The 56,710-nt window shown below is 61.9% G+C and carries 55 protein-coding genes and 1 riboswitch (2 of these 56 only partly in view); of the genes, 34 read left to right on the top strand and 21 right to left on the bottom strand.

All coding sequences use genetic code 11. From position 1 onward, the window contains the following. On the bottom strand, positions 1 to 587 hold the 5' portion of the coding sequence (locus K5554_RS13820) for a lysylphosphatidylglycerol synthase transmembrane domain-containing protein (protein WP_221039033.1). 412 nt of this gene lie to the left of the window's left edge; 587 of the gene's 999 nt are visible here — the first part of the coding sequence; its start codon is at positions 585 to 587; its stop codon lies beyond the left edge, outside the window. Positions 588 to 783: 196 nt separating this feature from the next. Between K5554_RS13820 and iadA the strand changes: the two genes are divergently transcribed. Further along, positions 784 to 1,983: a beta-aspartyl-peptidase gene (gene iadA / locus K5554_RS13815; protein ID WP_221039032.1), complete on the top strand. Its 1,200-nt coding sequence runs from the start codon at positions 784 to 786 to the stop codon at positions 1,981 to 1,983. An 18-nt stretch (positions 1,984 to 2,001) separates the two neighbouring features. On the opposite strand, the gene K5554_RS13810 is transcribed toward iadA, so the two are convergent. Both K5554_RS13810 and K5554_RS13805 read right to left on the bottom strand, forming a co-directional pair. Beyond that, on the bottom strand, positions 2,002 to 2,325 hold the full coding sequence (locus tag K5554_RS13810) for a nucleotidyltransferase family protein (protein WP_221039031.1): 324 nt from the start codon (positions 2,323 to 2,325) through the stop codon (positions 2,002 to 2,004). After that, positions 2,294 to 2,686 (bottom strand): HEPN domain-containing protein, encoded by a 393-nt coding sequence (locus K5554_RS13805; protein ID WP_221039030.1) that lies wholly within the window; start codon positions 2,684 to 2,686, stop codon positions 2,294 to 2,296. Before K5554_RS13805 ends, K5554_RS13810 begins: the two co-directional genes overlap by 32 nt. Before the next feature lie 285 nt (positions 2,687 to 2,971). Here K5554_RS13805 and dhaK point away from each other — a divergent pair, with 285 nt between their 5' ends. The 8 genes from dhaK to K5554_RS13765 all read left to right on the top strand — a co-directional run bounded on the left by dhaK (position 2,972) and on the right by K5554_RS13765 (position 11,324). Next, positions 2,972 to 3,970, top strand: coding sequence for a dihydroxyacetone kinase subunit DhaK (gene dhaK, locus K5554_RS13800; RefSeq protein ID WP_221039029.1), 999 nt, complete (start codon positions 2,972 to 2,974; stop codon positions 3,968 to 3,970). 270 nt (positions 3,971 to 4,240) lie between these two features. Continuing rightward, positions 4,241 to 5,278 carry a DctP family TRAP transporter solute-binding subunit gene (locus K5554_RS13795; RefSeq protein WP_221039028.1) on the top strand — a complete coding sequence of 346 codons (1,038 nt, stop codon included), beginning with the start codon at positions 4,241 to 4,243 and terminating at the stop codon, positions 5,276 to 5,278. Between the two features lie 68 nt (positions 5,279 to 5,346). Then, the gene (locus K5554_RS13790) at positions 5,347 to 5,889 is read left to right on the top strand and encodes a TRAP transporter small permease (protein WP_221039027.1); all 543 of its coding nucleotides are present in this window, start codon (positions 5,347 to 5,349) and stop codon (positions 5,887 to 5,889) included. Then, positions 5,886 to 7,163: a TRAP transporter large permease gene (locus tag K5554_RS13785; RefSeq protein WP_221039026.1), complete on the top strand. Its 1,278-nt coding sequence runs from the start codon at positions 5,886 to 5,888 to the stop codon at positions 7,161 to 7,163. The genes K5554_RS13790 and K5554_RS13785 overlap by 4 nt, the downstream gene beginning before the upstream one ends. A 21-nt stretch (positions 7,164 to 7,184) precedes the next feature. Beyond that, complete coding sequence (locus K5554_RS13780) at positions 7,185 to 7,949, top strand: DeoR/GlpR family DNA-binding transcription regulator (protein ID WP_221039025.1); 765 nt, start codon at positions 7,185 to 7,187, stop codon at positions 7,947 to 7,949. A 23-nt stretch (positions 7,950 to 7,972) separates the two neighbouring features. After that, entirely contained in the window at positions 7,973 to 8,782 is an 810-nt protein-coding gene (locus tag K5554_RS13775) for a class I fructose-bisphosphate aldolase (RefSeq protein WP_255565425.1), read from the top strand. A 14-nt stretch (positions 8,783 to 8,796) separates the two neighbouring features. Beyond that, positions 8,797 to 9,834: a zinc-dependent dehydrogenase gene (locus tag K5554_RS13770; RefSeq protein WP_221039024.1), complete on the top strand. Its 1,038-nt coding sequence runs from the start codon at positions 8,797 to 8,799 to the stop codon at positions 9,832 to 9,834. Further along, positions 9,831 to 11,324, top strand: a complete 1,494-nt coding sequence (locus K5554_RS13765; protein WP_221039023.1) for an FGGY-family carbohydrate kinase — start codon at positions 9,831 to 9,833, stop codon at positions 11,322 to 11,324. The genes K5554_RS13770 and K5554_RS13765 overlap by 4 nt, the downstream gene beginning before the upstream one ends. 27 nt (positions 11,325 to 11,351) lie before the next feature. On the opposite strand, the gene K5554_RS13760 is transcribed toward K5554_RS13765, so the two are convergent. The 16 genes from K5554_RS13760 to K5554_RS13685 form a co-directional block, all read right to left on the bottom strand. Next, entirely contained in the window at positions 11,352 to 11,870 is a 519-nt protein-coding gene (locus tag K5554_RS13760) for a hypothetical protein (RefSeq protein ID WP_221039022.1), read from the bottom strand. After that, complete coding sequence (locus K5554_RS13755; RefSeq protein ID WP_221039021.1) at positions 11,867 to 12,232, bottom strand: nucleotidyltransferase family protein; 366 nt, start codon at positions 12,230 to 12,232, stop codon at positions 11,867 to 11,869. Before K5554_RS13755 ends, K5554_RS13760 begins: the two co-directional genes overlap by 4 nt. 113 nt (positions 12,233 to 12,345) lie before the next feature. Beyond that, positions 12,346 to 13,155, bottom strand: coding sequence for a Cof-type HAD-IIB family hydrolase (locus tag K5554_RS13750; RefSeq protein ID WP_221039020.1), 810 nt, complete (start codon positions 13,153 to 13,155; stop codon positions 12,346 to 12,348). After that, the gene (locus K5554_RS13745) at positions 13,152 to 13,385 is read right to left on the bottom strand and encodes a hypothetical protein (protein WP_221039019.1); all 234 of its coding nucleotides are present in this window, start codon (positions 13,383 to 13,385) and stop codon (positions 13,152 to 13,154) included. The genes K5554_RS13750 and K5554_RS13745 overlap by 4 nt, the downstream gene beginning before the upstream one ends. A gap of 19 nt (positions 13,386 to 13,404) precedes the next feature. Then, the gene (gene thiE, locus K5554_RS13740; RefSeq protein ID WP_221039018.1) at positions 13,405 to 14,043 is read right to left on the bottom strand and encodes a thiamine phosphate synthase; all 639 of its coding nucleotides are present in this window, start codon (positions 14,041 to 14,043) and stop codon (positions 13,405 to 13,407) included. A gap of 86 nt (positions 14,044 to 14,129) precedes the next feature. After that, positions 14,130 to 14,229: riboswitch (TPP riboswitch) on the bottom strand. A gap of 222 nt (positions 14,230 to 14,451) precedes the next feature. Then, the gene (locus K5554_RS13735) at positions 14,452 to 14,982 is read right to left on the bottom strand and encodes a flavin reductase family protein (RefSeq protein ID WP_221039017.1); all 531 of its coding nucleotides are present in this window, start codon (positions 14,980 to 14,982) and stop codon (positions 14,452 to 14,454) included. A 44-nt stretch (positions 14,983 to 15,026) separates the two neighbouring features. Further along, positions 15,027 to 15,398 (bottom strand): nucleotidyltransferase domain-containing protein, encoded by a 372-nt coding sequence (locus K5554_RS13730; protein ID WP_221039016.1) that lies wholly within the window; start codon positions 15,396 to 15,398, stop codon positions 15,027 to 15,029. Beyond that, on the bottom strand, positions 15,365 to 15,643 hold the full coding sequence (locus K5554_RS14775; RefSeq protein ID WP_221039015.1) for a HEPN domain-containing protein: 279 nt from the start codon (positions 15,641 to 15,643) through the stop codon (positions 15,365 to 15,367). The genes K5554_RS13730 and K5554_RS14775 overlap by 34 nt, the downstream gene beginning before the upstream one ends. Positions 15,644 to 15,785: 142 nt before the next feature. Continuing rightward, positions 15,786 to 17,216, bottom strand: coding sequence for an IS1182 family transposase (locus K5554_RS13720; RefSeq protein WP_221038155.1), 1,431 nt, complete (start codon positions 17,214 to 17,216; stop codon positions 15,786 to 15,788). Between the two features lie 73 nt (positions 17,217 to 17,289). After that, the gene (locus tag K5554_RS13715; RefSeq protein WP_221039014.1) at positions 17,290 to 17,451 is read right to left on the bottom strand and encodes a HEPN domain-containing protein; all 162 of its coding nucleotides are present in this window, start codon (positions 17,449 to 17,451) and stop codon (positions 17,290 to 17,292) included. Positions 17,452 to 17,573: 122 nt separating this feature from the next. After that, a complete protein-coding gene (locus tag K5554_RS13710) occupies positions 17,574 to 18,083 on the bottom strand; it encodes a 3-isopropylmalate dehydratase small subunit (protein ID WP_221039013.1) in 510 nt (169 codons plus the stop codon). A 357-nt stretch (positions 18,084 to 18,440) separates the two neighbouring features. Continuing rightward, the gene (locus K5554_RS13705) at positions 18,441 to 19,703 is read right to left on the bottom strand and encodes a 3-isopropylmalate dehydratase large subunit (RefSeq protein WP_221040632.1); all 1,263 of its coding nucleotides are present in this window, start codon (positions 19,701 to 19,703) and stop codon (positions 18,441 to 18,443) included. A 51-nt stretch (positions 19,704 to 19,754) separates the two neighbouring features. Continuing rightward, positions 19,755 to 21,068 (bottom strand): GntP family permease, encoded by a 1,314-nt coding sequence (locus K5554_RS13700; protein WP_221039012.1) that lies wholly within the window; start codon positions 21,066 to 21,068, stop codon positions 19,755 to 19,757. Between the two features lie 947 nt (positions 21,069 to 22,015). Next, positions 22,016 to 23,914 (bottom strand): sigma-54-dependent Fis family transcriptional regulator, encoded by a 1,899-nt coding sequence (locus K5554_RS13695; protein WP_221039011.1) that lies wholly within the window; start codon positions 23,912 to 23,914, stop codon positions 22,016 to 22,018. A 162-nt stretch (positions 23,915 to 24,076) separates the two neighbouring features. Further along, a complete protein-coding gene (locus K5554_RS13690) occupies positions 24,077 to 26,809 on the bottom strand; it encodes a UPF0182 family protein (RefSeq protein ID WP_221039010.1) in 2,733 nt (910 codons plus the stop codon). A gap of 34 nt (positions 26,810 to 26,843) precedes the next feature. Continuing rightward, complete coding sequence (locus tag K5554_RS13685; protein ID WP_221039009.1) at positions 26,844 to 27,872, bottom strand: patatin-like phospholipase family protein; 1,029 nt, start codon at positions 27,870 to 27,872, stop codon at positions 26,844 to 26,846. 244 nt (positions 27,873 to 28,116) lie between these two features. On the opposite strand from K5554_RS13685, the gene K5554_RS13680 reads away from it, so the two are divergent. The 6 genes from K5554_RS13680 to K5554_RS13655 all read left to right on the top strand — a co-directional run bounded on the left by K5554_RS13680 (position 28,117) and on the right by K5554_RS13655 (position 34,708). Beyond that, a complete protein-coding gene (locus tag K5554_RS13680) occupies positions 28,117 to 29,439 on the top strand; it encodes an extracellular solute-binding protein (RefSeq protein ID WP_221039008.1) in 1,323 nt (440 codons plus the stop codon). A gap of 110 nt (positions 29,440 to 29,549) precedes the next feature. Continuing rightward, entirely contained in the window at positions 29,550 to 30,530 is a 981-nt protein-coding gene (locus K5554_RS13675) for a carbohydrate ABC transporter permease (protein WP_221039007.1), read from the top strand. Next, positions 30,531 to 31,400, top strand: a complete 870-nt coding sequence (locus K5554_RS13670) for a carbohydrate ABC transporter permease (RefSeq protein WP_221039006.1) — start codon at positions 30,531 to 30,533, stop codon at positions 31,398 to 31,400. 4 nt (positions 31,401 to 31,404) lie between these two features. Further along, positions 31,405 to 32,607: an ROK family transcriptional regulator gene (locus K5554_RS13665; RefSeq protein WP_221039005.1), complete on the top strand. Its 1,203-nt coding sequence runs from the start codon at positions 31,405 to 31,407 to the stop codon at positions 32,605 to 32,607. Positions 32,608 to 32,640: 33 nt separating this feature from the next. Further along, positions 32,641 to 33,645 carry an ROK family protein gene (locus tag K5554_RS13660; protein WP_221039004.1) on the top strand — a complete coding sequence of 335 codons (1,005 nt, stop codon included), beginning with the start codon at positions 32,641 to 32,643 and terminating at the stop codon, positions 33,643 to 33,645. Beyond that, a complete protein-coding gene (locus tag K5554_RS13655; protein ID WP_221039003.1) occupies positions 33,617 to 34,708 on the top strand; it encodes an ABC transporter ATP-binding protein in 1,092 nt (363 codons plus the stop codon). Before K5554_RS13660 ends, K5554_RS13655 begins: the two co-directional genes overlap by 29 nt. Before the next feature lie 100 nt (positions 34,709 to 34,808). Here the strand turns inward: K5554_RS13655 and thrC are convergent, their stop codons facing one another. Next, positions 34,809 to 35,978, bottom strand: a complete 1,170-nt coding sequence (gene thrC / locus K5554_RS13650) for a threonine synthase (protein WP_221039002.1) — start codon at positions 35,976 to 35,978, stop codon at positions 34,809 to 34,811. A gap of 146 nt (positions 35,979 to 36,124) precedes the next feature. Here thrC and K5554_RS13645 point away from each other — a divergent pair, with 146 nt between their 5' ends. After that, positions 36,125 to 36,895, top strand: a complete 771-nt coding sequence (locus K5554_RS13645) for a glucose-6-phosphate isomerase family protein (RefSeq protein ID WP_221039001.1) — start codon at positions 36,125 to 36,127, stop codon at positions 36,893 to 36,895. Between the two features lie 193 nt (positions 36,896 to 37,088). Next, the gene (pfkA, locus tag K5554_RS13640; RefSeq protein ID WP_221039000.1) at positions 37,089 to 38,048 is read left to right on the top strand and encodes a 6-phosphofructokinase; all 960 of its coding nucleotides are present in this window, start codon (positions 37,089 to 37,091) and stop codon (positions 38,046 to 38,048) included. Positions 38,049 to 38,208: 160 nt separating this feature from the next. Here the strand turns inward: pfkA and K5554_RS13635 are convergent, their stop codons facing one another. Further along, the gene (locus K5554_RS13635) at positions 38,209 to 39,048 is read right to left on the bottom strand and encodes a DUF2935 domain-containing protein (protein ID WP_221038999.1); all 840 of its coding nucleotides are present in this window, start codon (positions 39,046 to 39,048) and stop codon (positions 38,209 to 38,211) included. Positions 39,049 to 39,160: 112 nt separating this feature from the next. Here K5554_RS13635 and K5554_RS13630 point away from each other — a divergent pair, with 112 nt between their 5' ends. The 17 genes from K5554_RS13630 to K5554_RS13550 form a co-directional block, all read left to right on the top strand. After that, positions 39,161 to 40,831: a nucleoside kinase gene (locus tag K5554_RS13630; RefSeq protein ID WP_221038998.1), complete on the top strand. Its 1,671-nt coding sequence runs from the start codon at positions 39,161 to 39,163 to the stop codon at positions 40,829 to 40,831. A gap of 122 nt (positions 40,832 to 40,953) precedes the next feature. Further along, a complete protein-coding gene (groES, locus tag K5554_RS13625; RefSeq protein WP_221038997.1) occupies positions 40,954 to 41,241 on the top strand; it encodes a co-chaperone GroES in 288 nt (95 codons plus the stop codon). 18 nt (positions 41,242 to 41,259) lie between these two features. After that, positions 41,260 to 42,882 carry a chaperonin GroEL gene (groL, locus tag K5554_RS13620; RefSeq protein ID WP_221038996.1) on the top strand — a complete coding sequence of 541 codons (1,623 nt, stop codon included), beginning with the start codon at positions 41,260 to 41,262 and terminating at the stop codon, positions 42,880 to 42,882. A gap of 180 nt (positions 42,883 to 43,062) precedes the next feature. Then, complete coding sequence (locus K5554_RS13615; RefSeq protein ID WP_221038995.1) at positions 43,063 to 43,785, top strand: GntR family transcriptional regulator; 723 nt, start codon at positions 43,063 to 43,065, stop codon at positions 43,783 to 43,785. Positions 43,786 to 43,958: 173 nt separating this feature from the next. Beyond that, the gene (locus tag K5554_RS13610; RefSeq protein ID WP_221038994.1) at positions 43,959 to 44,957 is read left to right on the top strand and encodes a tripartite tricarboxylate transporter substrate binding protein; all 999 of its coding nucleotides are present in this window, start codon (positions 43,959 to 43,961) and stop codon (positions 44,955 to 44,957) included. Positions 44,958 to 45,023: 66 nt separating this feature from the next. Then, positions 45,024 to 45,464, top strand: coding sequence for a tripartite tricarboxylate transporter TctB family protein (locus tag K5554_RS13605; RefSeq protein WP_221038993.1), 441 nt, complete (start codon positions 45,024 to 45,026; stop codon positions 45,462 to 45,464). 13 nt (positions 45,465 to 45,477) lie between these two features. After that, entirely contained in the window at positions 45,478 to 46,983 is a 1,506-nt protein-coding gene (locus K5554_RS13600; protein WP_221038992.1) for a tripartite tricarboxylate transporter permease, read from the top strand. A 24-nt stretch (positions 46,984 to 47,007) separates the two neighbouring features. Continuing rightward, a complete protein-coding gene (locus K5554_RS13595; protein ID WP_221038991.1) occupies positions 47,008 to 47,733 on the top strand; it encodes a DUF362 domain-containing protein in 726 nt (241 codons plus the stop codon). Positions 47,734 to 47,735: 2 nt separating this feature from the next. Further along, positions 47,736 to 48,395: a hypothetical protein gene (locus K5554_RS13590; protein ID WP_221038990.1), complete on the top strand. Its 660-nt coding sequence runs from the start codon at positions 47,736 to 47,738 to the stop codon at positions 48,393 to 48,395. Positions 48,396 to 48,416: 21 nt separating this feature from the next. Continuing rightward, positions 48,417 to 49,376: an aminopeptidase gene (locus tag K5554_RS13585; RefSeq protein WP_221038989.1), complete on the top strand. Its 960-nt coding sequence runs from the start codon at positions 48,417 to 48,419 to the stop codon at positions 49,374 to 49,376. A gap of 273 nt (positions 49,377 to 49,649) precedes the next feature. Next, positions 49,650 to 50,951: a nickel-dependent lactate racemase gene (larA, locus tag K5554_RS13580; protein ID WP_221038988.1), complete on the top strand. Its 1,302-nt coding sequence runs from the start codon at positions 49,650 to 49,652 to the stop codon at positions 50,949 to 50,951. 132 nt (positions 50,952 to 51,083) lie between these two features. Next, entirely contained in the window at positions 51,084 to 52,094 is a 1,011-nt protein-coding gene (locus K5554_RS13575) for a tripartite tricarboxylate transporter substrate binding protein (protein WP_221038987.1), read from the top strand. 56 nt (positions 52,095 to 52,150) lie between these two features. Beyond that, positions 52,151 to 52,591, top strand: coding sequence for a tripartite tricarboxylate transporter TctB family protein (locus tag K5554_RS13570; RefSeq protein WP_221038986.1), 441 nt, complete (start codon positions 52,151 to 52,153; stop codon positions 52,589 to 52,591). A 16-nt stretch (positions 52,592 to 52,607) separates the two neighbouring features. Beyond that, positions 52,608 to 54,107 (top strand): tripartite tricarboxylate transporter permease, encoded by a 1,500-nt coding sequence (locus K5554_RS13565; RefSeq protein ID WP_221038985.1) that lies wholly within the window; start codon positions 52,608 to 52,610, stop codon positions 54,105 to 54,107. 221 nt (positions 54,108 to 54,328) lie between these two features. After that, positions 54,329 to 55,348, top strand: a complete 1,020-nt coding sequence (locus K5554_RS13560; protein WP_221038984.1) for a TAXI family TRAP transporter solute-binding subunit — start codon at positions 54,329 to 54,331, stop codon at positions 55,346 to 55,348. 127 nt (positions 55,349 to 55,475) lie between these two features. Next, positions 55,476 to 55,964 carry a DUF1850 domain-containing protein gene (locus K5554_RS13555; RefSeq protein WP_221038983.1) on the top strand — a complete coding sequence of 163 codons (489 nt, stop codon included), beginning with the start codon at positions 55,476 to 55,478 and terminating at the stop codon, positions 55,962 to 55,964. After that, on the top strand, positions 55,964 to 56,710 hold the 5' portion of the coding sequence (locus K5554_RS13550) for a TRAP transporter permease (protein ID WP_221038982.1). It continues 1,203 nt past the right edge of the window; only the first 747 of its 1,950 coding nucleotides appear in the window; it begins with the start codon at positions 55,964 to 55,966; the stop codon falls past the right edge of the window. Before K5554_RS13555 ends, K5554_RS13550 begins: the two co-directional genes overlap by 1 nt.

Below are 56,710 nucleotides of genomic sequence, written 5' to 3'. Positions count from 1 at the left end.
GCCTGCGGGCGCAGGCGCCCAGGCACGAAACGCAGCACAAGTTCGGCCAGCTCCGGTCGCAGGACAAGGAATCCGGCTGTCGCCAGGACGAGGATGTGGGTGGCAATGCCGGCAAGAAAGAGAGCGGACAACGGCAGGGAAAGCCGCAGCAGGCGCAGGGTGAGCAGGGCGAGCAGTGAAAGCGCCGCCAGCGCTCCCTGGGCGACCCAACCGCCGGCAGCCACAACAGCACTGGCCTCTGTCCAGGTGAGGTCAGCTTGGGTCAAGATGTACGCCACGGCTGGAGCACCGCCGAAAAGAAAAGGTGTCACCAGGGTGACGAAGTTCCCCGCCAGGATCGCCCTGAGCCCGGTGGCAAGCGGCAGCCCTTTATTGAGGGCGCGTGCCAGGAACTTAAGGCGCAGCGCGTCGCAGAGCCAGGCCAGGATGAGCAGGGAAAGAGCTGCCAGGATGCTGCTCCAGCGGATGAGTCTTGAGGTGAGGGGAAAGGTTTCGCCCGGCAGGCGAAAGAAGATGTAAGCGAGGGAACCGGCGCTGAGCGCTACAGAGATGATGCCGCCCAGCAGCATTTTAGTCCTGGCCGTCACGTAACTCACTCCGGTAAACGAATTCTGAGCTTAGTTCGCCATCCGGACCGGCATTCCCTTTTCGGCTGCTTCCTGAACGGCTTTTACTTTTCACCGACCAGCGGCGGCAAGCAGGAAAGCGGCGCATGCGCTGTGCCGTCCGGTGGAAGGCTAGGGGCGCTGAGGCGGTGCGCCGGAGAGAAAGGCGGGTAGTGCTGTGACGGGAAAGCCATTCTTCACGCTTCTCAGGGGAGCCAGGGTCTTTGCGCCGGAAGACCTGGGCCGGCAGGACGTCCTGGTGGCGGGCGAGCGCATCGCTGCCCTCGGCCCGGAACTGGAGGTTCCGGCGGGATGGCAGGCAGCTGAGGTTGACCTTTCCGGTTATTACCTGCTCCCGGGCTTCATCGACCAGCATGTTCACATCGCCGGCGGGGGTGGCGAGGGGGGCTTCGCCACGCGTACCCCCGAGGCGGAGCTTTCCGCCATCACGCGCTGTGGCGTGACGACGGTGGTGGGGCTTCTCGGCACCGACGGTGTCACCCGGCACATGGCGGGGCTCCTGGCCAAGGCGCGCGGCCTGGAAGCGGAAGGCATCAGCACCTACATTTACACCGGCGCCTACGAGGTGCCCACGCGCACCCTCACCGGCAGCGTGCGTTCGGACCTGGTGCTCGTCGATAAGGTGATCGGGACGGGGGAGATAGCCATCTCGGATCACCGCTCGTCCGAGCCACGGCCGGAGGAGATTGAGAAGCTGGCCGCCGAAGCGCGCGTCGGGGGGATGCTGAGCGGCAAGGCCGGGGTGGTGCACCTGCACCTGGGCGACGGGCGGGGCGGGCTGAAGCTGCTCTTTCACATCGTCGATGAATCGGAAATCCCCCTTACGCAATTTGTTCCCACCCACGTCAACCGTAACCCTTGGCTGTTCGAAGACGCGTTGCGGTGGGGCAAGCGGGGCGGCTTTCTGGACATCACCTCCAGCATCGTGCCCACCAGGGCGGTGCCGGCGGCCATCAAGCCCAGCCAGGCCGTTGCGCAGGCGCTGGCGAAAGGCGTGCCGCTGGAACACATCACCATGAGCTCTGACGGTTTCGGCAGCGCGCCCGATTTCGATTCTCACGGGCAGTTGCGAGGGCTCCTCGTCGGTAAAGAAGACTCCCTGCTTGGTGAGCTGTGCGACCTGGTGCAAAAAGAAGGGCTCCCGCTGGAGCAGGCCGCGCAGGTGCTCACCCGCAACGTGGCCCGCCTGCTCCGGCTCTGGCCGCAGAAGGGCGGCATACAGGTGGGTGCGGATGCGGATTTGGCCGTGCTAACGCCGGAACTTACCCTCCACCAGGTTTGGGCCCGCGGCCGGCTTATGGTGGACGAAGGCCGGCCGGTGGTGTGGGGGACCTTCGAGCAGAGCCTGAACGAGTAGAGCAAAACAAAACCCCTTTTACAAGGGGATGCCGGTAGCCAGGAGGTTTTGGGCGAACTCATTACGCGCCAGCTCTTCCTTGGTGTAAATGAACAGGTCGAGACTCACAGGAAAACGCGCGGGTAGGTAGTCTGGAACCCGGTCGAACGGCCGCCGCTGGTCCCCTGCGCTGAGGAGAACGAGCAGATCGACATCACTGTAAGGGGAATGACGCCCTCTGGCCCAGGAACCACAGAGGTAGACTGCCTTTACTTCCTGCCTTTTCTTTAAGCTCGCCACGTACTGACGCAGAGCCCGTCTTACTTCGGGCTCATTCGCCGCGATGATCTTTACAGAAGGCAATGATCTCACCTGCGATTCGGACGGCCTGTTCTGCTTCCGGCCGCGTGTAGAAATCGGTCGGGGCACCGCTCTCAAAGCCGTTCGGGTAACGCGCGGGGATGTAGTGCTTGTCAAGCACCTTGGCCTTGTCCAGGAGGTCCTGCGGTACCGCTTGTCCCTGGGGGAGATTGGCGAGCAGAAGGCTCACAGTGTGGCCCCATGCGTCCAGGTGAAGGCTTTGGAAAAGGGCCTTCACTGCTTTTTCCGCGGCCTGCTGAGCGGCGAAACAGGCCCACTCGTAGTCCCCGCTGGCCAGGGAATTATGGGCGTGCCGCAGGTCGGCCTCCGCCTGCCGGAACCAATCACCACTTCTTTCAGGCATGAGATCGTCCCCCTTTCTCGGTCGGTTAGTCGGCCGGTTCCCGTGCCTTGTTGGTAATATTGTACCACATCTGCATGGACTTAGTGGCAATGTTTCACCCGTTCCGACCCTATAAGCCGGCAACGACAAGCCTGTGCTGATCTGCGTGCCGCCCGGGCGGCCGCCCTCCGGCGCTGTTTCTTTTCCTGCCGACCGTACTGAATTTAGAGTGGCCAAAAGAGTCGTAATTACCAGTTTTATATAGTATAATAACTAGAGATAACCGGCGGGAGGGGAGGAATAGGTATGAAGAAGCTAATTAACCGGGTTGAGGACGTGGTAACGGAAACGCTGGAGGGAATTGAGCGCCTGCATCCCGAACGGGTCCGTAAGCTCCCGGACTTTTATGTTCTCGTGCGGCGCGACGCCCCCGTGGCGGGCAAAGTAGGCCTTATCGCCGGCGGGGGGAGCGGCCACGAACCGGCCTTCTGGGGCTGCGTCGGCCCGGGCATGATGGACGCGGGCGTGCAGGGCGACGTCTTCACCTCGCCCACCCCCGACCACATCCTGGCCGCCCTCAAGGCGGTGGACGGGGGCGCAGGTGTTATCCAGATTTACAACAACTACACCGGCGACATTTTAAACTTCGACATGGCCCAGGAGATGGCCCGGGCCGAAGGGATGAAGGTCGACACCATCGTGGTCAACGACGACGTGGCGGTGGAAAACAGCACCTACACGGTAGGGCGCCGGGGCATCGCCGGCAACTTCTTCGTCCAGAAGATCGCCGGCGCGGCTGCCGCGCGGCTGATGCCCTTCGAGCGGGTGCTGGCGCTCGGGAAAAAGGCCGCTGAGAACCTCAGGAGCATGGGCATGGCGCTCACCTCCTGCACCGTGCCGGCCAAGGGCGCGCCAACCTTCAGCATCGGCGAGGACGAGATGGAAATCGGCATGGGCCTCCACGGTGAACCCGGCATCGAGCGCACCAAGCTGCGCCCGGCGAACGAAGTGGCCGAGCTTCTCGTGAGCAAAGCGGCCGCGGACTTCCCCTTAAAGGGCGGTGAGACGGTGGCCGTCCTCATCAACGGCCTGGGTGCCACACCCCTCATGGAGCTTTACATTGTCGGGCGGGCCGTGGCCGATTACCTCAAGGCGCACGGCATCAAGATCCACCGCAGCTACGTCGGCGAGTTCGCCACCTCCATGGAGATGGCCGGTTGCTCCGTCTCCCTCCTGCGCCTCGACGACGAACTCGCCTCCCTCCTCGACTACCCGGCGGATACGCTGACGTTTAAGCAGGTTTGATGAAGCCTATTACGGGTTTGGCCTCGCATCACCTGCAGCCCGGCCCCGGCCTTGGGAGCCGGGATTTTCCCTTTGTTGGGCATATCAAGCCCTTATCCCTGTGCCGCCTGGAATTATAACCAAGATGAACGATATTGACGCATATAGATTGATAAGGAAATATCAATGACTACAAGTGAACAAATATGAAGGAATTAGAATGTTAACGGCGAATTAAGAAACATAGACCTGGACGAAAGGTCCGGAAAAGAAGAAGGGGGTTTCGGCGAAATGGTGAAGCGGATCCTGGTGGCCGTCCTCGCGCTCTTCCTGTTAGCTGGGTGCAGCCAGCCGGCGCCGACCGGCGGGGGCACACAGGGCGGGCAGGCGGCGAAGAAAGTGGTAATGAATCTGGCTACACCCGACCCGGATAGCTCCTCAATCACTGTGGCCGCGAAAGAGTTTGCCAAGGCTGTTGGTGAAAAAAGCAACGGCAGTATTGAAATTAAAGTCTCGCCCAACGGAAGCCTTTACGGCGGCGATCCGGCTGCGGCTGTGAAGCAATTGGGCGCGGGTTCGCTCGACATGCTGGTTCTATCCACTTCCCTTTACGCTAATTTCGAGCCCAGGTTTACAGCCATTAGTGTCCCTTACCTGTTTAACGACACAAAGCAGCTTGAGGATTACTTAAACAGCGATCTGGGCAAAACCCTGCTACAAAGCCTGGATCAACTTGGGATCAAAGGACTGGGGTTCTGGACACGTTCTTTCCGGCAGATGACCAACTCGAAGAAGCCGATCACGGGACCGCAGGATCTGAAAGGGCTCCGCTTCCGGGTGCCCAACAACCCGCTCTGGGTAGAGTTTTTTAAGGCGGCAGGGGCAGCGCCGACGCCCATGGCTTTCGGCGAAGTGTACAACGCCCTGCAGCTGAAGACGATTGACGGGCAGGAGAACCCGATCGACATACCGATGAGCGCTAAATTCTACGAGGTGCAGAAGTACCTGACGATGTCGAACCACATGGCGGACGGTTGGGTAGTGGGCATCAACGCGAAGAAGTTCGCAGGCCTCACCGCCGAGCAGCAGCAGGCCTTGACCGATGCCACGAAAGAAATACAGGCTTGGAAAGCAGAATATGATGCTGACCAGGATGCTAAAGCGGCCGAGTTCCTTAAGAGCAAAGGAATGGAGATCAACACGCTGACCCCGGAGCAGCAGAAAGCCTTTGTGGATGTGGCTAAGCCCCTCTATCCCAAATTCTCGGAGCTCGTAAAGGACAAGGACTTCTTTGCCAAGACCCTGCAGTTTGTCGGCAAAGCGAGCTAACACAGCTGAGGGGTAAGAGATGGTCCCTCTTACCCCTTTTCTTTCAGGGTATGGTGAGGAAGGAGGGCATGAACTGCATGGGCGGAGCTGCTGCTGAATTGCGGAAAGAAGCGTTACCGCGGGCGGCGACATTCTTCCGAACGCTTAACCGGATCCCCGATTACCTAGCCGGCATTGGCGTCGGCGCGGTCATTGTGACCGTTGCAATTCAAATCCTCGGCCGCTGGGTTGGGCGTCCAGCCCCTTGGACTGAGGAAGCAACGCGTTTTTTGTTCGTCTGGCTTGTGTTTTTGGGCATCGGTTCCGGATTTCGCCAGGCTGAATCCGCACGGGTGACGGTTTTCCTCAACTACCTTCCCGCCAGCCTACAAAGGCTGGTGCCCTGGATCTATATCCTCAGCACAGTCGGCTTCTTTGTTTTCATGTTCATTACCGGTGCACAGCTGGTTTCCCAGCAGGTGCGCATGCGCGAATTAGGTTCGGCCTTGATGATTCCGATGTGGTTGGTGGGGATTTGCGTGCCGGTTTCGGCGCTTATGGGCTTACTCGGTGTCGTTGAGTCCGTCGTCTTGCGGCCGGAGCTGATTGGCCTAAGGAGGGCGAGAAAATGAGCATTACCCTCCTCCTCCTTTTTCTCGCCCTGACTGTAATCGGGGTGCCGCTGGCCGTGGCGCTGGGGATAGCATCTGCTCTTACCTTGGTGGCTTTCACGGACATTCCTTTAAACCTGGTGGCGCAGTCCATGTTCAGTTCTATGAACAACTTTATCATGGTGGCGGTGCCCCTTTTTGTTCTGGCCGGCATGCTCATGGATGAAGGGGGAGTAGCGGAAAAAATCTTCGACTTTGCGAATGCCCTCGTGGGCTGGGCACCGGGCGGCTTGGGTCAGGTTACCATAGTCTCGAGTGTGATCTTTGCCGGCATGTCCGGCTCTTCTGTCGCAGACGTGGCCAGTGTGGGTGCGATCAGCATCGGTGCCATGAGAAGGAATGGCTACCCTATTACCTACGCTACTGGCCTGTCTTTGATCACCTCTACACTGGCTACTATTGTACCTCCAAGCATTCTAATGGTTGTGGCCGGATCGGTGGCCAATGAATCTATCGGTCGGGTGCTTATGGGCGGTGTTGTGCCCGGCCTCATTATTGCTCTAAGCTTTATGGTTTACAATCACGTGTATTGTAGCCGGCACGGCATCGGCAAGCGCATCGCTTTTGACTGGCACAACCTTGTGACGAGCAGCCTGCGCGCTATCCCCGCCCTCCTTGTACCTGTTATTCTGATGGGCGGTATAGTGCTCGGCTACTTCACACCAACCGAGGCGGCCGGGATCGCAGTCATCTACACGATAGCGATCGCCCTCCTGGTCTATCGTAGCATCACCTGGACCAAATTGCCTGGTCTCTTCTTCCGCACAGCTAAACTTACCGGTACTATTCTCTTCATAGCTGTGACAGCCAAGGTGGCCGGGTGGATTTTTGAGTATGATGGCCTACCTGTGCGGGTGGCGACTCTTTTGACTAATGTCACGACCAGTCCGCTCATGACCATGCTGCTCATTTTCGGGTTTCTGATCCTGGTGGGCATGTTCATGGACGCGACAGCAGCGATCTTCATCCTTGTGCCCATTCTGCTTCCCACCGTCAAGACGGCCGGCATCGATCCTGTGTACTTCCTGGTCATGATGGTGATCACCCTGGCTCTGGGGCTTATCACACCGCCGGTGGGCGTCTGCTTGTACGCGGCCAGCAATTTGACGGGCCTTTCCTTGGAAGATGTTACACGGCACACGCTGGTGTGGATCGCAATCATGGTTTTGGCCATTTTGCTTCTAATATTTTTTCCTTCTCTGGTGCTTACGCCTCTCAGTTGGCTAGGCATGTAGCGAGTGATAGGAGGAATGCAGTTGCTTGCGGCACAGCGGCGTGAGGAGATACGGAGTGCCTTACAGCAGAAAGGTTGGCTTTCTGTCACTGAACTAGCCCAAATCGTGGGGGCCTCGTTATCAACCATCCGGCGCGACCTTATCGAGCTCGAACAGGCAGGGGTGCTGGTGAGAACACGAGGCGGCACCTGTTTGGCCGGCCGGCTGCCGGAAGAGATGAGCGAACACGTGCGGGCGCAAAAACACGCCGTAGAGAAGAAAAAAATCGGCCAGGCGGCGGCCAGACTGGTGGAAAATGCCGGCAGCATTATCCTTGACGCAGGCACGACCACATTGGAGGTGGCGCGGGCGCTCAACCCTGTGCAGCCGCTGCGCGTCATCACTGATAGTGTGGAGATTGCCTATGAACTGCGGGACAAAGAAAACATCGTGGTTATTGTCACCGGCGGCATCATGCGCCCTCATGCCTACAACCTTTTCGGTGGAATGGGGGAACAGATGCTGGCGGGAATGCATGCCCAGATCTGCGTTATGGGTGGCAGCGCCCTTAGCCTGGAAGAAGGGCTTACCAAGCACGACATTGAGTCGATGCCCATCCGCCGTAAAATGGTGGAGATCAGCCGCCAGTTGATAGCCGTGGTGGACTCGAGCAAATTCAGTAAGACAGGGCTGGCGAGCGTCTGCCCGGTGACGCGGATTAATGTGCTGGTCACCGACAGCGGGATTGACTCTGCCTTCCGCTCCGCCATAGAGAAAGCCGGCGTGCAGGTGATTGTCGCTGAGTGACCATCTAAGAAAAGGAGCTGGTTATGTTGTTGTTGGGGAAAGAAGTACGTCTCAACCGCTTGCTGGATCCTGAATCCAAACGTTTTGTAGGTATTACCGTAGATCACGCCATGGCCCGCGGGGTATTGCCCGGTTTGGTCAATATCCGTGAAACAGTGGCCAAGGTGGTTGCCGGGCGGCCCAACGCCGTTACCATGCACAAGGGCATTGCCGAAACGGTTTTTCCCCCGTATGCGGGCCGGATCCCCCTCATTATGAAGGCGACCACCTTTGCGCCTTACCATGCTGACTATGATACGCCGGTAGCCGATGTAGAGGAGGCGATACGCCTGGGGGCTGATGCCATTTCCGTGGGCGTTATCGTGGGCGGGCCCGAGCAGGCACGGCAGCTGAGCCACCTGGCGCGCATCAGCAAAGAAGCTGCGGCGGCCGGCCTGCCGCTCGTGACCCATATCTATCCGCGCGGTTCGCAGGTGGCGGACCCTAAGGCCGCCGGTGCGGTTGCCTACGCCGTGCGCGCTGGGGCAGAGCTGGGCGCCGATATTGTAAAAACCAACTGGACAGGCTCTGCCGACTCGTTCGCCGACGTAGTTGCCGCCTGCCCTGCTCGGGTAGTCATTGCCGGCGGTTCGCCGGGTAACGACCTGGAATCGTACCTGCGCATGACTTGGGAAGGTATTCAGGCCGGCATGGCGGGCGTGACTTACGGCCGCTTCGTTTGGGAAGATGCCAACCCGGCGGCGGTGATCGCAGCTTTAAAAGCCATCGTACACCACGGGGCGTCGGTGGAAGAAGCGCTCCAGGTTTACCGTGAGGCGGCCGAGCAGAAATAGGGGGTACTTTCTTCATGCGTGCGTTAGTGTTCTACGGCCCCAACCAGCTGGAACTCGCGGAGGTCCCCGTTCCCGAGCTGGGCCCGGGAGACATTCTGGTTAAGGTGGCGGCCTGCCTCATCTGCGGGACAGACCTTAGGATTTTTCGCGGCAAGAAGACGAAGGGTGTACGCACGCCCTCGATTCTAGGCCATGAATTCGCCGGCACGGTTGTGGCCGCCGGGCCGGACGTGGGGGAATTCCGGCCAGGCGACCGCGTCGGAGTGGCTCCCGTTATTCCCTGTCACACCTGCGCCTACTGCAAAAAGGGACGCGAAAACGTCTGCGCCAACCGAACGGCGCTTGGCTACGAGTACGAGGGGGCGTTTGCGGAGTATGTGCGTATTCCTGCCGCCGCCGTCCACGGAGGGAATGTCTACCGGCTTCCCGCAGACCTGCCGTTCGAAGCGGCGGCCCTGGCCGAGCCCTTGGCCTGTTGCGTCAACGGGCAGAGGAACTCCCAGATCGGCCTCGGCGATGCAGTTGTCATCTTGGGGGCCGGGCCTATTGGTCTCATGCATCTCGCCCTGGCCAAGGCGGCTGGCGCCGGCCGGGTGATTGTGAGCGAGCCCAACGATCAGAGGCGAAGTATGGCGCTGGAGCTCGGGGCGGACCTTGTAGTAAACCCCGAGGTAGAGGACCTGAACGGTGTTGTTAAGAACGCCACGGACCGGCTCGGCGCAGACGCGGTAATCCTGGCCATCGGTATTCCGGCTCTGGCCGAACAGGCACTCACCTTGGTTCGCAAGGGGGGATCGGTCAACTTCTTCGCCGGTTTCTCGGTGGGTGACGCAGCGTCCATGGATGTGAACCTGATCCATTACAATGAGCTGAAGATTACAGGCACGAGCGCTGCACGCCGTGAAGACTACGGGCTTGCTTTGCGCCTCATCGGTAAAGGGTTAGTGGACGCCGGTCGCATCGTAACGCATCGCTATCCTCTCGACCGCGGCTGGGAAGCGTTCAAACTCGCGGAGTCCGGGCAGGGCATTAAGGTGGCGATCATCCCGTGAGCTCCCCGTTAATCGTGGGACTGGATGCGGGGACGAGTAGCGTCAAGGCCTGTGTATTCCAGGTTTCGGGCGAGCCGATTCGACAGGCGGAGGCGGAGGTGGCCCTAAGCGCTCCGCGTGCCGGTTGGGTGGACCTGGATTTGGATCTTTACTGGCAGGCTGTGACCAAGGTTTTTCGCCGAGTAACGGATGGTTTAGGGGGAATGGCCGGGCTGGGCTTGAGTGTAACCAGCCCCACTACGGTCCTTTTCACCAAGGATGGCCGGGCTGTTCGGCCCGGTATCCCATACCTGGACAATCGGGGGTTTAACGAAGTAGCCGACCTAAGCGCAGCCCTGGGCGGCGTACCGGCTTTTCAGGATTATGTGGGCAACCGCCCCATTCCTTCCACCTGTTCGGTCGGTACAGTACGCTGGATTAAGCGTGAGGAGCCGGAAAGCTGGGAGAGAACAGCCAAGATTGGGTTTCTGAATACTTTTTTGGCAGAGAAGCTGACCGGAGAATTGTCAGTCGACCCCACCACAGCTTCATATTCAGGCCTGGTGCGCGTTTCGATGCCTGACCGCTGGGACGAACGGTTGACCGATCTTGCGGGCATACTTGTTCACCGATTGCCGCCGATTAGATCACCCTACATGTGTGCCGGAGCGGTAACGAAACAGGCTGCCGGGGAGACCGGGCTTCCTTCCGGCCTGCCGGTGGCGGTGGGTTGTGCGGATACAGCGGCGGCAGGCTTTGCCCTAGGACTTAAGCAGCGCGGTGATGCTTTTGAAAGTGCCGGGACGTCTGATGTCCTTACCTTCTGCCTGGAAGAGCCAGAGTTCCATCCGGCATTCCTAAACCGGGCCCATGTTCTGCCTGGACGCTGGTTAGCCCACGGGGCCATGTCGACGGCGGGCGGAGCAATAAACTGGCTGCGCAGGCAGATTTTCCACGAGTTGGCGACTCCGGCCGATCTGGAACGGGAAGCCGAGAAATCTCCTCCCGGGGCAAACGGCGTCGTTTTCTTGCCTTACCTTGCAGGGGAAAGGAGCCCAATTTTTGACCCCGCTGCCCGCGGCCTCTGGCTGGGCCTACGTCTCGGCACTGAGCGGGCCGACTTGATCCGGGCGGTGTACGAAGGAGTGGCGTTCGGACTGCGGCAGATTTACGAAAGAGCGAAAGCCCGCTGGGGGTTTGAGCTGAGCTGCCTTCCTTGTGTGGGCGGTGCAACCCAAAGCCGGTTGGGTTTACAGGTGCGGGCCGACGTCTTAGGAGTAACGTATAAAGCCCTGGCATTCCAAAATGCCGCTGCTTACGGGGCCGCATTGCTCGGCGGTATAGCCGGTGGAGTTTTTCAGGGCCCGCTGGACCCTAACCTCCCTCCTCTAAGAAGTACTGTACGGATATTTACTCCCCGGCAGCGCAACCGAGTAGTCTACGACACGCTGTTTTCTGTTTTTGAGGGTTTATACCCACGAGTTAAAGAGGCGATGCATGCTCTACCGTAGCGAAAAGCCCGGCCTGGCCGGGCTTTTTTAATCGCTGAGGAGGGTGCGTATTTGCTCTTGGAAGGCCGTGAGGTCGGTGCGCAGGGCCGTGAGGGTGAGGGGGAAGTCCGTCAGGAGGCCGCGGAGGCGTTCGCTGTCGAGATTAAAGCCGTAGACGTTGCGAAAGACGTGACGAAAGGCGCGGTACTGGTCGAGTTTAGCGGCGGTGGCTTTGCGGATGACGGCGGGGCGAAGCTCCGGCACGGCGAGCGTCATCTGCTTCAGCAAGGCAACGTGCCAGGCTGGGCCGGAAGGCAGAGACTCATCGATTTCGCGCGCAATCACCTCGAAGATGTTCTCCACGGCTACGTAAAAGTCGTGGAGAACAGAACCGAGGGCGCGCAACTGAAAACTATCGCCGGAAGCGCCGGAAGGAAAAGCCGGGAGCTTTCCTGACGGTGTTGCAGCGAGAAACCCGTGGGCCGCCAGTTCCTCTTCCAAGGCGGCGATGTTGTTCAGCTCGGCGGTGATCTTGGCTTGAACGAGCAGGAACTCTTTTTTAGTCATAACGGTACCCCCTCCCTCTCGACGCGCTGGCGCAGGCTGGGATGGGCGGTCTCGGCGAGGATGATCTGCAGGGGAAAGGGCACGGCGAGGTGCTCCATGGCGGCCAAGGCGGCCCAGTAGTTGGCCGACCGCGGGAAGCCGACGGCGAAAAGGTCGATGTCGGAATGCTCGTCGAAGCGACCCCAGGCCAGGGAACCGTACAGATAAACGCGCTTTACGCCATAGTCTTTTTTCAGCCGGGCTGCGATGATGCGCGCCCGCGCCAGGGCCGCTTCGCGCAGTCCCTGCTCTTCTTCCGCTTTCCGAGCGGCGCGCCGGCGCCAGGTTTCCCGAGCGCGTACCGGATCAAACTGTACCTCCATGCCCACCACCCTCTCCTCGGCTCCATCTTGGCACCATTCTAACACAGCTTGGCGGCCATTACCAGTACCTGCCATTAACTGGGGGCGTAGCGGAAGAGTGACCACAGGTGCTTTCAAAGCTCCCCGGCCAGGAGCTTGCTTATGAGCTGGGCGACGCCGTTTTCGTTGTTGCCGGCGGTGACGTACTGCGCCTGGGAGCGGACGGCGGCGGGCGCGTTGGCCATGGCCACGCCCAGGCCGGCGCCCCGAAGCATCTCGAGGTCGTTCAGGCCGTCGCCTACGGCCACGGTGGCGGCGAGAGGGATGCCCAGGAGCTCCGCCAGGCGTTCCAGCGCGCGGCCCTTGGAGACTCCGGGGGCCAGCACCTCGAGGAGGTTCGGGTGCGAGGAGGTGGTGCGCACGGCCGCCGCCAGGCGCTCATGTACCCGCTCCGCCGCCGGCGCGAGCTCTTCCGGCTCGCCCAGGAAGTCGAACTGGCTTATGCCGCCGGCCACGTAGGCGGCCAGGTCAGGCACCACCACGGGCTCAACCGCTGAGTAGCCCAGGTAGATGCGCGTCCAGGTGGTGATCCTTTCCACCACCAGTTCACCGGCGGCATAGGCCTGACAGGAGAGCTCAAGCTCCCGGGCGGTCTGCACCAGTTTTTGCGCTGCCCCGCCGGCGATCATCTGGTGAGCGAGAACAACCCCAGCGGGGGTCATAAGGAGCGCGCCGTGGTGAAGGATGAGGGGCGCCGTAAGGCCCAGGCGGCGGGCGTAGGGGAGGGCATCGGCCAGGAGGCGCCCCGTGGCCAGGGTGACGGTGAGCCCGGCCGCCTGGGCCGCCTTTACGGCCGCCTCGGTTTCCAGGGTCAGCCGGCTGTCGTCGGTGAGCAGGGTTCCATCCAGGTCCAGGGCGAGCAGACGGTAGCGCAGGGGGCTCATCGGTTATTCTCCCCGGGAGCGAAAAAGACTCCCCACAACCTGTCCTCCGGCGGTATCGAGAAGGGTTTTTCACCGCCCGGTGTGCTCAGGAGACAGCCTTCTTCACCCGGCGCCGCCCGGCCAATGGCAGCCGCCGGGATGCGTGCCCCCACTGCCACCCGGCGGCCGGGAGCGCCTGCCGCCGGGAGAACAACCCGCTGGAAGAAAGCGTCGTTTACCCTGCCGATCATTCTGTGCACCTCCGCTCTTTCAGCACTTCCCCGGCCGGGCTCGGAAAGCGGCGACGAGCCTGCGGGCTGCGTCCTGCGGGTCCGGCGCGGCGACGACGGCGGAAACCACCGCCAGGCCGTCAACGCCGGTGGCGGCCACCGCCGCGGCATTGGCCGCGTTGATCCCGCCGATGGCCACCACAGGGATCTTCACCGCCGCCTTGATGGCCTTGAGCGGCTCGAGCCCGATGGCTTCCCCGGCATCGGCCTTGGTCCCGGTGGGAAACACAGCGCCCACGCCCAGGTAATCGGCCCCGTCCGCTTCGGCCTGCAGCGCTTCCTCCACGCTGGAGGCGGAGACGCCGATGATCTTTTCCGGCCCCAGTATCTGCCGCGCCAGGCGGCAGGGAATGTCCTCCTGGCCCAGGTGTACGCCCTCGGCGTCCACGGCCAGCGCCACATCCAGCCGGTCGTTGACGATGAGCGGGACGCCGTAGCGGCGCGTCACGGCAAGGAGCGTCTGTGCCTCCGCCACCATCTCCCGCCCGCCGGCCTCTTTTTCCCGGAGCTGTACCAGAGTGACGCCGCCGCGGATGGCTTTTTCCATCACCTCCGCCGAGCTGCGCCCGCCCGCCAGGCGCCGGTCGGTAATGGCATAGAGTTCATAGTTAACCTGCATACCTTCCCCTCCCTTGAGTGTCCGCCGGGACGGCTTCTGCCGGCCGGGTGGCCGCACGCGACAAAGGCCGCAGGGGAATGCCTGCGGCCCAACTTTCCCCGCCTTCCCTACGCTGGCATTACCCAGATCAGGTGTAAGGGTTGGCCTTCCGGCCTCTCAGCTCTTGGAGCTCCCCCAGCGGAACAACACGGTATTCGGTTGGCTCACCTAAGTGTTCGTCACGCGCAGCCGGATTCCTGCCCGCTGTACCCGAAGAGAGGCTCTTCGAAGCTGGGCACAGACAATCTGAGTACTTGCATTCTAAACCCTGCCGTTAGCCGACGGCACAGTTTCCGGAGCTCGCATGTAGGAGGGTACTTCCTTACTCCAACGGTGGTTCGCCGGTCCTAAGACCGTGCCGACGGACGGCTACTTCAACGGAGCACACTGCCAGTACTGGCCGTTGCAGTAGGCCAGCGGCCGCGCCTTGGCCGGGTCGATGCGGCCGCGGGCGTCGAGGACGGTCTCATCGGCGTGCACGGCCACAATTTCCGCGAGAAAGAGGTCGTGGCTTGGGAGTTTCACCACCTGCTGCACGCGGCACTCCAGATTCACCGGGCACTCGGCGATAAGCGGCGCCTTGACCTTTTGCGCCGGCACGGCGGTGAGACCGGTGGCGGCGAACTTGTCGCTGGTGCGCCCTGAGGTGCTCCCGCACACCTCCACCGCCTTCAGCTGGTCGGCCCGAGGAATGTTGACAACAAACTCACCGGTTTGGCTGATGAGCTCGTGCGAGTAGCGCGACGGCCTTACGCCGATTCCCACCATGGGCGGCGTTGAGTTTACCACCCCGGCCCAGGCCAGGGTGACGATGTTTTTGGGACCCGCGAGCCCGCCGCACGAGACCAAGACCACGGGTACGGGATAGAGCAGAGTCTGAGGAGTGAGCTGCTTCTTCATTGCAATCTCCTTCCAGTTTGATGCTTTAAATCATGCCCATACAGTCAGTCGGCTCTCGCTTCCTCTTCTGAGGATTTGCCGACGTAATCGATAGTTTGCTCACGCGTGAGCACATGGCGCACAAAATTTCCTTCGCGCTCGAGGCAGAGATCGAGTTCCTCCGGTGAGTAAGCCAAGGCTTCCACCGGTTCCATCACCTGGGCTGCTGCCTTTCCTAGTACTTCCCAGCGACGCCAAGCAGGCATGCCGGAAAAATCCGGGGAAACCACCAACAGGTCGATATCGCTCCCTTCTTTGGCTTCACCGCGGGCCCAGGAACCGAAAAGCATAGCCCGCTCCACTTGGATGCCTTGCGCAGCCAGCGCGGACAAGAAGGCTTGTACTATCGGAGTGACGATGTTTGGTCCTTGAGGCATTGTATCACTTCCCTTGCCTTGACTAGGTAATCCCGAGCCAACTCTTTAGGGTAGCGTTTAATTGCTTCGTCAAGAAGATCAGGGTAGCGGGTACCAACTCCGGCCATGTTTAGGACGGCAAGGAACTCCACATGTTCCGGGGTTAGCGCTGGCTGCGCGAGTTTAGCCAGCGCAAGAAGGTTATGCGTTTTCGGTGGCGTGTCACCTGTACGTTCTACGACAAGAGCCTTAAGCGCCTTTTCCACGAGATCCCTGAAAAACCCGGTACTCCTTGACACTTCTCAAGCCTGAGGTTTGCCACATAATGGTAGTTGGCGTGTATCTAGGTGCTTAAGTCACTCCCGATTTCCCTTGATATTCCTGGCTTTGAATGTTTTGTCACTACATTCAGGCCGTAGCCAGCTGAGCCGCGATTCTTTGCGCCATCTTTTTGACGTTCAGGCAGATAAAAGTCAGAAAGACCTGGATAGCTACGCGGAAACGACCCCGATAGCGGGCTCGTGCCATGCCGTGCCAGGTTTTGGCCTCGCCGAATATTCTCTCGATTGTTCTTCTGATGCGCATTGCAATTTTGATGCCTCGCGGTCGGTTAGCGAGGACTTCCGGTTTTACGTAGGCTCTTTTCCGGGTTTCGGTTTTACTCAGGCAGGAGTTACGATACGGACAGGCGGCACAGTCCTTTTCCGAGAAGTAATAGGTCAGCCCACCGTTCTTGTGAGGGGTACTGCCAATGGCCTTCTTGCCCGCTTTGCAACGGAGAACCTTTGATTTTGGGTTGTACTTAAAGCCTTGTTCCTCAAGCCTGTCTTTCTTTGTGCGATTAGGAATGTAGGGTTTGATATTGCTTTCAACCAACTCCGTTCGAAAAGTGGAATCATCGTAACCCTTGTCAGCAGCCAGTCGGGATGCCTTCAACTCCCTTTCTTCCAAGGCCGCTATCATTTCCTTGGCGGGTTCAAGTTCCGCTTCGTTGCCTGGAGTAACCTCCACAGCGGTGACAATGCCCGTCTCATCGCAAGCCGCATGAACTTTGTATCCCAAGAACGGTTCGTCTTTCTTCTTAAAGCCCCAGCGAGCCTCCGGATCACTGAAGCTGGCTACACCCTCACCGTTCAGAACGGCGGCATAAAGAGCGCACTCTCTCCCCACAGACTCATCAGTAGTACAGTCTCCTACGGCTGCCAGGAATTTCTTGCCCTGCTCGATCTCGGCAGCGAGAAGCTCCGTGTGGGAGGAATAGTCGGCATCAGGCAGCGGAGCAGCTAGATTTTGCAGTTCTTCCGCCTTGGCAGCGTCGACGCGCGCCAGATTCCTAAGTACGCGCTTACGGCCTTCCCGCACCAAACTCAGGGTATTCTTGACGGCAACGTGAGCTATCACCTTGGTCCCATCAATAATCGTCCAGTGGCCGCGAAGGCACTTCTTAGCTTTCGCTTCTTCAACGACCCGCTCGAAAAGCTCACGGAACTTCTCTTCTCCCAAGCGTTTGCGGAAGACCACCAAGGTAGTATCATCTGGAACTATGTCGTCCCAGCCAAAGTCGCAGAACCAGCGGTAGAGCACGTTGTACTTGAGCTCCCGGCACACCTGTACATCGGAAAGGCCCGCCCAAACTTCCAAGAAGAGTACCCTGAACAGGGACTCCGGGGGATAGCTGGGTCGCCCGTTCACCGGGTCATATAAGTCCGCGACCACTCCCGTTACAAAGGAAAAATCGACATTCTTCTTTATTTGTACCAAAGGATGGTCCTCGGGGATCATCCGGGAGAAGATGTGGAGGTCGAAAAAGTCCTGCTGGCCGTCTTTTGATTTGAGCACGGGCGATCACCTCAAAATAGCTCTCTTATAATGCTTATTTCAACGCCAGCTCTGCATTTTCCTGCTATATCCTCTAAGAAATAGTATTAGTATCTACTGCTTTTTCAGAGACCTCTTCCACCGCAAGTTGACACATGAAGGCGGTGTAAACATATCTTCCAGTTTGCCACATGGCTTCAGCGGTCCCAAGGTCGTAATCAGCCTGTTTCAGCCGCTCGATTGTTTCCGGAAGCATACAGGATTTGCCGCCTCCCTGTAAAACCATGGTACCACGTCCCCCGGGGCAAGGCAAGCGATAGGCCGCGTGCCCAAGAAAAACGGCCCTGGTCTCGAACGGTGACCAAGGCCTGAGAGACGTTACAGTGCTCGTTTTTCGAACTTAGCCCGCATAAGCGGTTTGATGCCGCCGGCGGCGAGAATGTTGAGGACGTAAGCGGAGAGTCTTTCTCCCCGGTACTCTTCACCGCGCGTGAGGTTCTGAACTGTTCCTGTTTCCAGGTTCACCTCGAGCTCGTCGCCCTCCTGCACCCGGTTGGCAATCCCGGGGCAGACGAGGAGCGGCAGACCAAGGTTGATGGCGTTGCGAAAGAAGATGCGCGCGAAGGACTCGGCAACCACCAGACTCACCCCGGCGGACTGGAGAGCGATGGCGGCGTGCTCGCGGCTGGAGCCGCAGCCGAAGTTGGTTCCCCCTACCACGATGCCGCCGGGCTGAAAGCGCGTGCAAAAAGCAGGGTCTGCTCCTTCCAGCGCGTGGCGCGCGATGGCGGCCGGCTCGGTCAGCTCCAGGTACCGCCCCGGGTAGATCTGGTCGGTGTCGATGTTGTTGCCGAACTTGTAGGCTTTACCACGTATGATTTTGTCCATGCTATCGCCTCCAATTGGGTCAGGTCTCGCGCCCGGCGTAAGAATCGTAGTCTACCTGCCGGCTTGTCACCCAACGAAAGTCGTACTTAAGCAGCGGATCTGTTCAGGCGCAAACCTGACGCTTTACCTCTTTGGGTCAGGTCTCGCGCCCGACGTAAGAATCGTAGTCTACCTGCCGGCTTGTCACCCAATGAAAGTCGTACCTAAGCAGCGCGTCTGTTCAGGCGCAGACCTGACGCTTTACCTCTTTGGGTCAGGTCTCGCGCCCGACGTAAGAATCGTAGTCTACCTGCCGGCTTGTCACCCAACGAAAGTCGTACTTAAGCAGCGGATCTGTTCAGGCGCAGACCTGACGCTTTACCTCTTGGGGTCAAGGTAGCGGCGTGGGTCGACCAGTTTCCCGGTAAGGGCGGCGGCCGCGGCCGTGGCCGGGGAAGCGGAGTAGATCCTGGCCTCAGTGCTGCCCATGCGCCCCGGAAAGTTGCGGCTGCTGGTGCTCACGCACACCTCGCCGGGGGCCAGGATGCCCGCGTGGGCGCCCAGGCAGGGCCCGCACCCCGGCGTGGCGAAGGTGGCCCCGGCCGCCAGCAGCGCGCGCAGGTAGCCGGCCCGCTCGGCTGCCAGGAGCACCTCGGTGGACGCCGGGGTAACCACCAGGCGGCAGCGCGGATTCACCCGTTTCCCGGCCAGGATGCGCGCCGCCGCCTCGATATCTTCCAGACGCCCGCCGGTGCAAGTGCCGATGAACACCTGGTCTACCGCCGTCCCTTCCACCTCCGTCACCGGCACCACGTTGTCGATGCTGTGCGGGGCTGCCACCTGCGGTACCAGTTCGGCCACGTCGAAATGGTACTCAGCGCTGTAGCGGTAGCCGGGGTCGGTTTCCGGCACGATGAATTCCCTCGTCGTGCGGGCGCGCACGTAGGCCAGGGCCTTTTCGTCCGGCTGGATGTAGCTCGTTTTTGCTCCCATCTCCACCGCCATGTTGCAGAGCACCATCCGCCCGGCCACGCTCAGGTCCGCCACGGTGGAACCGGCGTACTCGACGGCCTTGTACACGGCCACGTCCTGCTTGAGCTGGCCGATGATGTAGAGGATCACATCCTTGGCCATAACACCGGCTGGGAGCCGGCCGTCGATGGTGATGCGGATCACCTCCGGCACCCGGAACCACAGCTCCCCCGTAAGGAGGATGGTCGCCAGGTCGGTGGCGCCCACGCCCGTTCCCAGGGCGCCGAAGGCCCCGTGGGTGGTTGTGTGGGAGTCGGTGGCCACCAGGATCATCCCCGGCCATACCAGCCCCGCCTCCGGCAGCACCTGGTGGCAGACGCCGGCGTTGATGTCGAAAAGATGCTCAATTCCCTGCGCGCGGACAAACTCACGCATCGCCTTTTGATTGGCCGCCGACTGGATGGTGGGTGCCGGGGCGTAGTGGTCCAGCACAAAGGCTGCGCCCGCCGGGTCCTTTACCCTCCGGCCGCCCATTTCATGAAACGACTTGATCACCTGCAGATAAAGGTCGTTGACCTCCGCCAGGTCCACCTTCGCGGTGACTATCTCCCCGGCGGCTACCTCCTCCCGCCCCGCATGGGCCGCGAGGATCTTCTCCAGAGCATGCATGGGCACTTACTGTCATCCTTCCCATCGATTTCAGTTTATCCGGGAGCAGGCTCAGAGGAACAAGCTGGCAATCCAGGTTGCGAGAAGACCGCCTAGAGCCATAAACACGTTGCCTACAGCCAAGGTTCTTAGTCCCATGGCGGTGTCGAAACCGCTCATCTTAGTGTAAACCCAGAAGAAGCTGTCGTTCACATGGCAGATGAGGCGCGCGCCGGCGCCGGAAGCCAGTGCGATCAGAATAGGCGAGAGGCCGAGCTGGTTGGCAATGGGGAGGCAGAGGGTGGCTGCCGTAACCACTGCCACGGTCCCCGAGCCTTGAATGGTTTTTAAGAGTCCGGCAATGAAGAAGGGTACCAGGATGAAGGGCAAACCGCTGGCGGCTACCGCTTCAGCCACAGCTTCACCGGCGCCGGAAGCCTTGAGTACGGCACCCAGGGAGCCGCCGGCAGCGGTGATAAAGATAATCGGACCGGCAGTAGAAAGGGCGTCGTCCATTACCTTCAGCACCGCTTCTTTGCCTAACCGCTGACCGAGGAGGAGCACGGCCACCAACACACCGATGCCCATAGCAATATTCGCGTCCCCGATGAAGGCCGCGAAGCTGCGGATAGCGTTGCCTTCAGGCAAAAGCATGGCTGCGGTGGTGTTAAAGAGGATGAGGATCATCGGTGTAAGTAGGGGAATGAACGAGGCAGAGCCAGTAGGAAGCTGTGTCTCACCGGCGTCCTCGTGCGGGATGTCGGGAATAATCGTTTCTACGTGCCTGGCGAGGTAAAACTGAGCAAAGGCCCAGCCGGCGAGCGTCATCAATAGGGCGGCGAAGGCTCCCCAGACGATCATCTGCCCTACGTCGATGCCCAGGAGGCCGGCTACGGCCAGCGGCCCCGGAGTAGGCGGAACATAGACGTGCGTAGCCAAGAGGCCGCCTGCCAGCGACACGGCCAGGACCGGGAACGAAATGCGGCTCCGGGCGGAGATCGCTTTGGCCAGGGGCGCTAGAATAACATACCCCACGTCGCTGAAAACGGGGATGGAAATAAGATAGCCGCTCATGGCCATGGCCAAAGGTGAGTTTTTCTGGCCTACCAGGGCCACAGCAGAGCGGGCCATTTTTTCGGCAGCACCCGAATCCTCCAGGTACTTGCCGAGCATGACACCGAGAATAATGACGATACCGATGCTGGAAAGGGTCTTGCCGAAACCGTCGGTAATGGCTTTGATCACCTGGGCGGCAGGCATCCCGGCCAGGAGGCCGATCACCAGGGCCGAGACGATGAGGGCGACGAAGGCGTTAATCCGCGCCTTTAGAGCCAGATAGAGTAGAACAACCAGGCCGATAAGAAAGGCAATCTCAACCGGCACCATATGCTGTCCCCCTTCTTAAGCGTGGCGCCTTACAACTTCCCTCCTCCCGGCGCTTAAACTTCGAGCTGTTACTAAGCAACTTTGGTGCCAAGGTCGCCGGAAAAAGTCAGGGCCGCCGTGAGGCAGCCGCAACGGGCACGCAGGTTGTCGGAGCGCGGCCAAGATGCGCCCGCCCTGCTGTTGCACGTTGTGTTGCCGCTGCGCAACATGCAACACCGGCGGGCTGATCCGCCCCCGGCCGGAAAAAGGATCCTGACGCTTGTAGTGCAGGTGGATTTCCTCGACGGTGCGATGCAGGTGACGGAAGTAGCGGAGGCTGCGGTGGATGAGCACAGCGACCGGATGGCGCTGCGACCGGTCTGGAGCGCGAGCGCGCCGTTTGCGGATAAACGAAAGGCCCGGGAATCTTCCCAGGCTCAGCACAAGGCCGGCGGTTTTTGGTATAATTGGAGTGGACAGGTCGAACCTGCCGATTCGGGGATAGGAGGCGCCCCTTCTCTTCGGCCGTGGGGCAGGCGGCCCGGGGAGAACCCGGGAGAGGGGGTGCCGCAATGGAACTGCACATCGGACCACTCGAAATCGTCATCGCACTGCTGGTGGCCATCGTGCTCCTGCGGCTGTACTTCCAGCACAGATCAAGAAAATAGCCCGCTCGTGAGCGGGCAAATCCCATAACCACTACCCCCGGGTCGCTATGCCCTCCAGGAGCAGGAAGTCTTGCCGGACTTCCTGCTCCTATTTTATACGGAGAGCCGGTGGAAAGCAAGCGGCAGGCCGAGGGAGGAAGCAGTGAAACCCCGTATTGCCGACCATCTGAAAGGGAAACCCGGGGCGCCTCGGGAAATTCCCGTTTTCGCCGGCCCCACAGGGCCACCGGGGGCTGGCGGCCGGTGTGGTTGCCTTGGCCGCGCTGGGCGCATACCGCGGGAAGATGCTTTGCAACGGTATCACGGCCCTGGGCTGGACCGCCGGGCTTTTTTGAGGCGGCGCCAGAGGGTGGTGCGGTGGATACCCAGGAGCCGGGCGGCCTCCGTCTTGTTGCCGCCGGCCTGGGCCAGGGCCTCCGCCAGGGAAGCTGGTAGTTCGCCCGGTGCCGGGGTGCGGGCGGGGGAGGTTCCTGCAGGGCTGCCGGCAAGGTCCAGCAGGCGGGCGACGACCGCGGCTCTTACCGGCGGCTCGGGGGTCAGCGCAGCGAGGCGCTCGCAGAAGTTCTCCAGCTCGCGCACATTGCCCGGCCAGGCGTAGTCGGTCAAGAGTTTAAGGGCTTCCGGGGTGAAAGCGATGGGGCCCCTCCCCGGGGGCAGCCGACGGGTGAAAAAGTGGTCGAGAAGAACGGGGATGTCGGCGCATCTTTCCCGGAGCGGGGGAATGTTAAGGCGCAAAACGTTAAGCCGCCAGTAGAGGTCGGCTCGAAACAGCCCTTCATCTACAAGCCCGCGCAGGTTCTTGTTGGTGGCACAGAGGACGCGCACGTCCACCGGGATCACCCGGTCGTGCCCCAGCCGCATTACCTCGCGCTCCTGTAGCACGCGCAGCAGCCGGCCCTGCAGCCGCAGCGGAATTTCCGAAATCTCGTCCAGAAAGATGGTTCCACCGTGGGCCAGCTCGAAAAGGCCGGGCTTTCCCTTGCGGTTGGCTCCCGTAAAGGCTCCTTCCACATAGCCGAAGAGCTCGCTTTCCAAGAGGTTCTCCGGCAGGGCGGCGCAGTTTACGGCGACGAACGGCCCGCTCTGCCGGCGGCTGGCCCGGTGTATGCTCTGGGCAAAAAGTTCTTTGCCCACGCCTGTCTCCCCGGTTATGAGGACTACAGACTCGGTACGGGCAAAGTCCTGCGCCGTGCGGATGGCCTGCTTGAGCGCCGGGCTTTCGCCCTTGATGTCGCGAAAACTAAACTTGGCCACGTGCCCCTTGCTGTAAATCTCACGCCGCACCTTGGCCTCCATCTGCTGGATACGGGTTACGTCTTGAAAGGTGGCCAGCGCGCCGGTCACCCGGCCGCCCACGCGGATGGGGACACAGTTCAGCAAAACCTTGGCCTGCCCCAGGTCCAAGAGCTCATTAACCTGCTCTTGGCCGGAGACAAGAACAGCCGCCAGCCGGGCCGACGGCAGGACGGCCGCAGCTTTTTGGCCCAGCGCTTCGCCGGCGCTTACACCGCTCAGCCGCTCGGCCGCCGGATTAAAGACGGTGAGGAGCCCCTCGCCGTTCACTGCGGCGATCCCCTCGTGCGCGTAATCCAGGATGGCCTTAAACTGCTCGGTCCGCTCCTTTTCCAGGTGACGGGCATAGGCCACGCGCCCGGCCTCGCGAAAGGCCTGGAGGAAGGCGGCCTGGCCCGAGCGGAGCAGCACGGCCGGTATCCCTTTCTGCCGGGCCAGCCGCGTGGTTATCACCCCGCCCAGGAGTACGTCGGCACCGGCGGCCGCGGCCTGGGCGATGGCTGCGGCCGTGTCCTCTTCCCTTTGCAGAGTAAAGCAACAGATGTCAAGGTCCAGAAGCGGGGCAAAAGCTTCCAGGTCCAGCAGCATGTTGGGAAAGGCCACTACCCCGATCCGCGGTCGCGCGCGCCCGGCCAACTCACGCGCCTGGGCCAGGGCCCGGGCCATATCCTGGCCGGTGACGGGTAACTCGACGATGGGCGTCTTGATGCCGGCCGCTTTGAGGAGTAGGGCGGTTCCACCCCGCGTGACAATGACCTCTGCCCCTTCGGCCTCCAGCCGCCGGGCGACAGGAAGTGCCTGGCTGAGGAGGCCTTCCACGACGCGCACCCGGCCGGCAAACTGCTGCAAAACCTCCCGCGCCACGGCGGCCATCTCTGCATCCGGCGCCAGGAAAACGACTGCCATCGCCCTTTCCCCCTAAAGAGAACCCATAAGAAGCCCATGAGTTGTGTCGCTACACTTCAATTGTACCACGCGCAGGGCTGAGCTGCAGCAAAAACGCCCGGCGGCGGTGCCGGGCGGTGTTTTCGGGGAAGCAACTGTTGTGGTGTGGAATGTGCGCCGTAACTACGGCGTACCGCCGGCGGCAGCCGTCGGCCCGGGTGTTGCAGTCGGCGCCGCCGGCGGGGCGGCGGGGCCGCCCATTTCTTCAAGCAGCCGGCCGAGTTCCTCCAGGGCCCGGCCGAAGGTGCCCCAGTCGCCCTGGCGGGCGGCATCCTTGAGGCGCTGGTAGGCCGCGGCGGCCTGGCGCGTGAGGTCCGGTGCGGCGGGCGCGGTGGGCGTAGGACGCGTCGCCGGCGGCGGTGCCGTGGGCGCCGGGCCCACCACTACCTGCCGCAGGGCTTCTTCCAGGGTGGGGGCCATAGCCAGGCGGTCGCCTTGGGCGGCCACCACGCGCTTCACCTCGGGCAGGCTGTTGGGGTTATCGGCCTGGATGTAGATGGGTTCCACGTAGAGGACAGAATCGCGCAGCGGGATCACCAGGAGGTTCCCCCGGATCACACGTGAGCCGCGCTGGCCCCAGAGTGTGAGTTCGCGCGAGATGTTCGGGTCCTGGTCGATGCGCGATTCAATCTGCATAGGGCCGTAAACCAGCCGGTCTTTAGGAAAGCGGAAGGCGAGGAGTTCGCCGTAATGCCCGGGATCCATGCGCGCCGCCAGCCAGCCCACCATGTTCTCTTTGTTGATGGGGGTGAAGGGCTGCATGAGGATGAACTCCTCTTTCTCTTCGTCCGGGAGCCGCATGATCACGTAGTACGGTTCCACAGGCTGCCGGTTTTCCCCGAAAACCTCGGTGGCGATGTTCCAGGCGTCTTCGTTGTTATAGAAAACGCGCGTGTTCTTCATGTGATAGCGGGTGTAGGCGCCGGCTTGTACGGTAAAAAACCCTTGGGGGTATTTGAGGTGCGGCTTCAGCTCGGCCGGCATCGCCTCCAGCGGCCGCAAGAGCCCGGGAAAGGCGCGGCCGAAGGCCCGGGCGAGCGGGTCGCTCCTGTCCGCCAGGTAGAAGGTGGTGGTACCGTCGTAGGCGTCAATGGTCGCCTTGACGGAGTTGCGCATGTAGTTGATGCCGGCGGCCCAGGCGGGTTTGGTAATGGGCTGCGAATAAGGGTAGCGGTCGGAGGTGGTGTAGCCGTCGATGATCCAGTAGAGGCGGCCGCCCGCGATGACCAGGTACGGGTCGGGGTCCCAGGTGAAGAACGGGGCGATGGTGGAGACGCGATCGAAGATCTCGCGGTGCAGGATGATGCGGCTTTCCCCCGTCACCGAACCGGAGACCAGGAGTTTGAGGCTGGCCTGGTGCAGCGCAAAGAGCAGGCGGTTGATGCCGCCCAGGGAAATGCCGGCCCTGCCTTCGTAAACAGCCTCCACGTTGTCCTCGCCCAGGGGGTAGTCGAACTCCTTTTCCCGGCTCTTTACGATCACCGGGCGGGTCGTGAGGCGGCCGAAGTAGATCTGCGGGCGCTTGATTTGAAGCGCGGGGAAGTCGGACTGCGGCGGGATGTTGCGCACGATGAGGTTGGGCAGGCCCTCGGGGGTGGTTTCGTTCACCGGGGCGGCCACTGCACCATAACCGTGGGTGTACTTGAGCAGCTGGTTGACCCAGGTCTTAGCCTGGGGCGTCAGGGCCTCTTGGGACAGCTCGCGCCCGGCCAGGAAGACTTCGGTCAGGCGGCCGTCCAGGGTGTAGCGGTCCACGTCCACCTCGGGGAACTGGTAGTACAGGCGGAAGGCCTGCAGCTGGTTGAGGACGGTTTGCGCCGGGCGGAAGTCGTTGATGCGGATGTTTTTTACGGTGCCGGGCTCGGCCTCCAGATCGGCCCAGGTGAGCTCCGCCTTACCGGGGTGGGCGAGCTCCTTCACCCGGTCCAGGGCAAAGGCCCGGCGCGTGAATTCGATGTTGTTCTTGAGGTACGGCTCTTCCAAGGCGATCTCGTTGGGGGAGACCACCAGGCCCTGCACCAGCGCCGCCGCCAAAAAGCCGAGGACGCTCAGCGCCACGGGCGCGAGCGCCGCCCGGGCAAAGCGCCGCACGTCGCCGCGCCTCAGCGCCCGCCAGGCGAAGAAAAAGGCGATGATGACCACAAGCGAGGCGATGTAGTAATACGGGCGGGTGACGTGGATGTCTGTGTAACTGGCGCCGAAGGCCACGCCGCGCGGCGAGTACACCAGGGAGAACAGCCGCAGCTGGAAGCTGAAGAGGATAAGGACCAAGAGGCCCAGCACGTACTTGCCGAATCGCGCCAGGAGAGGCTCCCACTGCCCGGCGCGCCAAAGGTCGGTGGTAAGAAGGAGCAGAAGTTCCGCTCCGGCGGTGAGCAAAAGGATAAAGCTCAGGTAGTGGTAAAGGCTTTCAAGGAGCGGAAGGGTGAAAACATAAAAGGCGACGTCGCGGCCGAAGACGGGGTCTTTCACGGCGAAGGGCACCCGGTTCAGAAAGAGCAGGATCCCCTGCCAGTTAAGGCGCGTCATGGTCACGGCCACGAAGAGGGAAAGAACCCAGGTGACCAGGCGCAGCACCCGGCTGATCTGCCAGGGGTAGAAGAAGCGCTCAAAGAACATGAAACTGCTTCCGGGCAGGGAGCGGTAGCTGCGGGTGAGGGCGGAGGTGAGAAGAAGATAGGTGAGTAGGAAAAAGGCAGCGCCTACGCCCAGCTGTACTGCCAGGGTCCGGCTGAAGATCCCGGTGTAACCGGTTTCGCGGAACCAGAGGAAAGCCACCCAGAGGCGTACAACCAGCGGGAGGAAGATTAAGACCAAGACTGCCAGCAGCCCTGCTCCCAAGCGGCGTTTACTCACTGACATCACCACCGGTCCAGTTTTTCCCCAGCAGTTACAACTTCGGCTCGGGGTAGGGAAACTCCTTCCCGGCCGCGGTAAATTGCCCGGCTCCGGGTTCTACGCCGCCGTCCTTCTCCGGGGCGAGGGCGGCGGAGAGGGCGACGCGCGTTTTCTCCCGGCCTGCGGGCGCAGTGAGAACGGCGTGGAGACGAGGCAGGGCCGCCCTGGCCGCCTGCGCGCCGGCGGCCAGGGCGAGCGGGATGCGGCCGGCATCGGTCCAAGGCATGGGGGGGACCTGCGGCGCTATGACCACATCGGCCTGGGCAAGGTGCGCCTGCGTCACCTGGCGCTCCAGAATGCTCATGGTCTGCCAGAGGATGTCCACCAGGGTGCGAGGCACGCGCGCCCCCGGCGGGGTGCCCAGGTCCACAGCCACCACCACCTCGGCCCCCATGGCCCGGAGCACCGGAACGGGCACGTTGGCCCGGAGTGCCCCATCCACCAGGAGGCGCCCCTCCACCTCCTTGGGTGGGAAGTACCCGGGCAGGCTGCTGGAGGCGCGCAGGGCGGTGGCCAGATCACGGCCGGGCAGGAACACGGTGGCCTCCAGATCGTGCTGCCGCGGCGGGACCTGGGTAAAGGCCACCAGCTCGCCGCTGGCAATATCGGTGGCCAGCACGACCAGGGGGAGCTTCAGGTCTTGGAAGGTGCCCCCGCGACAGATAAAGCGCAGGAAGCGTTCAAAGGAACGCGCGTCGATGAAGCCGTGCGGCAGCTTCAGGAGCAGGCGGGCCAGGCGGAAGCGTCCCAACAGGCTGCCGCTGCTCCCTGCGATCACCGGCCCTAAAGGGAGCGGGCGGAAAAGGTCGTGCAGGGCTGAGGCCCGCAGCCGGGTGACCTGCCGGGCCAGTTCGGCCGGGGGGTAACCCAGGGCGTAAAGGGCGGCCACGATGCTGCCGGAGCTGGTGCCGGCGATGACGTCCGGGGCCAGGCCGGCGGCAGAGAGCTCGGAAAGGACGCCCACGTGGGCTACACCGCGCAGGCCGCCGCCCCCGAGTGCCAGTCCAAGGCGACGGTTCATTCTCTCCCTCCTTTGCGGCTAGTATGCCTGTGGCCGGTCCGGGACATGCGAGCCGGCGGGAGACGAGGAAGAAAAATTCGCGCGCGCGAGGAGGATTTTCTGAATCGACAGCGAATAAACTTAATAAAAGACTTAAAGAAAGTCTTTGTTAAAGTTCCAGATAAAAGGGGGCGGGAGACGGGGACAAACGGGGGCTGCATGCGTTGTGCGGATGGGTCAAGAAGGGTAGAAGGGGGAGAAAAAGGTGCGTACTTACCTGAAGCGTTCTTTGGCGATCCTTACGGTGTGCCTCTTGGTGCTTACGCTGACGGCCGGCTGCGCCCCAAAACCGGCGGCCGAGACGCCCAAGGAGCCTGCGCCGGCGGCGGATAAGCCTTTTGCCGGCAAAACCCTGAACGTGATCTACATGGCCCAGGCCGGCTACCAGCCGCCGGTGTTCGAGGCGCGCATCAAGGAGTTTGAAGACAAAACCGGTGCCAAGGTGAACCTGACCTTCGTTAAATACGACGAACAGCACGAGAAGATCGTGACCTCCGCGGCCGCACCTACCGCCACCTACGATGTGATCTCACTTGACCTCATCTGGACGGCGGAGTTCGCTGAGAAGGGCTTTGTTCTGCCGCTCGACGACCGGATCGCCAAGGACATCAAGAAAGACGACATCGCCCCGGCCATCTGGTCGGCCTTTGAGTACAACGGCAAGACCTGGGCCATGCCGTTTTTGGCCAACTTCCAGCTCTTCTTCTACAACACCGAGCTGCTGGAGAAGGCCGGCTACAAGGAGCCACCCAAGACCATGGAAGAGCTGGAAGAGATGATGACCGCAATGAAGAAAAAGGGCATCGTCAAGTACCCGTGGTCCGACTCCTGGAACCAGAAAGAGGGCCTGGTCTGCGAGTACGTCTGGCTCACCGGGGCCTACGGCGGCGACACCTTCGATGCCCAAGGCAGACCCAGTTTCAATCAGGGTGCCGGCGTCAAGGCTCTCGAGACCATGGTACGCTGGCTCGATAAAGGCCTGGCCGATCCCAACTCCCTGGTGCAGGACGAGCCCATGGCCAAAGACGCTTTTATCTCCGGCAACTGCGCCTTCAACTCCAACTGGACCTTCCAGTACGGTCTCATGAACGACCCGGCCAACTCCAAGGTGGTCGGCAAGGCCAAGATGGGGCTGCTCCCGGTGGCGAAAGACGTCTTTAAGGCGGGCAGCTACGAGACCGCTTCCGTATCCGGCTTCCAGGGCATGGCGGTCATGGCCAACACCAAGGAGCCGGACCTGGCCTGGGAACTGGTGAAATGGATGACGGCGCCCGAGTTCCAGGCGCAGCACCTGGAAGAGATGCCGGTGTGGACCTCCGTGCAGCAAGACCCGGCCACGCTGGCCAAGGACCCGGTGATGGATGTGAAGTCCAAGGAGATCGCCGCCGTGCATCACCGGCCGAAGGTGGCCAATTACCCTGAGGTTTCCTCCATCATGCAGAAATACATCCACCTGGCCCTGGAGAAAAAGATGGCGCCGCAGGCCGCGCTCGACCAGGCGGTCAAGGAGATCGAGGCGCTGCAGTAAGGTAACGGGGGAACGGGCCGGTCCCGTTCCCCCTGCGCTTCCGGCCCGGCGCAGGAATAATCTTCCGCGGCGGCGAATGCTGGAGAAAACGTGCCGGAGGTTGAATGCCAGTGGTTGGACTTGAGACAAGCATCAGGCGTAAGGAGCGCCCTGTTCTCTTGGGGCGGGAGCCACCGGCCGGCCGGCTGGCCTGGCGGCTGGTGAGCCCCACCCTGCTGGTGGTTTTTCTGGTAAGCCTTTTACCGCTCGTCCTCGCCTTTGCCCTCAGCTTTACCGAGGCGCATGTGGTGCGCGGCGGCATCGCCTGGCGCTTCATCGGCCTGGAAAATTACCGCTACTATCTAGGGAACCGCGCCTTTTGGGAGTCGCTCAGGGTGACGGCCTTCTTCACGGTGGTCTCCCTGGCCGTGGAGCTGGTGCTGGGGATCGGCATGGCGCTCATCCTCAACCAGCCTTTCTTCGGCCGCGGTTTGGTGCGCGCCCTCATCCTCATCCCCTGGGCTCTGCCCACGGTGGTCAACGCCCGCATGTGGGCCTGGATTTACGACGGTCACGCCTACGGGGCGCTCAACGGTCTGCTCCTCGCCCTGGGCTGGATCAAGGAGCCGCTGGTCTGGCTGAGCACGGCCGTGCCCGGGGCGCATGTGCCCGTGCTCGGGCCTTTCCTCAAGTGGGTGGGCGACAGCACCGCCCTTAACATGATCCTCATCGGCGACACCTGGAAAGTGACGCCGCTGGTGGCGCTGCTCGTGCTGGCCGGCCTGCAGACTATTCCGCGGGAATACTACGAGGCGGCGCGGGTGGACGGTGCCACGGTGTGGCAGCAGTTCCGGCTCATCACCCTGCCGCTTCTTAAACCGGTGATCCTGGTGGTTTTGGTGCTGCGCACCATGGAGCTCTTCCGCGTCTTTGACATCCTCTACATCATCATGGCCAACACCATTAAGGTGCTTTCCATTTACACCTTTGAGGAAGGCATTGTCTTCGGTCACCTGGGACGGGGCTCGGCCCTCTCCTTCCTGGTGGGCCTGGTGATCCTCCTCCTCGCCTTTGTCTACATTAAACTTCTCTACTCCGAGGAGGTGCGCTAGATGCGCCGGCCCCTGACTTACTATCTGACGCGCGGCCTGCTTTACTTTGCGGTGCTGGTTATGGTGGTCTGGACGCTGGCGCCGGTGAGCTGGCTCTTTATCTCCAGCATCTCCACCCACGCCGAGCTGCTCTCCACGCCCGTCCACTGGGTTCCGCAGCAACCCACCTGGGAAAACTTCAGCAGCATGTTCGACCCCGGCCAGGATACCGGGCGGCGCTTTCTGGCCGCCTTCAGGAACAGCATGTACATTGCCGGGTCGGTAACGGCGTTTTCCCTGGTGGTGGGGACGCTCGCGGCCTACGCCCTGGCCCGCCTGCCCTTTCGCGGCCGCAACTCGCTCATCATGGGCCTCTTGGCGGTGCGCATGCTGCCGGTGATCGCGCTGGTGATCCCCTTCTTTGTGCTCATCATCCGGCTGGAGTACGTCATCCCCATCTTTTACGACCGCTGGTGGACCCTCGCCATCTTGTACAACGCCTTTATCCTGGGCTTTGTGGTCTGGATCATGCGCGGGTACTTCCTGACCATACCCGTGGAGCTGGAGGAGGCGGCGCGCATCGACGGCTGCACGCGGCTGATGGCGCTGCGCCTGGTGGTGCTGCCGCTGGCGGCGCCGGGCCTGGTGGCCACAGGCATCCTGGCCTTTCTCCTGGCCTGGGATGAGTTCCTCCTCGCCCTCATCTTCTCCAAGACCACCAACGCCTTAACGCTGCCGCTCTACATCACGCAGCTCGGCAGCCAGTATATTACAGCCTACGAAAGCATCGCCGCGGCGGGGGTGGCGGCGGCTTTGCCGCCTGTTGTTCTGGCGCTTCTCTTCCAGCGCTGGATCGTCTCGGGCCTTACCGCCGGCGGCGTAAAGGGGTGACAGCGTGCAACAGAAACGGCGCCGGACCTATACCGGCTCGACGACACTGCTCAAAGAACTCAATCGCTCCCTGGTCCTGGAGGCGCTGCGCCAGCAGGGGAGCCTCTCGCGGGCCCAGCTGGCCGGGCTGACGGGACTTACCGCGGCCACTGTATCCAATATTGTGGAAGAGCTCATGGCGGAAGGTTACGTGCGCAGCGAGGGCCGCGGTGCGTCGCAGGGCGGGCGCAAGCCCACGCTGCTTTCGCTCGCGGCCGGGGCGCGGCAGGCGGTGGCGGTGGACGTGGCGGTGGACCGCGTGACGGTGGCGCTCACCGATCTCCTGGCCCGGCCCCTGGCCATGGAAGTGCTCCCTTCCCCGGCCGGCAAGGCACCGCTGGCCGTGGTGCAAGAGGTAGCAGCGGCGGTGGCGGGCCTGGTGGAGCGGCGGCGTTGCCCGCCAGTCCTGGGGGTGGGGGTGGCCTTTCCGGGGCCCACGGACGTGGAAACCGGCACCGCCCTCACCGCGCCCAACCTGCCCGGCTGGGACCACGTGCCGCTCAGGGACCTCCTGGCGGAGCGGGTAGGGCTCCCGGTGTACGTGGAGAACGATGCCAACGCCGCCGCATTGGGGGAGCGGGGCTACGGGGCGGCGCGCGGGGTGCGTCACCTCATCTTCCTCCTCCTGGACCTCGGGATCGGCGGCGGGTTCCTCTTCGGCGGCGAGATCTACCGCGGCTTTCAGGGAGCGGCCGGCGAGGTGGGGCACATGATCATTGACATCAACGGGCGCCGCTGCGGCTGCGGCAGCACGGGGTGCCTGGAGACGGTGGCCTCCGGCATCGCCCTCACGCGCCGGCTGGCCGAGCGGGCGGGGAAAGAGGAACGCGAGAAACTCAGCCTGCTGCTCGATGCGGCCCGGGCGGGGGATGCCCAGGTCCGGGCGGATCTCAGTGAGGCCGCCCGCTGCATCGGCGCGGCGGTGGCGAGCTTGGCCAACACCTTTAACCCAGAGATGATCATCCTGGGCGGGCGTCTGGCCGTGGAATACCCGCCCCTCTTCGACCTGGCCGTGGAGACGGCACGGCCGCGGCTGCTTCCTCTCATTCAGCACCATACCCAGATCGCCCTCACCAGCCTGGGCCGCAACGTCTGCCTGGTGGGCGCCGCCTGCCTGGTGCTGCAGCGGGTCTTCCGGCCGCTGCGCCTGGCCACGACGGCGCCCTGAGCCCGGCCGGGGGCGGGCAAGGGAGGCTAAGACATGGAGCATTACGTTGTCGGTATCGATCTGGGCGGGAGCAAGATAGCGGCGGCCTTGGCCGCCGCCGACGGCCGCATCCTGGCGCAGCAGCGCTGCGCGACGCCGGTGAACGGCGGCGCAGCGGCGGTGCTGGCGGCGGTGGCGGCCCTGGTGCGGCGCCTGCTGGCGGAGCATGGCCTGGCGGAAGCGGACCTGGGCGCCGCCGGCCTGGGCGTGCCCGGCATGGTGGAGCGCGAAAGCGGGCTGTGTCGCTTCTCTCCCAACCTTTTTTGGCACGACGTGGATATCGCCGGCTTTTGGCGGGAGCATTTCGCCTGTCCCCTGGCGCTGGACAACGACGTGCGCCTGGGGGCGCTGGCGGAGCAAAGGTGGGGGGCCGGCCGCGGGGCACGCGACCTCATCTTTGTGGCCCTGGGTACGGGCATCGGCTCCGGACTTATCCTGGGCGGCGAGATCTACCGCGGCAGCCGGGGGCTGGCGGGCGAGTTCGGTCACATCACGGTGACGCGGGACGGCCCGCGCTGCAACTGCGGCAACCGCGGCTGCCTGGAGGTGTACGCGGCCGGGCCGGCCATCGCCCGCCGGGCGCGGGAGGCCATGGAGCGCGCGCCGGAGTCGCTCCTCTGGCGGCTGGCGGGCGGCGACACGAAGAAGGTGACGGCGGAGCTGGTGTCCCAGGCGGCCGACCAGGGCGACGAGCTGGCACGCTGGCTCTGGGAGGAGACCGGCGAGTACCTGGGCATCGGCCTGGCCACGGCGGCGACGCTGCTCAATCCGGAACGGATCGTGCTGGGGGGCGGGGTGGCCCAGGCGGGAGAGAAGCTCCTGCGGCCGCTCAAGCGCACCCTGGCCGCCCGGACGATGACGGCATCCGGTGTCACCTACCCCGTGGTGCCGGCAGTGCTCGGGAGTGCCGCCGGCGTGCGGGGCGCCGTGGCGGCAGCGCTTAAGCTATGCGACAGAAGGGGAGAGGGGCATGGCCCGGGTATACCTGGAACACATTGAGAAGAATTTTGGCTCCACGCGGGTGGTGAAGGACCTCACCCTGGAAATAAAAGACGAGGAATTCGTGGTGCTGGTGGGGCCGTCGGGCTGCGGCAAAACCACCACGCTCCGGCTCATCGCCGGGCTGGAGGAGGTTACCGCCGGCCGCATCTACATCGGTGACCGGCTGGTTAACGACGTGGCTCCCAAGGACCGGGACATCGCCATGGTGTTCCAGAACTACGCGCTCTACCCGCACATGAACGTCTTTGAAAACATGGCCTTCGGGCTGAAGCTGCGCCGCCTGCCGCGGGCCGAGGTGGAAAGGCGCGTGCGGGCGGCGGCCGAGCGGCTGGGGATTGTGCACCTTTTGAGCCGCCGTCCCCGGGAGCTTTCCGGCGGCCAGCGCCAGCGGGTGGCCCTGGGCCGGGCCGTCGTCCGCCAGCCCCAGGTCTTTCTTATGGATGAGCCGCTCTCCAACCTGGATGCCCGCCTCAGGGTGGACATGCGGGCCGAACTGGCGCGGCTGCACCGCGAGCTCAAGGCCACCATCGTCTACGTCACCCACGACCAGGTGGAGGCCATGACCATGGGCGACAGGATCGTGGTGATGAAGGATGGGGTGGTGCAGCAGGTGGCCGCACCCCGCGCGGTGTATGAACACCCGGCCAACGTGTTTGTGGCGGGCTTCATCGGCTCGCCGCCCATGAACTTTTTCACTGCTGCGGTGACAGGCGGGCGGCATCTTACCTTTGCCGGCGGCCGGGCCAGGTTCGGCTTGACGGAGGCCCAGGCGACCGCCCTGGCCGGCCGGGAGCAGGTGATCCTGGGCATCCGGCCGGAGGATCTCCGGGCGGAGGTGGACTTTGTGACGGCCCACCCGGAGACCGCGCTCGAGGCCACCGTGGAGGTGGTGGAGCCGCTGGGCGCCGAGACGTTGGTCCACTTCAGCCTCCACGGGGCGCAGCTGATGGCGCGCCTGGGCGCGGCCGCCGCGCTGCGCGCGGGCGAGCGCCTGCACCTGGCGGTGGCGCCGGAGCGCCTGCACTTCTTCGACGTAGAAACAGAAAAAGCCCTGCCGTAAAGCAGAGCCTGCACAGATCAGCTTACCCCCTGCGGGAGTTCCCCGCGGAACGCAAAGCGAAGCTCTTCCCACTTGGCCCGCTCAGGGCTCGACCTGCCTCCTACCGCCGCTCCGCTGTTTCGCCCTCGAGGTGGTGATGGGCCAGGGCGCCGGTGTCTTTAAGGCCGCTGCCGGTGACGATAACGGCGACGCGGTGCTCGGGCCGCAGGGTGCCGGCGGCGGCGAGCCTCCGCACGGCGGCCACCGGGGCGGCGCTGGCCGGCTGCACGAACAGGCCCTCTTTCTGCGCCAGGAAGGCCTGGGCGGCGATGATCTCCTCGTCGCTTACGGCCATCACCGTGGCGCGGCCCTCCCTTACTTTACGCAGGATGCGGTTGCCACTGGGCGGGAAGGGATTGGCGATGGCGTGGGCGATGGTGTCGGGGTTGGGGAAGGGTTCAATCTTTTCTTTGCCTTCTGCCGCGGCCCGCGCGATGGGCGAGCAGCCGGCGGCCTGCACGCCGATGACAAAGGGCGCCTTCTGAATGAGCCCCAGGGCCACCAGTTCTTCGCAGCCCTTGATGACAGCGGCCATGTTGCCGCCGCTCGAGACGGGCAGCACGATGAAATCCAGGGGCTCATAGTCGAGCTGGTCCAGGATCTCGTAGGCCAGCGTCTTTTGTCCCTCAATGCGGAAGGGATTGTCCGAGCTGATGAAGTAGATGCCGCGCTCCTTGCCGAAGGCCAAGGCATGGTAGTATAGACTGCCGTAATCCCCGGTGCCGCGGGTGAGGTGGCAGCCGTAGATGGCGATGGGACCCAGCTTGCTCTCGGGGATGTCGGCGGCCACGTAGACGAAAGCCTCCAGCCCGGCGCGGGCGGCGAAGGCGGCCACCGAGGCGGCCATATTACCGGAGGAAACCGTCCCGACGCGCTCAAAGCCGAGCTGCAGGGCTGCCTGAACGCCCAGGGATGTTCCCCGGTCCTTGAAGGACCAGGTGGGATTGACGGTTTCGTTTTTTAAGTAAATTTCCCCGATGCCTGTTTCTCTTTGCAGGTGAACCGCCTCAACGAGCGGCGTGCCTCCCTCGCCCAGGCTGAGCTCAGGCCTGAGATTCGGGAAGGGAAAGATGTTGACGTTGCGGGCGATAAAGCAGGGCTCTTCCGTCAGCCGGGCGGGCGGCGTGAGGGTTTCGTAGCGCACTTCCAGGGGCTCGCCGCAGTCCGCGCAGCGCAGGTCGGTGGCCAGCGGGTGTTTTTTCCCGCAGCCGGTGCAGGCCAGATACGGCAAAGGGATTCCTCCTTTCAGTCTTTACCCAGATTATACCACGGCGTGGGAAGTTTTGGGGAGGAGAGGGAGGATATACCTCCTACCCAGCGAATATAATACTCGATGTAGCTTTTCGTCGGTAGGGATGCACTAGAGGAGGTTTCCCCATGCAGACAGACCTTTCAGCGAACGCCGGATTGGCCCTAACCCTGGACGGGACAGAGCTTAAGTTCGGCCGGGGCATCGCGCCGGTACAGCCTCAGGTACGACTGGCCGGGGACATGAAAGAGGTGTTCTACGCTCCGGCAACAGTGGACCCCAAACAGCAGCTTTACTTCATGTACCGCGATGTCCACCAAAACGGGGATGAGGAGCTTATCCGGCGACACGGCCTGCGCTATGACATTACGATTATTCCGCCCGCCCTGCTCGGGCCTGAGTATGTGAAGACAGCCGGCCATTATCACCCACCGGCCCCGGGAACGAAAAAGAGTTTCCCCGAGGTGTACGAAGTGCTGCACGGTCAGGCGCACTACCTGCTGCAGCGCCTGGACCCGGAGACGCAGGAAGTGGAAGAAGTGGTGCTCTTTGAGGCCGGGGCCGGGGACAAAGTGGCCATCCCACCCAACTGGGGCCACGTTACCATCAACCCGAGTAATGAGGCCCTGGTGATGGCCAACTGGGTGGCCGCCGGCTTCACCTCACTCTATGAACCGATGGCCAAGCTGGGCGGTGCCGCCTACTACGAGGTGCGGGTGCAGGGCGAGTCCACCTTTGTGGCCAATCCGCATTACGACTATGTCCCCCACCTGCAGCGGCGCCTGGCGCGCCAGTACCGGAAGCTGGGGCTCGTAAAGGGGACTCCCCTCTACCAGGCGTTTATCGAGAACCCGGAGACATTCTGTTACCTCACCGATCCGGAAAAGTACCCGGAGTAAAAACGGCCGGGCCGGCGGCTCGATTCTCATCCATCGCTGTCGGCCGCCTGCGGCATGGGCGTTGCCTTGCCGTCCGTACACCGGAGCCCCAGAGACGGGAAAGGTCGGGGTGCGTGGGGAATGACTGCGCGGCGCTGGAGTTGGGGTTGTGGCCTTAGTTGAACGTTAAAGTAGGTAGGGGGTACGAAAAACCATGGAAAAGATCGCTGTGCTCACCAGCGGCGGTGATGCGCCCGGCATGAACGCCGCCCTCAGGGCGGTGGTACACCAGGCGGCGATGCACGAGGTGCAGGTGATCGGTATTTCCCACGGTTACGAAGGCCTACTTAACCGCGAATTTGCGCCCCTGGATTTAAGCTCCGTCGATGACATCATCCAGCGCGGCGGCACCATCTTAAGAAGCGCCAGGAGCGAACGCTTTAAGAGCGAAGCCGGCCAAGAGCAGGCGGTGGCCAACCTGCGGGAGGCGGGGATAGAGGGCCTGGTGGTCATCGGCGGAGAGGGGTCCTACCGCGGGGCACAGGCCCTGGCCGAGCGCGGGATCGCCACCGTGGGCGTGCCTGGCACCATCGACAACGACATTCCCGGGACCGATTATACCATCGGTTTCGATTCCGCCGTGAACACGGTGGTCGAGGCCATGAACAAGATCCGCGACACCGCCACCGCCCATGAGCGCACCTTTGTGGTGGAGACCATGGGACGGAAGAGCGGCCAGATCGCCTTAACGGCCGGTCTCGCCGGCGGAGCCGAGTCCATTCTTATTCCCGAGGTACCGTACAACTTGGACAACGTCTGCCAGCGCCTCAAGTGGAGCGCTGCGCGGGGGAAGGTGCACAGCATCATCCTGGTGGCCGAAGGCGTCGCCTCCGGCTACACCATCGCCCAGGAGGTAAAGAAGCGCACCGGCTTTGATACACGGGTGACCGTGCTCGGGCACCTGCAGCGTGGCGGCGCCCCCACCGCTTTTGACCGCATCCTGGCCAGCCGCCTCGGCGCCCAGGCCGTGGAATCCCTGCTCGAGGGCGGCAGCGCGCTCGCCATGTCCTATGTTAAAGACGAGGTCCTGGCCGTTCCCTTCCGCGAGGTCTTCGCCGGCAAGAAACAGATCAACCGCTCCCTTTACGACCTCGCCGCCATCCTCGCCATCTAATCCGGGGTCAGGTATCAACTTTTCAAAGTTTGTATCATATCTGCGAAAGGTCCTGTTCCCGTGCCATCCCCGCTGCGCAAGCCGGCGCCGCCCGCAGGTCATGCTGCGGGCGGTTTCAGTGCGCAAAGCTGCGCCATAGGTGCCGGGAAACGGCTGCGGGCTATTCGCTCCGTAGGGTTACGTAACCAGAGGCGCGCAGCTCCTCGATGAAGCGGCGCGCTTCCCTGAGCGTGTGGCGGATGAGGAAACGGGAGGCCGGGTCGGTGTAGCGATTGAGGAGATCTTCCTGGAAGCGAATGAACTCCAGGGTGAGATTGCGGGCCACCATGGCCAGGCGCCGGGCCTCGGTGGTGAGCGCTTCGGGGGGCTGGCCGGGGACGGTAGCAGCTTCTCTAAGCCGCCGCGCCGATTGCTCGAGGGCCCGGTAGTCGCGCTCGAAGCGGGCCAGGGCGGCGCGGTCTTCGGCGCTGACGTTGGGCAGGAAAGCTCTCAAGAGCACGGCGTGTTCGCGCTGGTCGCGAGCCCAGAACTGGAGCTCCGTCAAGACGCCTTCCAGGGTGGGCTGCGGCGGTGGCTGGTTTTGCGGTGGTAGGGTGGGCTCAATGGCGCTGAGCTTTTCGGCAAAGTGTTCCGTCTCCATGAGCATGTGCTGCAGGAGAAGCGCCAGGTCGGTCTCGGGGTAGATGGTCACCAGCTCGCGCAGCAACGCGCGGAACTCATCGTTGCCCCGGCTGGCATCGCGCGCCAGGGCGGCCGCGGCCGTTGCCACCTCACCGGTTTCTTCGTCGGGGGCACGCTCGAGGCGGACGCGCAGGTTCTCCGCCCGACGGGCGATGTCGTCAAAGGCGCGCTGGAGACGCCGGAGTTCGCGCGCATACCTTTCCTGCAGATGGGGCAATACTGAAAGCAGTATTTGCGGATGCTCGCTTTGAATCTCCGCCCAGAACTCTATGGTGCCGAGCTCTTCCAAAAGGAGGCTCTTGGGCGGCTGTGCCGGCATGAAAATCCCTCCTTTCCAGGGCTTTCACCCGCATTTTATGCGGTCTCCGGCAGCCATGTGCAGCAGCGCCGGGGTAAGGTATAATGTTAGCAGAGAAGGGAGAGGGGAAAGCATGGCACTGGGTGAAGACACGGTGCGCCTTAAGCTTAAGATTGGGGAAAACGGGGACGAGGTGCGGGACTTCGCCCGGGGGACAACGCTCCTAAACCTGAGCCGCGAGTACGAAGGCCGCTTCCCTTCGCCGATAGTGGCGGCCCGGGTGAACGGCGAACTGCGGGAGCTTACATATCCACTGACCGAAGATGCCCCGGTGGAGTTTCTGGACCTCGGTTCGGACGACGGCCAGCGCATTTACGTGAGGAGCCTTTCTTTTTTGCTCATCCGGGCGGCGCAGGACGTGCTGCCCCGGTGCCGGGTCAGCATTGAGCACTCTTTGGGTAACGGCCTCTACTGCGAGCTCCACGGCGAGCGGGCCCTCACGGAAGAGGACGTGGCGGCACTCGAGCAGCGCATGCGCGAACTGGTGGCGGCTGATCTACCCTTTAAGAAAACGCAACTCTCGCTCGCGCAGGCCAAGGAGCTCTTCCGCCGCCAAGGGCAGGAGGACAAGGCAGAGCTTCTCGATTACCGCAAGAAAGACTACCTCAATGTCTATGAGCTCGCCGGGCGCTACGACTACTTTTACGGCTACATGGTGCCGAGCACGGGCTTTTTGCGCCTGTTTGCCCTGCGCTTTTACCTCCCCGGCCTCATCCTGCTCTACCCTAACAAGTATAACCCGGGCGCCCTACCGCCCTACCGCGACCAGCCCAAACTGGCCGCCGTCTTTCGCGAGGCCGAGCACTGGGGTGAGATCCTGGGAGTAGGAAACGTGGCCGCGCTGAACCGGCTCATCGCCGGCGGCTACGGCCCGGAGCTGGTGCGCATCGCAGAGGCCCTGCACGAGAAAAAGATCGCCCAGATCGCCGACCAGATCACCCAAAACCGCGAGCGCATCCGCCTGGTCCTCATCGCCGGGCCGTCTTCTTCCGGCAAGACCACCTTTGCGCAGCGCCTTTACATCCAGCTGCGCGTCAACGGCCTGCGGCCGGTGACCATTTCTCTTGACGACTACTTTGTGGACCGCGAGCACACCCCGCGCGACGAAAAGGGCGACTACGACTTTGAGGTGCTGGAGGCGCTGGACCTGAAGCTGTTCAACCGACAGCTGGTGCAGCTGGTCCAGGGCGAAGAGGTGGAGGTGCCGGTGTTCGACTTTAAGCGCGGTACGCGCACCTGGGTGGGCCGGCGCCTCAAGGTGGAGCCCGGGCAGCCCATTCTCGTTGAAGGCATCCACGGCCTCAACGAGAAGCTGACCGCCTCCATCCCCAAGGACAAGAAGTTCAAGGTGTACGTGAGCGCCCTCACCCAGCTCAACGTCGACCGCCACAACCGCATCCCCACCACCGATACGCGGCTTCTGCGCCGCATCGTCCGCGACAGCAAGTACCGTTCCGCCCAGGCGGAACGGACCATCCTGCGCTGGCCCTCGGTGCGGCGCGGCGAAGAGCGCAACATCTTCCCCTTCCAAGAAGAGGCCGACGCCATGTTCAACTCGGCCCTGGTGTACGAGCTGGCCGTGCTCAAGCGCTACGCCGAGCCCCTGCTGGCGGCGGTGCCGAAGGAAAGCCCGGCCTACAGTCAGGCCAAGATCCTTCAGAAGTTCCTGGCCTACTTCCTGCCGCTCGACGCGGCGGCCGAGATCCCCCGTACCTCCATCCTGCGGGAATTCATCGGGTTCTAGGGGTGATGAAACAGCCGTCTTGGAACTCTTGACTACCTGGGGGAAATTGTGTATTATAGGTCTTGGTTGTTAGCACTCTCCATTAAGGAGTGCTAAAAGTTACGAAAGGAGGGCCAAGAAGTATGCTCAAACCGCTCGGCGACCGAATTGTGGTCAAGGCCATCAGCGCCGAGGAAAAGACCAAGGGAGGTATCGTCCTACCTGATACGGCCAAGGAGAAGCCCCAGGAGGGCGAGGTTATTGCCGTCGGCCCCGGCCGGGTGCTGGATAATGGCCAGCGGCTGGCTCCCGAGGTTAAGGTGGGCGACCGCGTGATCTACGCCAAGTACGGCGGGACCGAGGTCAAGCTCGACGGCGAGGAGTACCTGATTCTTCGCGAGAGCGACGTTCTGGCCGTTGTCGAAAAGTAAGCAAGGGAGGCGAGTTACATGGCGGGTAAACAACTGGCCTACCGCGAGGAAGCCCGGCACGCGCTGGAGCGCGGTGTCAACGCTGTGGCCAACGCGGTAAAGGTTACCCTGGGGCCGAAGGGACGCAACGTAGTACTTAGTAAGAAGTTCGGCTCCCCCGTTATCACCAAAGACGGTGTGACGGTAGCCAAAGAGATTGAACTTAAGGACCCGTACGAGAACATGGGGGCGCAGCTCTGCCGTGAGGTGGCCTCCAAGACCAACGACGTAGCCGGCGACGGCACCACCACCGCCACCGTTCTGGCCCAGGCGATTATGCTCGAGGGCATGAAGAATGTGGCGGCCGGCGCCAACCCCATCTTCCTCAAGAAGGGCGTGGACCGGGCGGTCCAGGCCATTACCGACGAGATCAAAAAGAAAGCCATCCCGGTGGAGTCCAAGGAGAGCATCGCGCACGTGGCCTCCATCGCCGCCAACGACGAGGAGATCGGCGGCCTGATCGCCGATGCCATGGATAAGGTGGGCAAAGACGGGGTCATCACCGTGGAGGAGTCCAAGAGCCTCACCACCACCGTCGAGGTGGTCGAAGGCATGGAGTTCGACCGCGGCTATGTCTCCCCCTACTTCGCCACCAACGCGGAGACCATGGAGGCGGAACTGGAGGAGCCCTACATCCTCCTCTTCGAGAAGAAGATCTCGGCCATCAACGACCTCCTGCCCGTCCTGGAGAAGGTCGTCCGCACCGGCAAGCCGCTCCTCATCGTTGCCGAGGACGTTGAAGGCGAGGCCCTGGCGACCCTGGTGGTGAACCGCCTGCGCGGCACCCTCCAGTGCGTGGCCGTCAAGGCGCCCGGCTTCGGCGACCGCCGCAAGGCCATGATGGAGGACATCGCCATCCTCACCGGCGGCAAGTTCATCTCCGAGGACCTGGGCATCAAGCTCGAGAACGTGGAGCTGGATTCCCTCGGCCGGGCCAAGAAGGTGAAGGTGGCCAAGGAAAAGACCACCATCGTCGAAGGCTTCGGCAAGCAGGATGATATCAAGGCCCGCGTGGCCCAGATTAAGAAGCAGATCGAGGAGACCGAGTCCGATTACGACCGCGAGAAGCTGCAGGAGCGCCTGGCCAAGCTGGCCGGCGGCGTGGCGGTGATTAAGGTCGGCGCGGCCACCGAGACCGAGCTCAAAGAGAAGAAGATGCGCGTCGAGGACGCCCTCAACGCCACCCGGGCGGCGGTTGAGGAGGGCATTGTCCCCGGCGGCGGCACCGCCATCCTCAATGCTGTGAAGGTGCTGGACGGCCTTACGGCCGAAGGCGACGAGGCGGTGGGCATCCGCATCGTCAAGCGGGCCGTTGAGGAGCCGCTGCGCCAGATTGCCGAGAACGCCGGCCTCGAGGGTTCCGTGATCGTCAACCGGATTAAGGAGTCGCCGGAAGGCGTCGGCTTCAACGCCGCCACCGAAGAGTTCGTGGACATGGTGAAGGCCGGTATCGTCGACCCGGTGAAGGTGACCCGGACCGCCCTCGAGAACGCGGCCAGTATCGCCTCGCTCCTTCTCACCACCGAGTGCCTGGTGGCCGAAATCCCCGAAAAAGAAAAGACCCCGCCCGTGCCGCCCGGAGCCGGCGACATGGACTACTAAGCCAGCCAGGTTCGAAAGCCCGACCCCGCAAGGGGCCGGGTTTTTGTGTTTATTCCTGGTCGCAGCTGCGGTTACAATGGGTCACAGCGTTGGAGTATGCCGTGTGTAAAATACATTGACTTAAAACAGCAACAAAATTATAATAGTCATAAAGAAAGACATGACACCGGAGGGCGAATTGTGAAGCAAAAACTTATTTTCTCCACACTATGGGAGCAACTGTTTGAGTCGATCAAGGACGCCATCTTAGCCAATCAGTACCGCCCGGGCGAGGAACTGCCGATCGAGAAACTGGCGGCGGAATACGGCGTCAGCAATACACCCGTGCGCGAGGCCCTGGCACGGCTGGCGAGCGCGGGTTTGGTGCGGATTGTTCCCAACAAAGGTGCCGTTGTGGCTCCCATTACGGAAAGCGACATCCGCGATGTCTGGGAGGTGCGTAAGCTCTTGGAGCCCCACTTGGCGGAAGCGGCAGTGGAAAAGTGCAACTTTGAGGAATTGTTAGGCGTCATTGCCGGACTCCAAAACGTACTGGGCCGCCCACAGGACTTTGCTGCTTACTCGCAGGTGTCCTTCGAGGTGCACGCCCTCTTTTACAAACACCTGAGCAACAAGCTGCTTCGGGAGGTCTTGGAGCGGGTAAACCTGCACTCCATCCGCATCCGCCACTACGTAGAGGGAAGCGAGGATCCGCTGCGCTGCGAGGTGATACGCCAGGTTACCCGGGAACACCTGGACATCGTCGAAGCGCTGCGGAGACGTGATGCCGAAGAGGCCGGTCGGAAGATACTTCAGCACCTGAGTGCGGGTGAAAAGCGTCTCCTGCGTGTTTTGCGCGCCCGGGAGCAGGAAGCGCTGCCGATGGCTGAGGCTGGAGCGTCCCCCTCTTCCATGGCACACTGACCTGAGCCGGGAGTACGGGTATGTGGGCGCACTTCAACATTGCCGGATAAAAATATAATGTAGCCAAGGAGGTGGTGCCGGCGGGAGAAGTTGGGAAGAACGTCAAGGGGACGTCGTGGGGTTGGGGAAAGAACCGAGAGCGGCACGTGCAAGGAAGAGGGAGGGTAGCTCGGATGAAAAAAGCCTCGGTGCTTCTGCTCGTGGTGGTGCTCAGCATCGGTCTTGCCGGCTGCAGTAAGCCGGCTGCGCCGGCGGGGGAGAAACCGGCGGCGCCCAAGTATCCCGAAAAGCCTATCACCTTCCTGGTACCTATGTCGGCGGGCGGCGGCAGCGATATCATGGCTCGGGCGATCGCCAACGTGATGCAGAAAGAACAGCTCCTGCCGCAGCCCCTGGTGGTAGAGAATAAGCCGGGCGGCAGCGGCTCCATCGGTTGGAGCTATGTGGCCGGCAAGATCGGCGACCCCTACATCATCAGCACGGTAAGCTCCAGCTTCTGGACCACGCCGCTGGCCGGCAATTCGCCGGTGAGCTACAAGGACTTCACGGCCATATCGGCCCTGGCCATGGATCCCTTCTTACTTATGGTTAAAGAGGACTCGCCCTACAAAACCCTGGATGACATGCTCACGGCGGCCAAAGCGAAACCCGAGGGCTTGGCGGTGAGCGGAGCCAGCGGCCTGTCGGACGACCGGGTTTGCACCGGCCTCCTGGAGAAACAGGCCGGGGTGAAGTTCAACTACGTTCCCTTTGAAGGCGGCGGCGACGCCATGACATCGCTTCTCGGCGGTCACGTGCAGCTGTGCTGGGCCAACCCGGGTGAGGCCCTGAGCCAGCTCGAGGCCAAGAAGGCCCGCCCGCTGGCGGTTACGAGCGACCAGCGTCTGGCCAAACTCCCCGATGTTCCTACCTTTAAGGAGCTCGGCTTCGACACCGTTGTCTTCCACCAGTTCCGGGGCATCGTCGCGCCGAAGAATATTCCCGAAGAGGCGCTGAAGGTGCTCGAGGAGGCCTTCAAGAAGCTGAGCGAGAGCCAGACGTGGCAGAAAGATTACATTGAGCCCAACATGGTAACATCCCGCTACCTGCCGGCCAAGGAGTTCGGCGACGCCATCGTAAAACAGAACGAGCTTTACACCAATATCTTCAAAGAGCTTGGCCTGCTGAAATAGCAAGCGGGGCACCTGTCGGGGAGGGACGGCGGTCCCTCTCCGGCAGGTGGCAAGGGGGAAAGATAGATGAAACGCGCAAACCAGATCTCCGCGCTGGTACTTCTCGTGTTGGCTCTTTACATCGGCCTCACTGCATTAAGTCTGGGTTATATGGAGAAGAACGTGCCGGGACCGGGCTTTACCCCGTTTTGGATCAGCGTCTTTTTGGGTGTCTTCAGCCTGGGCATTCTCTGGGAGAGCAGGAGCCTGCCCGGCACAGCGGTATTCTCGCCACGGGCGCTCAAGGTGCTGGCTGTCCTGACGGTTGTGGGCGCCGTGACCATCGTGCTGAGTTATGTTCTCGGGCTGCTCCTCAGCTTGACCTTCCTGGCCGGCTTCATCATCCGCTACCTGGGCGGTTCTTGGAAGCAGACGGCGCTTACCACCGTGGCGGTGGGTGTGTGCTTCTACTTCTTGTTTGTGCGGTTCCTTATGGTGTCTTTCCCGACCGGGCTGCTGGGGATTTAAGGAGGCGGGCGGCATGGAGACAATTGCACTGCTGCTGAAGGGCTTTGCCGTCGCCACCCAGCCCCCGAACCTCCTGGCGTGTCTGGTGGGTGTGGTGGCCGGCACCATCATCGGCGCTCTCCCCGGCTTAGGACCCTCCACCGGCGTGGCCGTGCTCTTACCCATCACTTTTGGCATGAACCCCGTAACGGCTATCGTCATGCTGGCCGGGATTTACTACGGCGCCATGTACGGCGGCGCCATCGCCTCGATTCTCATCAACACGCCGGGTGACGCCGCGGCGGTGATGACCTGCATGGACGGCTACCCCCTGGCGCAAAAGGGTCGGGCCGGCCCGGCTCTGGGGATGGCGTCTTTCGCTTCCTTCATCGGCGGCACCGTTTCTGTGATCGTCTTCACCTTCCTGGCACCGGCCTTGGCGCAGGCCACGCTCTGGTTCGGGCCGCCCGAATACTTTGCCTTGATGGTGATGGGACTGTCCACCGTTTCAGGGCTTACAGGGCGGTCCCCCTTCAAGGGCATGGCTTCCATGCTGGTGGGGTTGGCCCTCTCCTGCGTGGGGACAGACCTCGTAACCGGCCTGCCGCGCTTCTGCTTCGGCCGGATGGAGCTCTACAGCGGCGTCGAGTTCATCACCGTGGCGCTGGGGCTTTTCGGTATCGCTGAACTCATTAACCTGGCTGCCGGCGAAATGCAGCAGCTGAAGCGCGCCGAGGTGAAACTGAGTTTCCGCAACCTTCTTCCCAACAAAGAGGACTGGCGGGTGTCCTGGCCGCACATCCTGCGCAGCACCGGCATCGGCTTTTTCATCGGCATGCTGCCGGGAGCGGGTGGTACCATCGCTTCTTTCATTTCCTACTCCACCGCCAAACGCACCTCGCGGCACCCGGAGCGGTTCGGCGAGGGGGCCATCGAAGGCGTGGCGGCGCCGGAAGCGGCCAACAATTCAGCTTCGGTCGGTGCGTTCGTACCGCTCTTGGCTCTTGGAGTGCCGGGTTCGGCCACCACGGCCGTGCTCATGGGCGCACTTATGATGTACAACCTGCGGCCCGGCCCGCTCATCTTCGAGCGTGCCCCCGAATTTGTCTGGGGTTTGATTTCCTCTATGTACGTCGGCAATGTCATGCTGATGCTGCTGCTCCTCCTGTTTATCCCGCTCTTTGTCAAGGTGCTGGACATTCCCAACCACACCCTGGTGGCCTGGGTGATCGCTTTCATCCTGGCCGGTTCGTTCGGCCTGAACAACAGCCTCTTTGATGTGGGTATTACGGTGGCCTTCGGTGCCATCGGGTACGCGATGAAAAGACTGGAGTACCCGGCGGCGCCGCTGGTGCTGGCCCTGGTGTTGGGCAACATGATGGAGAATTCACTGCGGCAGTCGCTGCTTTTGTCCCACGGCAGTATGGCCATCTTTGTCACCCGGCCGCTCTCGCTGCTGATCCTTCTGATCTCTGCGGCGGCGGTGCTGGTGCCGGTGCTGCGCAGCGTACTCAGGGCCAAACCGGCTCTCCAAGAATAGGCACGCAGAAGGAGTGGTCAGTCCATGCAGATTCGTGAAGACCTCTGTACAGCCTGCCGCCGGTGCGTCCCTTACTGCCCGGTGGGGGCGATTCGAGTGGAGGAACCGGACCGGGTGTACATCGACCAGGACCTGTGTGCCGAGTGCGGCACCTGCCTGCGGATGGCCGGCTGCCCCTCTGGGGCTCTGGAGGAACCGGCGGAGGTGTACGAGAGGCCGCGTTCGGTGCGCAAGTTCTTCTCCGATGCCATGGCCACCCATAAAGAGACGCTCCTTCCCGGCCGGGGCACTGAGGAAGTCAAGACCAACGACGTGACGGCCCGGGTGAAGCGCGGCGAGGTCGGCATCGCCATCGAGATGGGGCGGCCGGTTCTGGGCGCCCGGATGACCGATGTGGAGAAGGTGACCATGCGCCTGGCGCGCCTGGGCATTCACCTGGAGGAGAACAACCCCCTTTCCCACCTCCTGGCGGACCCGGCCCAAGGTACCCTGCAGGACTGGGTGCGCAACGAGCGGGTGATATCCTGCATCGTGGAGTTCGCCGCCCCCGCCGACCGGCTGAAGGAGCTGCTCCTCACCATCAAGGACCTGGCGCAGGAGGTGGATACCGTCTTTTCCCTGGACCTGATCACCCGTTTCGCCGAAGACGGGAGCATCCCCGTCCTGCCGGTGCTGCAGGAGCTGGGCATCCACTACCGGCCGAACTCCAAGATCAACCTGGGCCTGGGTCGCCCGCTGAGGGAGGAATAAACGTGACGCACTCTTTACACCGCCGCGGCAGCATTGAGTCCTTAAAGAAGGATTATGTACTCCTTTTTACTCCAGCCGCGCGCATCAACCACGAGGGTTCCCACGAAAAGCTGCGGGAGATCATTGACATCATAGCGGAGGCCGGGCCCACCAACATCGGCTCGTATGAGGTACGCAATATTTACGACGGCTCTACCATCCAGGATATCCGCGACAACCTGTACAAGGCCAAGGTGCCGCGGGTGCGCTGCTGCTTCTCCAGCCGGGAAAAGGTACTGCAGGTGCTGAAAAAGGTCAAGGAACGGGACTACGGCATCTCCGTAACGGTGAGCGGCCTGACGGACGAGGTCCTGAAGATGGCACAGGAGTTGGGTTGTAAGCCGCATTCCATCAACCTGTCGCTGGGGGTCTGGGGGCGGACGGAACGGCTGCCTGTGGAAACTGTAATGGAGATCGTGACCATGTGCGGCCACGGGATGATGGCGCAATCCCTGGTGGAAAAACAGCTCGAGCTGGTGAAGAAGGGCCGCAAGACGGCGCGGCAGGCGGCCGAGGAGCTGGCCCGCCCCTGCACCTGCGGGATTGTCAACGTGGACCGGGCGGAGGAGATCATCAACCATTACCTGGCACAAGAGAAACAGGCGGGGGCCGCCGGCCGCTGAAGAGCACGGGGAGGGAAAAAGATGCACGACTTCACCCTGCAGCGCTATGCGCGCATCCCGGTGGAACTGAACAAGGAGGGCGTAAGGGAAGCGGTGGTCATCACCGACACCGGCGTGGAGCCGGAGGTGGCGCAAGCCCTGGCCGCAGCGGCCTATGAGCTGGGGCTGGAGCCGACGATAACGGTGATGGTACGCCGGCCGGTGCACGGCCTGGAGCCGACCCAGGTGATCAGCTGGGGGATCCTCGGTGCTGAGCTCATGCTCTTCGCCACCTCGACGGGTTTTGCGCACACCACTGCAGTGCGCACGGCGCTGAAAAAGGGCTGCAAGTACATCGGCATGCCGGAGATCAGCGTGGCCACGCTCACCGGCGGCGCCGCCACGGCCGACTATGCCGAGGTGGGGCGCATCACGCGGGAGGTGGCGGCGCTCCTGACCGCCGGCTCAGAGGTCCGCATCACCAGCGACCGGGGGACGGACATCACCTTTTCCATCGCCGGCCGGCCCTGCTTTGAGCTCTCCGGCGTCTTCCGCCCCGGTACCATCGCCTGCTTCCCCGACGGGGAGGCCGCCATGGCCCCGGTGGAGGGCACGGCCGACGGGACGGTGGTGGTGGACTCCTCGCTGCATCAGATCGGCATGCTCAAGGAGCCGGTTGCCTGGCGCTTTGAGCGCGGGCGGGTGGTGGAAGTAAAAGGAGGCGATGAGGCCCGGCGCCTGGAGGCAATCCTGAAGGTCCGCGGCGACGCCAATTCCTGGATTCTCGGGGAGTTTGCCGTTGGTACGAATCCCTGCGCCCGCCACGGCACCACCGTCTCTGAGGACAAAAAACGCCTGGGCAGCATCCACCTCGCCCTGGGCGACAACCTCACCCTGGCGGGGCAAAACGAAAGCGCGAGCCACCTGGACGGGGTTCTCGCCGCGCCCAGCCTGTGGGTGGATGGGAAGCTGGTTATTGACCGCGGCAGGTTGATTCTTTAGCGAAGGCCAAAAGGTGGGCCGGGACCGAGGCGGTTCCCGGCCCTTGATTTGTCCCGTGGTTGAGTTGCGCAATCAACCACTTTGTTCAAAAAAGAGGAGGATTTCTAATATAGAAGGAGAATATACCAATTAATACCAGAACGTAATACATGAAGCAGGATATGAAATACATTAGTCATAAGGTTCCATCATTCGAGCCCATACCTGCGGCCCCGGTCGGCACAGAGGTACGGGAAATGGACCTGGTACCTTTCACGAAAGGTGGGCACTTAAGTGCGAGTTGAGCTGCTGTATGGAAAAGGCGGCACGGTACCGCTCAATGTACCCGATGCTAATCTGGCCGGGATTTACTCTGCTAAGGAACGTCCGCCGCTGACCGATCCCCGGCGCGCCGTCCAAGCGGCCCTTAGGAACCCGGTGGGGGCCAGGCCGCTGGTGGAAATCTGCCGGGGCAAGAAAACCGCCTGCGTCGCCATTACCGACGCTTCACGACCCAATATAGAGCGGGTGGTGATGCCGGTATTATTGGAGGAGCTCGAAGCGGGCGGAATGCGCCGGGAAGATGTTGCCATCCTGGTGGGCGTTGGTTCACACCCGCCGGCCACGATGGCAGAGCTGGAGGCAAAGCTGGGACCTGAGATTGTGCACAACTATCGCATTGAAAACCACGACTGTTATCGGAGCCCGGTGGACTATGTGGGAACCACGTCCTTGGGTGTGCCGGCGGAGGTTAATACCCTCTTTACACGGGCGGACCTCAAGATTGCCGTAGGAACGGTGCTCCCCCACCCCTTTGCCGGTTTCAGCGGCGGGCCTAAGATGATGGCGGTTGGGATCGCCGGCTGCAGAACAATAGGGGCCTCCCACTCGCCGGCGACGATAAACCACCCGCAGTGTCGCTATGGTAACACGGCCGGCAATCCGTTTTACCAGTCCGCCCTCGAAGTGGCGCAGATGGTCGGCCTCGATTTCATTGTGAACGGGGTTACACGCGAGGACGACGGCAGCCTGGTTCAGGTGGCGGCCGGCGAGGTACAGGCGGCCCACGGCCAAATAGTCGCCGGCTTGCAAGGGGACTTCCTGGTGAACATCCCGGAACCGGCCGATATTGTTGTGGTTGCCACCGGCTACCCCAAGGACGGCAACATCTACCACATCAGCGCGCTGGGCGTCTGCGCCGTGGCCGGAGCGGCGGTGGGACGTTCCTGCGTTCGGCCCGGAGGTGCAATTATCGCTGTTTCACCCATGGAGGAAGGAATCTACAACGAAGTTTTCTACAACACCCTAAAAGAAGCAGCCACCCCCGATGAAGTGATGGCGCGGGTAGAAAGCCTGCCTGAACGCAAGCCGGGCCACCACCGGGCGTACGGCGTGGCACAAGTGCTCAAACAACACCGAGTGATCATGGCCCAGTCGAAGATGGACCCCGAGCAAATCAAGGCCATCCACATGGAAGCTGTAGCAAGTGCCCAGGAGGCACTGGACCGCGAACTTAAACGCTACGGTGCGGCGGCCAAAGTGCTTGTCCTCAACGGCACCCACCGCATGGTGATTTCCGTGGGCCAGGGAGGGTAAAGGCAAAACCCGCCCCGGGAAAGGAGCCGCAAGTCTGTTAGAGGGGAGGGGGGTGAAGAGCTTGCTTTAAAGAGATAAAGGTGGCCAGCGGGGCGGAGCAACAGAAGATGTTGACTGAAGGAGGGGACAGGGGTGCGGAGAACCAAGCTTTTTCTAACAGTTCTGGTCAGTGTGCTCATTGCTGCACTGGTAGCGGGGTGCAGCAGTCAACCGACGGCCCAGGAGCCGGCGGGGCAGGAGAAAAAGGGGGAAACGACGGGGGAGCAGTATCCGAATAGACCTATTCAGTTGATCGTCTCCTACGCCGCCGGCGGCGGCACCGATGTCGGGGCAAGACTCCTGACGCCGTACTTGGAGAAAAAACTGGGACAGCCGGTTACGGTGGTTAACGTCACCGGAGGCGGCGGCTGGGTGGGCTGGACCCAGTTGGCTCAAGCCAAGCCCGACGGCTATACCATCGGTTACATTAACATTCCGAACATGATCATCGGCTACCTCGATCCGGCTATGAAAAGAAAGGACAATCTCGAAAGCTTTGCTCCCATTGCCAATCATGTGTTAGACTACACTGTGTTTGCCGTCCGCAAGGACAGTAAGTTTAAGGACATAGATGAACTGATGAACTATGCCAAAGCGCATCCCGGCGAGCTAAGTGCCACCTCTACCGGTATTGGCAGCGACGAACACATCTCCTTGCTCGAGCTTGAAAGAAAAGCCGGCGCCAAGTTCCAGATGGTGCAAACCAAGGGCTTTGCCGAGTGTCTGACCCAGGTGCTGGGTGGTCATGTGGACGTTCTGCTGGGCAATGTCGGGGAAGTCGTTGGGCCGGCCAGGAACGGAGACATCCGCGTTCTTGCGGTGCTGAGTGAGGAGCGGTCCAAGTACCTGCCGGACGTTCCCACACTCAAGGAAAAGGGAATTGACGTCGTAAGCTTTGCCGCCCGGGGCATCGCCGCGCCGGCCGGCACGCCGCAAGAGGTGATCGATAAGGTGGCTGAGGCGATTCAGGAGGCGCTGGAGAACCCCGAACATCAAAAGAAAATGGAAGAACTCGGCCTGGCGCTGAAATACATGGACGGCGATGAGTACCAGGGCTTCCTCAAAGCGCAGGAGCAGCGGATTAAGGATCTGATGGGCTGGTAAGGTCTGAACGGGGGTGGGCCGCCGGGGCCGCCCCCTCTCTTCCAGGGGGAGTGTTTATGAAAGTGCAAAGCGATTGGGTGATCGGCGCCGTAATCATAGCCTTCAGCGTGTGGTTGTACCGCATCGCCGACGACTTTCCGCAAGGAACGGACGCCTTTCCCAAGTTACTGTTGGGTGCATTGATACTCTTGGCGGGTATGATGTTTGTACAAAGCTTGAAGCGGCCACGGCAAACTGAAAACGTAAGCGAAGGGAAGACGCAAGCCGCTTTTCTCCCTCCCGCGGTAACCTTTCTGGCATGCCTGGCGTTTGTTGTGCTAGTGCCGGTGATAGGGTTTTTCGTTTCAGGGGTGCTTTTCAGCGCCGGCGTGATGTTTTACTTGGGGGTCCGGCGCCTCAGCACGTACTTCATCGCCATCGGCGGTGTCATGCTTTTCATTTATTTTCTGTTTATCATGGAACTTCGCGTCCCGGTACCACACGGGTTGCTATTCTAGATAGCGGGTGAGAATGATGGAAGTCACGCTGCTTCAGGTGATCAAGCATGTTTTATCCTTCCAAAGTCTGGCGGCAATAGCGATCGGCGTCATCGGCGGGATGGTTGTCGGGGCCTTGCCCGGTCTGACGGCGACCATGGGTGTCGCCCTCCTCGTCCCTGTTACCTTCGGCATGGACCCCGCGGCGGGCATTCTTATGCTGATGGCCATATACACATCGGCCATCTATGGGGGTTCCATTTCTGCAATTCTCCTGCACACCCCGGGGACTCCGGCCTCAGCGGCCACCGCTATTGACGGTTATGCTCTTACCCAGCAGGGGAAAGCAGGCACCGCCATCCGGATCTCAACGTACTCTTCCATGGTCGGCGGGCTGATCAGTTCATTCTTCCTCCTCCTTTTGGCACCGCCCCTTTCCATGATATCGCTGAAGTTCGGCCCTCCCGAGTATTTCCTCCTGGCGCTGTTTGGCTTGTCGGTCATCAGCAGCCTGGCTTCGGGCTCACTGGTGAAGGGCTTAATCTCTGCAGTGTTCGGCCTCTTGGTAGGGACCATCGGCGTAGACGTAAACACAGGCTTCCCACGGTTCACCTTCGGAGTTACTTCTCTAGAGTCCGGGGTTTCCTTGGTACCGGCCATGATCGGGCTGTTTTCCCTAAGCCAGGTTTTCATTATGAGCGAGACGGCGCGGCAGGAACAGCACCGCGCGACGAACGAAATCCGTGATTGGCGTTTTCTCCCCCCGTTGAGCGAAGTTAACGCCGTTAAGAACACCATTTTGCGTTCCTCAATAATTGGGGTCATTATCGGCATGCTGCCCGGGGCCGGCGGCGACATAGCCTCCTGGGTGGGGTACAACGAGGCGAAACGCTTTTCGCGGCATCCGGAGAAGTTCGGTCAAGGTGCCATTGAGGGTGTTGCCGGTCCGGAGGCCGCTAACAACGCTGTAACCGGAGGCGCGCTCATTCCACTCTTCACGCTGGGCATTCCTGGGAGCGCCACTGCGGCGGTTTTGTTGGGCGGGCTGATGATTCACGGCCTCATCCCCGGACGCGAGCTATTTACCAAATACGGCGAAATCACCTACACGGCCATGGTTGGCTTTATCTTGGCCAACATTCTCATGGGTGTAGCCGGCATGCTGCTCGCACGCTATGTGACGTACGTCACCCAGGTTCCGGCACGGGTTCTGGCTCCTGCCATTGTAACCTTGTGCGTTATAGGTTCTTTCGCCATTGGTAACAACATGTTCGACGTTTGGACCATGGTTTTCTTCGGGGCTGTTGGTTACTTGATGCGCAGGTATGGGTTCCATCCGGCACCGGTAGTCCTAGGTCTTATTCTCGGCCCCATGGCCGAACTGGGGTTCCGCCAGTCGTTGCTCTTGGCTAAAGGGTCGGTTCTCAGCTACTACTTATCCCGGCCGATCAGTGTGATTCTGCTGGTGCTCATTGTGGCGTCTTTGGTATCGCCGGTTGTTCTGGAGCGCCGGATGCAGACGCGGGCAGGCGCATAGGGGACGGTTGCGGTAAGAGGTCTCCTTCTGGAGCAGAAAATGTTATAGGGCACAATAAATTTTGCTTATGCTTCCCGCTCGGGTTGCGGCAGGGATTTCGGAAAGGAACGAAGAATCATGATGCACCAGATAAGGCGACATTGCACTGACATTGTGAAGGGGGTGACAACTTACAGGGACAGGACCTCTCAGCGGTACGAAAAAGGTCGGGAGGGGAGCACATGAAGAGAAGTACGGTCCTCAGCATCCTGTTGCTTTGCCTTGTGGTCGCCCTGAGCGGTTGTGCCGGCGGGCAGGGGGGCCAGGCACCGGCCGAGCAAGAGGGCGAGAAGGCGCCGGCCCCTGCGGCTCAAGGAACCAAGATGATCCTGGCCACGGGTGGAACGGCGGGTACCTACTACCCGCTGGGCGGTGCCATGGCGCAGATCTGGAACAGCAAGCTTGCCGGGTATAATGTCACTGCCCAGGCTACGGGCGCTTCGGTGGAGAACCTGAAGCTTTTGGACAAGAAAGAAGTCGAACTGGCCCTCACTCAGAACGACATTGCCGAGTACGCGGCAAAAGGTATTGAGGCGTTTAAAGACAAGCCGCTCAACAGTGCGCGCGGCGTCGCCACCCTGTACCCGGAGGTAATCCAGATCATCGTTCCCGCGGACAGCCCTATTCAAAGCATCAAGGACCTTAAGGGCCACAAGGTTTCGGTGGGTGCGCCCGGCTCCGGCAACGAGGCCAATGCGCGGCAGATCCTTGAGACTTTCGGCCTTACCTACAAAGACATCGAACCCTTCTACCTTTCTTACGCCGAGTCCGCCGACCAGTTCAAGGACAATCACATCGACGTGATTATGCTCACCACCGGTGCTCCCAACGCCGGCATTCAGGACGTTTCAGCTGTAAAGAAGATCCGGGTGCTTCCCTTCAGCGCTGAAGACGTGGCCGCCTTGCAGGCCAAGTATCCTTTCTTCAGCCAGTTTACCCTCAAGGCCAACACCTACCAGGGGCAGACCGCCGATGTCAATACCGTAGCTGTCCAGGCCGTGCTGGTGGCCAACCAGGACCTGCCTGACGACGTGGTTTACAACCTGACCAAGGCGTTGTGGGAGAACAAGGATGCCTTGGCGCAGGCCAACGCAAAAGCCAACTACATGGATCCCAATAATCCTGCCAAGGCAATCACCATTCCGCTTCATCCGGGAGCAGTCAAGTACTACCAGGAGAAAGGAATGAGCGTCCAGAAGTAAGGCGGCCGGCTCAGACTGAATATGGAGGGAGGCCGGGTAGAGCAGGCTCTATCCGGCCTGATCTATGAATAAACACCTCTGGAATATTATGGCAATAGGATGCGCCTGTGTCCTGGCGGTGTGGACCATGCTGCCTGCGCCCAGCCTGGACATACGGCAGCGAGACTCCCAGGAGCTTTTCCTGGCGCTCCCGATACACTACAATGAGCCGTTTACCATCTGGTACCTGCACTCCATCGCCCGCCGTCCGGTGGAAGAAAAGCTGCACCTGGCGCCCCAGGGTGCGCTGGTTGTGGACGCAACCATCTGGGACATGAACGGAACGGGGCTGCCGTACGGTCCCGACCCCGGCATGAAATTCGAACTAAAGGACGGCAAGTACATTCTCACCAATATGAACCGCGTTTTCCCTGAGGTGGTAATGGCGATAGGCTGGGTGGCCGAGCACAGGCTCATCTATCAGGGCCGCAGTCTGCCCCTGGCCAGGCTGGCACCCCCGGGCACGGCGATTCGCCTGCAGGTCGGCCGGCACCCCCGCTGGGTTCTAGCGTACAACCACCTAAGGTGGCTGCTGTTGTCGCAAAAACCGGCACCCGCACAAAAGGGGGTTGAGTGATGGAGGAGTTTAAGGAGCTTACGGAGAAAGACATCGAAGAAGTACGGGCCAAAGTCGATATGGAATCCAATTACCGGCGGCTCGCAGGGACGTGGGCCCGGGTCATTCGCTGCCTGGCCGTCGCCATGTCCGTGTATCAGCTCTATACCGCGGTGTTCGGTGTGCTGCCGGCACAGCTCCAGCGCACCTGGCACCTGGGCTTCGCCCTGGCGCTCATCTTTCTTCTCTATCCTAGTAACAGGAAGAGCCGGCGGGCCTTTGTGAGTATGTATTGGTTGGATGTGGTGCTGGCGCTCTTGGGAGCCGGAGTGAATCTCTACTGGATCATCAATTACCAGGACATTCTCATGCGCGCCGGCGACGCCACAAAGCCGGACCTTGTCGTAGGTGCAATTGCTGTTCTTCTGGTCCTGGAAGCAGCTCGGCGCATTGTCGGGCTACCGATCACGGCCATCGCCGCCCTCTTTGTGCTCTATGCGTACGTGGGTCCATACCTGCCGGGCTTTCTTTCCCACCGCGGCTTTTCGGTGGAACGTATCATCAGCCACATGTTCTTCACCACCGAAGGGATATTGGGCATTCCTTTGGGTGTATCCTCCACCTTTGTTTTCCTCTTCATCCTCTTTGGGGCCTTCCTCGAGAAGACGGGCATCGGGCAGTTCATCATCGACCTGGCCAACGCCGTGGCCGGGCGGGCGGTGGGCGGTCCGGCCAAGGTGGCGGTGATCGCCAGTGCCATGCAGGGG

The organism is Gelria sp. Kuro-4, from assembly GCF_019668485.1.
Classification (GTDB): Bacteria; Bacillota; DTU030; order DUMP01; family DUMP01; genus DUMP01.
This window is presented reverse-complemented; position numbering and strand designations above follow the sequence as displayed.

What these genes read in the sequence shown, in the direction of transcription:
- K5554_RS13805 (WP_221039030.1), bottom strand. Translation starts at nt 2,686, where the DNA reads ATGCCTGAAAGAAGTGGTGATTGGTTCCGGCAGGCGGAGGCCGACCTG.
- dhaK (WP_221039029.1), top strand. Translation starts at nt 2,972, where the DNA reads ATGAAGAAGCTAATTAACCGGGTTGAGGACGTGGTAACGGAAACGCTG.
- K5554_RS13795 (WP_221039028.1), top strand. Translation starts at nt 4,241, where the DNA reads ATGGTGAAGCGGATCCTGGTGGCCGTCCTCGCGCTCTTCCTGTTAGCT.
- K5554_RS13790 (WP_221039027.1), top strand. Translation starts at nt 5,347, where the DNA reads ATGAACTGCATGGGCGGAGCTGCTGCTGAATTGCGGAAAGAAGCGTTA.
- K5554_RS13785 (WP_221039026.1), top strand. Translation starts at nt 5,886, where the DNA reads ATGAGCATTACCCTCCTCCTCCTTTTTCTCGCCCTGACTGTAATCGGG.
- K5554_RS13775 (WP_255565425.1), top strand. Translation starts at nt 7,973, where the DNA reads ATGTTGTTGTTGGGGAAAGAAGTACGTCTCAACCGCTTGCTGGATCCT.
- K5554_RS13770 (WP_221039024.1), top strand. Translation starts at nt 8,797, where the DNA reads ATGCGTGCGTTAGTGTTCTACGGCCCCAACCAGCTGGAACTCGCGGAG.
- K5554_RS13760 (WP_221039022.1), bottom strand. Translation starts at nt 11,870, where the DNA reads ATGACTAAAAAAGAGTTCCTGCTCGTTCAAGCCAAGATCACCGCCGAG.
- K5554_RS13755 (WP_221039021.1), bottom strand. Translation starts at nt 12,232, where the DNA reads ATGGAGGTACAGTTTGATCCGGTACGCGCTCGGGAAACCTGGCGCCGG.
- K5554_RS13750 (WP_221039020.1), bottom strand. Translation starts at nt 13,155, where the DNA reads ATGAGCCCCCTGCGCTACCGTCTGCTCGCCCTGGACCTGGATGGAACC.
- K5554_RS13745 (WP_221039019.1), bottom strand. Translation starts at nt 13,385, where the DNA reads ATGATCGGCAGGGTAAACGACGCTTTCTTCCAGCGGGTTGTTCTCCCG.
- thiE (WP_221039018.1), bottom strand. Translation starts at nt 14,043, where the DNA reads ATGCAGGTTAACTATGAACTCTATGCCATTACCGACCGGCGCCTGGCG.
- K5554_RS13735 (WP_221039017.1), bottom strand. Translation starts at nt 14,982, where the DNA reads ATGAAGAAGCAGCTCACTCCTCAGACTCTGCTCTATCCCGTACCCGTG.
- K5554_RS13730 (WP_221039016.1), bottom strand. Translation starts at nt 15,398, where the DNA reads ATGCCTCAAGGACCAAACATCGTCACTCCGATAGTACAAGCCTTCTTG.
- K5554_RS13715 (WP_221039014.1), bottom strand. Translation starts at nt 17,451, where the DNA reads ATGCTTCCGGAAACAATCGAGCGGCTGAAACAGGCTGATTACGACCTT.
- K5554_RS13710 (WP_221039013.1), bottom strand. Translation starts at nt 18,083, where the DNA reads ATGGACAAAATCATACGTGGTAAAGCCTACAAGTTCGGCAACAACATC.
- K5554_RS13705 (WP_221040632.1), bottom strand. Translation starts at nt 19,703, where the DNA reads ATGCATGCTCTGGAGAAGATCCTCGCGGCCCATGCGGGGCGGGAGGAG.
- K5554_RS13700 (WP_221039012.1), bottom strand. Translation starts at nt 21,068, where the DNA reads ATGGTGCCGGTTGAGATTGCCTTTCTTATCGGCCTGGTTGTTCTACTC.
- K5554_RS13695 (WP_221039011.1), bottom strand. Translation starts at nt 23,914, where the DNA reads ATGGCAGTCGTTTTCCTGGCGCCGGATGCAGAGATGGCCGCCGTGGCG.
- K5554_RS13685 (WP_221039009.1), bottom strand. Translation starts at nt 27,872, where the DNA reads ATGAACCGTCGCCTTGGACTGGCACTCGGGGGCGGCGGCCTGCGCGGT.
- K5554_RS13670 (WP_221039006.1), top strand. Translation starts at nt 30,531, where the DNA reads ATGCGCCGGCCCCTGACTTACTATCTGACGCGCGGCCTGCTTTACTTT.
- K5554_RS13660 (WP_221039004.1), top strand. Translation starts at nt 32,641, where the DNA reads ATGGAGCATTACGTTGTCGGTATCGATCTGGGCGGGAGCAAGATAGCG.
- K5554_RS13655 (WP_221039003.1), top strand. Translation starts at nt 33,617, where the DNA reads ATGGCCCGGGTATACCTGGAACACATTGAGAAGAATTTTGGCTCCACG.
- K5554_RS13645 (WP_221039001.1), top strand. Translation starts at nt 36,125, where the DNA reads ATGCAGACAGACCTTTCAGCGAACGCCGGATTGGCCCTAACCCTGGAC.
- pfkA (WP_221039000.1), top strand. Translation starts at nt 37,089, where the DNA reads ATGGAAAAGATCGCTGTGCTCACCAGCGGCGGTGATGCGCCCGGCATG.
- K5554_RS13635 (WP_221038999.1), bottom strand. Translation starts at nt 39,048, where the DNA reads ATGCCGGCACAGCCGCCCAAGAGCCTCCTTTTGGAAGAGCTCGGCACC.
- K5554_RS13630 (WP_221038998.1), top strand. Translation starts at nt 39,161, where the DNA reads ATGGCACTGGGTGAAGACACGGTGCGCCTTAAGCTTAAGATTGGGGAA.
- groES (WP_221038997.1), top strand. Translation starts at nt 40,954, where the DNA reads ATGCTCAAACCGCTCGGCGACCGAATTGTGGTCAAGGCCATCAGCGCC.
- groL (WP_221038996.1), top strand. Translation starts at nt 41,260, where the DNA reads ATGGCGGGTAAACAACTGGCCTACCGCGAGGAAGCCCGGCACGCGCTG.
- K5554_RS13610 (WP_221038994.1), top strand. Translation starts at nt 43,959, where the DNA reads ATGAAAAAAGCCTCGGTGCTTCTGCTCGTGGTGGTGCTCAGCATCGGT.
- K5554_RS13605 (WP_221038993.1), top strand. Translation starts at nt 45,024, where the DNA reads ATGAAACGCGCAAACCAGATCTCCGCGCTGGTACTTCTCGTGTTGGCT.
- K5554_RS13600 (WP_221038992.1), top strand. Translation starts at nt 45,478, where the DNA reads ATGGAGACAATTGCACTGCTGCTGAAGGGCTTTGCCGTCGCCACCCAG.
- K5554_RS13595 (WP_221038991.1), top strand. Translation starts at nt 47,008, where the DNA reads ATGCAGATTCGTGAAGACCTCTGTACAGCCTGCCGCCGGTGCGTCCCT.
- K5554_RS13585 (WP_221038989.1), top strand. Translation starts at nt 48,417, where the DNA reads ATGCACGACTTCACCCTGCAGCGCTATGCGCGCATCCCGGTGGAACTG.
- K5554_RS13570 (WP_221038986.1), top strand. Translation starts at nt 52,151, where the DNA reads ATGAAAGTGCAAAGCGATTGGGTGATCGGCGCCGTAATCATAGCCTTC.
- K5554_RS13565 (WP_221038985.1), top strand. Translation starts at nt 52,608, where the DNA reads ATGGAAGTCACGCTGCTTCAGGTGATCAAGCATGTTTTATCCTTCCAA.
- K5554_RS13560 (WP_221038984.1), top strand. Translation starts at nt 54,329, where the DNA reads ATGAAGAGAAGTACGGTCCTCAGCATCCTGTTGCTTTGCCTTGTGGTC.
- K5554_RS13555 (WP_221038983.1), top strand. Translation starts at nt 55,476, where the DNA reads ATGCTGCCTGCGCCCAGCCTGGACATACGGCAGCGAGACTCCCAGGAG.